Genomic DNA, 57671 nt, shown 5'->3' with positions numbered 1-57671 from the left:
CTGAAAATATAATTGAAGCTTTAGATCAACTATTGAATAATCCTGTTGAAGAAAATTAAACAAATATCAGTATTTGAACATCAACGTTTGTTGGTTGGTACAAATGGTTTTAAACAGGTGCATCTTGATGCCTTATTGAAACTTAATGAGTATCATGATGGTAAATATTTTGAGCCTATAGCTAAGGGATTAAAATTTAACCAATATGTTGGTATAATTCAAGTTGATGGTTTAGTTATTCAAATTAACCCAAAAGCAGATAAAGCAGATCAAGATAGTAGATGGAGTGGAGTATTACTTAATATGTTAAAGGCTTGCGGTAAATTGAAAGCTAATTCTACTGGTGCAGCAAACGTAAATAGAAAACACTTAAACCTGTTAGAAGTTTATTTTGAATTGTATTTACAAGAATTAGATAGTTTACTTAGAAAAGGACTAGTGAAAAAATACCGAAAACAAACCAAGAATGTATCTAGTTTGAAGGGTAAATTAGAATTTGCAGGTCATCTTCAAAAAAATATAATTCATAAAGAACGATTTTATACCACGCATCAAGTATATGATGAGAATCACTTATTACACCATGTGCTATTTAAAGCGTTATCAATAGTAAGTCATTTTACAAAAGGAACTAGATTGTACGATCATGTAAAAAGGGTTCAATTAAATTTTCCTAGTAACTTAAGTTTAAACATTACAAAAAGTCAATTAGAAAATTTAAAACTAAATAGAAAAACAAAAGACTATACTTATGCAGTTGAGTTAGCTAGATTAATCATTCTTAATTTTTCACCAGATATTTCAAGTGGTAAAGAAAAAATGTTGTCTTTACTTTTTGATATGAATGATTTATGGGAAACATATATATTGAGACAGCTTAAAAAAATAAGCACTCAGCATGATTTTGAGGTTACAGGGCAAGAGTCTAAACCTTTTTGGGGTAATAACTACTTAAGACCAGATATAGTCCTAAGAAAAAATGGTAAAGTTTATATCATTGATACAAAATGGAAACTACCAAAAAGTAATTCTGCTTCTGTAGGAGATTTAAGACAGATGTACACTTATTGTCGTTTTTGGGATGCAGAAAAAGCTGTATTATTGTATCCTGGATCCAAATCGCATAACTATCAAAGTTATATTACAGATGATTACTCAAAAGTAAGTGATAACACAATAAGTATTAATCATCAATGTAAAAAAGGAATGGTTAATGTTTTTAGTGACAACGAAACAAAATTAAACGATAATTTAGGTCTTGATATTCTAAAAATATTAGAAGTCTATTAAGTGTAATAGCTAAGTAAATCAATAATTTAAAACATAATAATTTCAAAAAAACCAATAATTTAAAAATGAAACAATTACTAATTAACCTACAAATTAAGAATATAATTCTATGTTTATTTCTTGCGCTTTTAGTATCGTGTAATAGCTCAACAAATAGCTTAACATTAATACCAGAAGATACTAACGTAATAACAGTTGTTGATGTATATTCTCTATATAAAAAAGGAAATCTTAAGGATATTGAAGAATTAGAGTTTTTTAAAGTGTTTCAAAGAGAAGTTAGAAACGAAGATAAAAAAGTAGCTCGATTTATTGAAGATATTAAAGAAGATCCAGCGTTATCAGGCTTAGATTTAGCAAAAGATATGTTTATGTTTTATATAGATGATGCTTCAGATGAAAAATACTTTTGTTTAGCTTTAGATGTTAAAGATGAAGAAAAATTTACCGAGTTTATAGAAGATATACTAGATAAAGGTGGTGTTAGTTTTGATTTAGAAAAAGAAAAACTATACAAATATATAATAGTAAAAGGCGAAGTAGTATTTGCATGGGATGATAAAAAAATGATTATGTTAGGTGCTCAAAATAGATCAAGTAGAGAAAACTTAGATATTGCAATAGAGTCTTTATTTGAAATAAAAGAAAATAGACAAATTACTTCAAACAAAGAGTTTATGTCCTTTTATAATGATAAAAAAGATGTAAACTTTTGGATGTCAACTAATGTGTTTAAATCACAATATGAGTTTAAAAAAATTGAAAGAGAGCTTGGTTTCGATATAGAAGACAACATCATTACAGCTCAAGTAGATTTTCAGGATGATAAGATTAATTTGTTAACTAAAGTTTTACCTAATGATGATTTAAAAAAGTATGTAGAAAAAGACGATATGTTTTCTAATAGTTTTAATAAAACAATTATAAACTACTTACCAGAGAAAAGTTATGCAAACGCAAGTTTAGCTATAAATCCTGAAGCATATTACAATATGATCAGTGAAGAGATGGATACCGATAAAATGGAAAGAGAATTTGAGAAAAAAATGGGATTTGAGCTAAAAGAGCTTTTTTCAAGTTTAAAAGGATCTATGGTTGTTGACCTTTCTGGTTTTGAAGAATATGAGTATGAAGACTTTTATTACGGTAAAAAAACAAAAACAGTACCAGTAATGTCTTTAGTTTTTGATCTCAACTCAGATAAGTATTTGAAAAAAATTATTGACGAAATTCCTGAACGTAAAATAGAAGCAAGAAACGACTATTATGAAATAGAAATTGATGGCGATTCATCATTATTTATAGCTTTTAATGATGAGGTTTGCTTACTTACTAATGATAAAAAAAGTATAAAAGCATTTAAAGATGGAGGTGTATCTTCTAAAGTTGTAAATAATTCAGACAAAAGAGCTAACTTATCAGATGGAGGTTATTATGCGTATTTTAATATGAATTATGATGATTACCCAAAAGAAGTAAAGAAGATGTTTAAGGATATGCAAAACGATCAAGAAGAAAAGGTTTTTGATATTTGGACAAAGTTTGCAAAAGGTATGGAAGTAAAAATGATTGACAGATATACTTTAGAGTTTAATTTAGAAACTCAAAATAAACAAAAAAATAGTCTTCAAGTACTTTTAGAATCTATTGATGAAAGCTTTGAGCAATATTCATCATATTAAAAATGGCGCAAATAAAATTAAATAATATAAAACCAAAATACATGTCAGAAGTAGAAATTTCTACTTCTGACATTTATTTAAAAGAAAATATTGTTTTTGAACAAGGTAAAAACTATCTAATTAAGGCTAACTCAGGTCATGGTAAATCTTCTGTGTTAAACTTTATTTATAAAAGCAATATTAATTATACAGGAGAAATTACTTATCCTTTTAGTGATAATTCAATTACTAACATTAGACAGAACAAAATTAGTTATGTGTTTCAGGACCTAAAACTGTTTCCAAGCCTGACTGTTTTAGAAAATATTCAGTTAAAAAACATAATAACAAACTATAAAACAGAAGAGCAAATATTAGGGTTAATTCAAAAACTACAATTATCTCATAAAACACATAGTTTAGTTGAAACTCTATCTCTTGGTCAGCAGCAACGTGTAGCAATTATAAGAGCGTTATGCCAACCGTTTGAATATATGTTATTAGATGAACCTTTTAGTCATTTAGATAACACAAATATTAAAATAATCACTGAATTATTATTAGACGAGTTACACCAAAGAAAAGCAGGAATGATTATAACTGCTTTAGAAGATCTTACCATGGTTAAATTTGATAAAATAATACATTTATAATATGCTTGTTAAACTTCAAAAGAAAACCATAGTAAAAACTCAGTTACTGGGTTATATAATTACACTTAGCGTTGGAGTTTTTATAGTATTAACATCAATACAACTGTATTTTGATTTAAAACCTTTGATGGCTAATCAAACAGATGTTTTTAATGATAAAACCGCAGTTATTAGCAAAGAGGTTTCTTTGTTTAAAAGTGTTGATAAAGAAAGATTATATTTTTCCGATGAAGAAATTAGCGAATTGCAAGCCCAACCGTTTGTAAAAGACATATCAACATTTAATAATGCAGATTTTAAGATAAAAGCGTTCTCAAATCAATCAGAAAATGTCCCATTATTTCAAACCGATTTATTTTTTGAGAGTATTCCAGATAATTATATTGATGTAAAGTCAGAAGATTGGGTATGGAACGAAAGTGATGAAGTAGTTCCAATAATAATACCTGAAGATTATTTAAAGCTTTATAATTTTGGTTTTGCAGAAAGTCAAGGTTTACCTGTTTTATCAAAAAATACAATATCTCAAATCACCTTTAATTTAGAAGTTTCTGGAGCATTTCAAAGAGAAGTTTTTAAAAGTAGAATCGTTGGGTTTTCTAATAAAATAAATTCAATTTTAGTTCCAGATAGTTTTTTAAAATACGCAAATTTAAAATTTGGAAGATCAAACGTTTCAAGAATAAGTAGATTACTAGTGACTTTTGTAAATCCAACAGATCAAAGGATTTTAGAGTATTTTAATCAAAATAATTACTCAATAAATAAAGACAAATTAGAGTTTAGTAAACTTTCATTTTTCTTTAATTCAGCACTTTTCTTCGTTATAGTTGTAGCTATAATTATTGTGTTACTTTCAATTGGATTTATAATCCTTAGCTTTAATTTAATAATTCAAAAAAATAAGGCAATGATTTTAAATTTGGGCGCAATAGGATATACTTATAAGTCTGTTTCAAAGTTTTACCAACTGATTATTACTATTTCAACATTGATCTCAATAGTGTTAGCTGTTTTTTTTAGTTTACGTTGTAGAGTATTTTATTCCGAAAAATTAGATACCTTATTTGATTTACCTAAGCTACCGAGTTACATAGTATTATTAGGTTTCGTTTTTTTAATAGTATTATCTATACTATATAATATAGTTGTAAGAAATAAGATAAGACGAATTTTATTGCCAAAAGATAATTTTAAGTAGACTTAAATTGATAAATAAAGCCGGTTTATTAGTATTGAATAAATCGGCTTTATTATAATGCTTTTTTAGTCTTGTAATTTAAATTTACCAGGCGCAAAACCAAACGTTTTCATAAGTCTTGTCCAAGTATTTATTTGAGATATTGCTAATGTAAGTTGAGCAATTTCAGCTTTAGTAAAATGCTTTAATAAAGGGTTAAAAACACTATCAGATATAGGTTGTCTTTCTAATCTGGTGAGTACATCAGTAAACTTTAAAACAGCACATTCTTTTTCACTAAAGTAATTGGTTTCTTCCCATACGCAAAGTGACGAAAGTCTTAAATCGGTTTCATTATGTTTTTTTAGAATTTTGTGATGCATGTCTACACAATATGCACAACCATTTTTTTGAGCGACTCTCAATCTCAATAGTTCTAATAAATGTAAATCTAATTTTGAATTATCTAAATAATTTTCAATTGCCATCAGATTTTTGAAAATCTCTTGAGGTACATCTGTATAACTTATTCGTTCCATAAATATTTAAATTTTTTATTATGGTGTAAAGTTATTTTGAAGCTACATCAAACTACTTAAGGTATCTTAAGAAATAAATTTATGTTTTTCTAAGTTCGCTAAGATATTCAGGTGTTATTTCTAGATAAGATGCAATCATGTATTGTGGAACACGTTGTGAAAACTCTGGTAGGTTATTAATAAAGTTGAGGTAACGGTCTTTACTTTTTAGCTGTAGAAAGACTTCGTATCTACGTTGTATAGCAACTAGCATATTTTCTGTGATAATCCTAAAATAACGCTCTAGCTTTGGATGTTTAATGTATAGATCTTCCAAAGTGTTTTTATTAATTTTAAGAGCTTTAGTTGGTTCGATAGTTTCTATAGAAGTTAAAGATGGCGTTTCATTTACAAAACTTTCAACATTAGTAATCCACCAGTTTTCAATAGCAAATTGATTAATTTTTTCATTGCCTTTATGATCTAAGTGATAAGAACGAACTAAGCCTTCAACTATAAAAAACTTGTGATTACAAACATTACCTTCTTTTAATAAAATCTCTTTCTTATCGAATTCTGCTAAAGTAAAATGTGATAAAATATCATCAATTTCTATTTCGGTAAAATCAATGTATTTATTAAAATGATTTTTTATGGAATAAATTTTTTTCAATCTGATTTTTTAAAATTGCAAATAAACAATTATACCTTTTATTAGATCATAATGAGGTAGAGCGCCTTGCGCATTAGGTTGTAAGTTTTTTACTAGATGATAACGACCTCCTAATTTTTGTACAAGTAAATCTATGTCACCTTTAGTTGCTGGTTTGTTTTTTTCGTTAGTAAATAGTTTTACAAGTCCTCCTGCAACCATTGATCCAACAGCAGCATTACCAACACCAGCTAATGTCATTTTATCATTTTGTTCTGTAACAGGTTTTGTATTATTTGTTGCAGGTAAATTATTTTTATTACCTTTTCTTAATTGATATGCAGAAGACCTGCAAGAGTTACTACAGTATTTTTGTACACGACGTCGTTTAGGTACAAAGTCTTGTTTACAATAGTTACATGTATAGTATTTTGGTTCTAGCATAGGCATTTAGCGTAAATTAAACGTTGGATTTACGCTAAAATAAACGATTTTTAATTTTGTTATTGTTTAAACTTAAGATTTTTTAATAATACTTTTTCAAAATTTTCATCATTGTTAGTAGATTTTTTTGTTGATCATATAAAAATGATTTATCCATTTGGGGATGACTTATAATAGTTTCTCCAATTCTTACACCTTTAAAAATTATAGAATCTTTCTCAATGGTAAGTGGGATACTTCACAATGCATAATCGTATTCTGCTACTGGAAAAGGAGATTTATTTGATGAATAACTATTAAAAATTTCAGAGTATTTGTTATAACCTTCAACATCTTGTTTCAACAGCTTTTTATCCCATTTACTCAAGTAAAGGTGTTGAATATCTTTAGTCTTTAATGTTTTTATGTTCCATTTATTCTCATTTGTGATTGAAACATTAGATTTTGTGTTTTTATGTCCTTACATGAATTAAATAGAAATCCCGAAATGAAAATTACAACTAATTTTTTTGTGATATTAAATTACGTTTTAGACAATTAGTAGACAAGTGTTTTAACGGTTGATTTAGTTAGTATATTCAAATTAAAATCTGTGAGGATTTTCAGAAGTAAGAGAGAATCTGTAATTACTTATAGTCATCGTTACAAGTAGTGTCTATTATACGTTATACAATTCATCTTTTTCAGAGTCATAAACTGATATAATCCCTGTGATGTATAAGAACTTAAAAAATATCTCATGACTTTTCGCTGCTTTGATAATTGATTTTTGAAACACTTTTCGTGCTTTTATTGCCGAATATTTCAGTATTAGCAATGGAACAAGCATAATTAAAAGGTCGTAATTCTTCATGGTTATTCCGTAAATACCAATTCCAATTATTATTAGCCAAAATAAAGGTTTAATAGGTGTTTTAATTGGGCCGCTTGCTAATGCAGATAGAGGAAGTAATAAAAGAAAAAAATACAACCAATAATTAGATAAAATTAAAGGGATTACAAGCATAACGATTAGACATGATAATAAAATCCAACTGCTTAAAAGTCTGAATAAATTTCTTTTTTTATTATCGACTAAAGATAATATATCTACATCATAATCTTTTTGTTCATACAATCTATGCCAAATCTCTTTTGATTTTATTATTTCTTGATAACTATTAAAGTCATTTAAATTATTTAGCTCACTTACTTTTGTGTCAGAAAGAGTTTTTAATTCTTCGTTGCTATGATTTTGTAAAAAAGTATTTAAGATAAATAATTGAGTAAAATCTTTTTCAAATTTATTTTTCATTCAGTTATGTATTATTTATTGTAACGTTAAGTGTATGGTGTAGTAAGGGATTGCGGGCTTCAAACCTATCAAGTTACCACCTGAAATTAATGCGGGTGATACCGCTCGAAAACCTCCGAAACCCTTATGCACTATACACATTGTAGTGCTTTTGTGCTTTATTTTTCTTCGTCTGTGCGTTGGAGTGAAAGCTCTTTGAAACCGCAGGAACGATGATTGTAACTTGCTAGAACTGAGCATTGGATTATACATATGGGTTTTTTAGTCGTTTCAACTCGTTCTGATATTCCTTTTTGAAATGTTCTATTTGTCTAGGCATTGAGCCCTTAGAAAAGTTCTCTCTATGTTTTGCGTCAACGTTTGAATGGCACACAATGCAGTAGCATTTTAAATTAGCTAGACTATTATTAGTCTTGTCTCCATCTACATGGTGTGTATGCCACCAACGTTTATGAAGATTACTTTTTGGTCTTACGGAACATTTTTCACAAGTATAATTCTGTCTGGTTCGAAAGTCTTTGCTAATTTTTTCTTTGCCACGGACATAGCCAAAAATATCTACTTCAATTTTGTCTGCTTCTATTTCAGTTTTATCAAGAGAGTCGAAAAAGTCCTGAGTATCTTCGATATCATCAAAGTAGTCCGATTGGCAATAAGAGCATACGTCAAGTTTGGTATCATTATATTTTGTCCTTGTTTGTTTGTCAACCAAGTTGTTTACATCTGAATTTGACCATTCGTATCGTTGTTTGAATCGACCACTACTAATGAACTCTTGAATAGTTCTGCACTTTCGTAAATGAAATTTCGGGAATTTTACGGGGCCGCCATTGTATGTTATATAGGCTTCTTGAATAAACATGTAGCCACGATATTTTTTTCCTTCATACTCTAGATAAATTCCATCATCTTCGAATGATATTGAACCTGATTTATAGGCTTCTTCAAAATCAATACCTTTGATAATCTGAAACCCACTGCCACCTTGAATTTGCGGGAAGCCAAGTTGGTCAAGCTTTTTATCAAGTTTTTCAAATGAGTATAGCATCACTTTCCAATTTCTTTAAGTACTCGTTCAACAAGATTCTCACTAGTAGTAATGATTCTAAATTCTACTCTCCTAGAAAACTCATTGTCAATAGGTTTTCCACTTATAGCTGTCAATTCTTTACTTGAATCAAGAGTTTTTCCATATGATAGGCCGTTCGCAGTTAACCAAAACTGTAATTGTTGTTCTGTAGAATCTGAAAGCTGCTCATAATAGGGCATTCTCCTGAAATACTTTAGAACTTCCGCGGAACGTAATTGAGACAGCTTAACATTTCCAATGTATGGGTCGGAATCATATTGAGGAGCAGGAACAGCATCGGTGTGACCTTCAATTCTTATTTCTGCAATTTTATCGGTGTACTTATTCTGTAAAAGGATTTCAAAATATCGAGGAAGAAATTTGTTTAAGATACTCGCAAAGTTTGGTCTTATTTCAGATTTGCCTGATTGAAAAAGTACGTCTGGATTTGTAAATTTTATTGAAAGGTCTTTATCAAGTTCAACTTCCCAATCCTTGAAGTCGTCTTTAAATTCCTTTTCAAGCTCGGCATACAATTGTTCTTTTGTTGCTTTAAATTCTTCAAATATGATATCTCGTTCTTGTTGCTTTTTTTGAACTTCGACTATGTAAGAAATGGCAATGAACATGAATATGACCATAAGACCTGTCATGATATCACTAAAGGATATCCAATTGCTTTCATTGCTATTTGATTTTCCTAATGCCATAATTAGTTGTATTTATCAATGATTCTCTGAATTAAAGTATCTAAGTTTTGAAAAGTGTCATTTAGTCTTTCATAAAACTCTTCATTGATATTTTCTACATCACTTGATAAACGCTTACTTGCTTTTTCAATAACTGATACTCCTTCATTGAGTTGTTTCTTGGTATTTTCCCAAAACACTTCATTAATATCTTTGATTCTATCAATTTCTTCAAGCCTAGTAAGAAGTTTAGCTACGCTATCTGTGAAATTCATTTGATTACGAACCCAATCATTCAGTTTGTTTGTTGTCTCATCGAAAGCATCTGTATTTTCTTTGAGTGTGTTAATTGCAGAAGTTAGTTGACTAACGATTTCTTGATACTTAGTATCGTCAATCATAACCTTTTGAAGTTCTTCAATCAATTTGGTCAAATGGCTATTATCATTGGTGAGCTTGCTTGTATTTTCGGTTATTTCCTTAATTGACACTGAGGCAATCTGGAAGTCTTCTGAAACCTTTGTAAATTGATTGGTCAATTGAGTTATCATTTCTTTATTTTCCTGTTGCCAATCGTTCATGCGTTGAACGCTATTGTTGAGTTCTTGGAAGTTTTCTTGAACAAGCTTTTCAATAAGAGCAGACATTTGGGCATTAAATTCTTCTGTCGCTCTTTTCATTACTTCAACTAAAGTTTCTGTGTTGTTTTTAGCCAATAATTCAGAGAACTCATCAAATTTCTTGGAAATGAGTTCATTGTTTTTGTTCATGGATTCTACAATCCAATCAACATTCTTTTTGGTGTCTTTGGCGATTTCAGTTTGCTCCGCTCGAAGTTTTTGAATTTGAGTGAGTAAACTAGTCTCTTCGTCACCGCCTAAAGCTTGTTGAACCTTATTTAAGGCTTCATTCTGTTTCTCATTCGTACTCTGTAAATCTGAAAACTGATTTCTCAATTTCACTAGTTGAGTTGAGACACTGTCATCAGTTTCTCCATTCAGTGATTTATTGAGAGTTTGAAGGTTAGTATTAGTCTCTTTTCTTAATTCTGAAAGAGTCTCGTTTATTTCTTGTAATGCTGCTAATTCATCGGTTGGTTTAGGTGGAAGTTTCTGTTCTACTGACCTTAATACTATTTGTGTGATTTTACCAAAAACTAATGAAAGCGAGATTCCCCAAATTGAAGTTGTAAAGGCAGTTTTTAGTCCTTCAAGAAGAGTTGGAATACTTTCAGTTATGTTCTCTACATCAAAGTGTCTAAGACCGAAGTAGATCCCGACAAATGTTCCTAGAACGCCAATTGTGGTGAAGACATTTGGTATTGTGTCATAGACGTATGGAATAATTCTATTGACTCCTTTAGTCCAAACTCTAATAGTGTAATAAATCGAGAATAGTGTCCAACTCGCCAAGAGTCCGTATATGACCATTGTGTATGTTTCCATATGTCCTTTTTAGTCTTTTATTTTTTTGTCGATCGTTGAAAAAAGCAATGTGTGCGTAGCACTCTTTGCTTGTGCGTTCGGCTTTTTTCGCATGAAGCACAACAAGTATTATCAATCGTATAATTTCTAATATCTAATAATTAAAATTAGATATCATTTAATTTCAAAAATAATAGAAGTAATAGTTTTTATTTTACGGTAATCCGTAATTGGGTTATTGTTAATAGCTGAGGTAAATATATAAAAAACAACTTTTAATTATAAGATAAAAGCTACAAAATAAACCAAGTAATCAATATAACTAGGTACAATATGAATTTTAACTCCTAGAAAAACCAAAACAAAAAAAGCGGATCATCGATCCGCTTTTTAAAAAATTTAGAATTAAAATATTACTCTTTAATAAGTTTTAAAGTTTTGCTTTTTCCTTTAGATTCTATTTGAATTAAATAAATACCAGCTGGTTGATTTAATTCAAACTTAAAAGTAGAGTTGTTAATATTATCTTTTTTATAAACAACTTGACCTAAAGTATTGATGACTTTAATTTTTGTGTCTTTAGCGTTACCTAATTTTAAATTTACTGTTCCTTTGGTTGGGTTTGGATATAAAGAAAAATTAGCTTGAATACTGTTTTTTTCTATACTCAAAGCATCTGGCATAGAAAAATCTAACTCGTCCACCATTAAAAGAGAAATCGAGCTAGAGTTACCACCAGTAAATCTAATTTCATCAATTGTTCCCCAATCACTATTAAAAGTTAATACGCCACCATTAGCAGCTGGGTTTGCATCTTTTGTATAGCTAACAGAACCATTTGTGTCACTTACAGTAAAATCTATATTATCTGTAGCAACAACAGCTCCATCTCTATATCCTGTAATAGTTGCAGTAAAGGCGTAACCATTTGCAGGGTTTTTAGCAGACATGTCTGCTTCCATAGATTCTATTTTAAATTCAGATCCATCTGCACTTCCTATTCTATAATCAAAAGCACCAATGTTTGGGCCATTAACAGTGCCAGAATTATCGATGTTAAATAACATTCCTAGATCTGAAGGTATTGGAGTAATTATAAAATCAGATGGTTCAGATAAAGACGCCATTTGACTTATTGAAGTTGGAGAAATTTGCTGAAATCTAATTCCGTTGGTAGTGTAATCAAGTCCTCTTAAAGAAGGTGCTAATCCGTCAAAATTTTCATCATTTACTTGTGCTAAAAGTGATGTAGAAGAAATTAGCGCTAAAGCTAAAAGTTTAGCAATTTTGTTTGGGTAGTTTTTTTTCATAAGTAGTTTTTAAGTAGGTTAATAGTGATGTTTAAAACTGGGGTAAATATAGATAAATTAAAGCTGTAGTTTTTAATATTTCGATGTATGGTAAAAAAGAAAAATAAAAATCCAGATTTTTTTGTTTCAAAAACATTTCAAATCATAACAAAAAAAGACATTAAAAATATTTTTTGTGGTTAACTAAACGTAACCAAGGTTAACCAAAACTTAACCAAAAACTCAATTTTGGTTAAATTTATAAATAGCTGATATTTAGTTGTTTGTGTTTTCATGCAGTTCTCTAAAATTTTAACCAAACCTAACCAAGGTTAACCAAAAAAAGTGTAGATTTGTGTATAAATTTATTGTATAACAGAGGTGCCAAACCGGCAACAAAAAGTGCATACGTTTTTGCATACGGTTTTTTATACGGTACGCTGGGAAGCCTTGTAAATAGGGGTGTTAGAGATTTTTTGTTTAAACTCATAACCTGAGGTTTTTTAATGATAATTACTTTCAATTTTATTTGCAATATTTAGTTCTAAATTATTAGCTTTCTTTATAAAAAAATCGAATACTTTAAAGTCAAATTTACCTTATAGATAGCTTTTTTAATGTTGCTAATAAAAAAGTTACTTTTGCAGTATGATTGATAATTTTGAAAACGAATTTTTTGGTATTGGTATCCTTAACGGAAAAACACCAGAAAACCTTGGTGTATTATGGCGATCTGCCCAAAATTTAGGAGCAAGTTTTATTTTTACAATAGGTAATCGTTACGCCAAACAAGCTTGCGATACGCATAATGCTGTAAAATCTATGCCTTATTTTCATTATGAAAATTTTGAAGAGTTTTATAAAAACTTACCTAAAGGGGCAAGATTAGTTGGTGTAGAATTAACTGAAGAAGCAGAATCTTTAGAGACCTTCCATCACCCAAGACGCTGTGTTTATTTGTTAGGAGCAGAAGATCACGGATTATCAAACGCAGCAATAGAAAAAAGCCATTTTTTAGTTAAATTTAAGTCGCAATTAAGCTTAAATGTATCGGTTGCAGGAAGTATTGTGATGTATGATAGAGGAATAAACAAACCAAGGTCGTAACTTTGCACTTTAAAACAATAATTACACATGAGTCATAAAGCAGGTTTTGTAAATATAATTGGTAATCCTAATGTAGGTAAATCTACATTAATGAATGCTTTTGTAGGAGAAAAACTATCCATTATCACCTCTAAAGCACAAACAACAAGACACCGTATTTTAGGAATTGTAAATGGTGAAAATTTTCAAGTAGTATTAAGTGATACACCAGGAATTATAAAACCAGCTTACGAGCTGCAATCTTCTATGATGGATTTTGTGAAATCTGCTTTTGAAGATGCAGACGTTTTAGTGTACATGGTAGAAATAGGCGAGAAGGAATTAAAAGATGAAGCCTTTTTTAAAAAAATAACCAATTCTAAAATTCCTGTGCTATTATTAATAAATAAAATTGATACATCAAATCAAGACCAGTTAGAAGCACAAGTTAAGCTTTGGTCAGAAAAAGTACCAAATGCTTTAATTTATCCAATTTCTGCATTAGAAGGTTTTAACGTAAAAGAAGTTTTTGAGAAAATTATCGAGTTGCTTCCAGAAAGTCCAGCATTTTATCCAAAAGATCAATTAACCGATAAGCCAGAACGTTTTTTTGTAAATGAAAACATTCGTGAAAAAATTCTTCTAAACTATAAAAAAGAAATTCCTTACGCAGTAGAAGTTGATACAGAAGAGTTTTTTGAAGAAGAAAACATAATCCGTATGCGATCTGTAATTATGGTAGAGCGCGAAACTCAAAAAGGAATTATTATTGGTCATAAAGGTAGCGCCTTAAAAAAAGTAGGTGTAGAAGCAAGAAAAGACTTAGAGAAATTTTTTGGCAAGCAAGTACATTTAGAACTTTATGTAAAAGTGAACAAAAATTGGAGAAGTGATCAAAGACAACTTAAACGTTTTGGGTATAATCAAAAGTAGATTATTCATCTAAAACATCACTCATAAATGTGTAAAGTTGTGTCATTTCATCTTGATTAGCGTTTTTACTAAAACTACCAGCAAAGTACAGTACAAACCACAAAATAATCATTAAAAGCATACCCCAAATTTGTAGGTAGTAATCGGTTTTTAAAGCATAATTAGAATATGCCCATATGGCAAATGCAATAAAAAAACCAGCAACTGCAAAATGAAAAAACATAAACATAGTCCAAACCGTTGGATTGGGTCCAAAAAGACCATAAAGCAAGCTTTTATGTTCATTAGTTTCGTTAATCTCTAAATGTAATTGTGGCGTCCAAAACCGTTGTTTAGCTTTTGGAAATTTTATAAAAACATGATCATCAACTCTAGAGACTACAAACTCTTTTTGAGATGTTTTTTTAGCTTCAAAAGCATTTAAAACAGAAATATTGTCTTTATTTAATTCAATTTTAAATCGTGGTCTTAAAATGACTTCGTTTAAATTTTCGTTCATAATTAATTCATAATAAACTAAAATACTGTTTTTTATTGAATAGTAAATAGTTTAAACACTACCTTTGCACTCGCTTGCAGGATATGTAATGCAGATTAAAACATAAAGATATGAGTAATATTGTTGCTATAGTAGGAAGACCAAACGTAGGAAAATCCACTTTTTTTAATAGATTAATTCAACGTCGCGAAGCGATTGTAGACGCAGTAAGTGGTGTAACTAGAGATAGACACTACGGTAAAACAGACTGGAATGGTCGTGAGTTTTCATTAATCGATACAGGCGGATATGTAGTTGGTAGCGATGATATTTTTGAAGCTGAAATCGATAAGCAGGTAGAACTGGCTATTGATGAAGCAGATGCTATTATTTTTATGGTAGATGTAGAATCTGGTGTAACAGGAATGGATGAAGATGTTGCACAATTACTTCGTAAGGTTAAAAAACCAGTGTTTTTAGTTGTTAATAAAGTTGATAACGGAAAACGTGCCGAAGATGCTGTAGAGTTTTATAGCTTAGGACTTGGCGATTATTATACAATTGCCAGTATAAATGGTAGTGGTACAGGTGATTTATTAGATGCTTTAGTCGAAGCGTTACCAGAACCTAAAGAAGACGAAAGAGAAGAAATCTTACCAAGATTTGCAGTTGTTGGTCGTCCAAACGCAGGTAAATCTTCTTTTATAAATGCTTTAATCGGTGAAGATAGATATATCGTTACCAATATTGCAGGAACAACTAGAGATGCAATTGATACAAAATATAATCGTTTTGGTTTCGAATTTAACCTAGTTGATACTGCAGGAATACGTAAAAAATCTAAAGTAAAAGAAGATTTAGAATTTTACTCTGTAATGCGAAGTGTAAGAGCTATAGAACATTCAGACGTGTGTTTATTAGTGGTAGATGCAAATAGAGGATTTGACGGACAAGTTCAAAATATTTTTTGGTTAGCAGAGCGAAATAGAAAAGGAATTGTAATCCTTGTCAATAAATGGGATTTAGTAGAAAAAGACCATAAGTCAACCGTTCAATTTGAAAAATATATAAAAGAACAAATTGCACCTTTTACAGACGTACCAATTGTATTTATTTCTGCATTAACGAAGCAACGTATATATAAAGCTATAGAAACTGCTGTAGAAGTCTATAATAACCGTGCAAAACGTATAAAAACTAGCGAGCTTAACGAAACGTTACTTCCAATTATAGAAAGTTATCCGCCACCAGCTTACAAAGGTAAATTTGTAAAGATTAAATACATTATGCAATTGCCAACGCCACAGCCACAATTTGCATTTTTCTGTAATTTACCACAATATGTACGTGATCCTTACAAAAGATACTTAGAAAATAAACTAAGAGAAATTTACGATTTTAAAGGTGTACCAGTAAGTGTATACATGCGAAAAAAATAATTTATTTAAATTTTAAGTTTATTTTAAGAGCTTAAATACTACAACAAGTATATTTTCGTTTTTTTAGAGTTAGCATTCCTAACAAGACATGCTATTATCAATCAAAAACAACCAAATGCGTAAATTACTTTTTGCAGTAACTATTTTATGTAGTTTACTTTCGTTTAGTCAATCTAAAGACTTTAAAATTTCAGGAAAAATTGTAGCCGAAGAAGATAATACACCTTTAGAAGCAGCAACTGTTTATTTAGAAAGAGAAAAAGACAGTAGTCTTGTTTCCTATACTATTTCAGATAAAGAAGGAAGTTTTCAATTAGAAGATAAAACATCAGATCAAAATTTAAACCTTCTAGTTTCTTATGTTGGTTATCAATCTTACAAACAAAAGGTAGCTATAAACAAAAATAATATAGAGTTAGGTGAAATTAAACTAAAAGTTAGCAGTAACGCATTAGAAGAAGTTTTAATTAAAACATCAGCTCCAGTAACCATTAAAAAAGATACTTTAGAGTTTAATGTAAAGTCTTTTAAAACCAAAAAAGACGCAACAGTAGAAGATTTACTAAAACAATTACCAGGTGTAGAAGTAGATGAAGAAGGAAAAATTACCGTAAACGGAAAAGAAGTAAACCAAATACTAGTAAACGGTAAGCCGTTTTTTGGTAATGACCCGTCAATTACAACAAAAAACTTAACTAAAGAAATTATTGAAAAAATTCAAGTTGTAGATACAAAAACTAAAAGTGAAGCTTTTACAGGAGAAGAAGGTGATGCCGAAAATAAAACCATAAATCTGACTATAAAAGAAGAAAACAATAAAGGTGTCTTTGGTCGTGTTGCAGCAGGAGCAGGAACAGATAAACGCTACGAATTTGCAGGTATGTTTAATCATTTTAATAACGACCAAAGGTTTAGTGCGTTAGTAGGTGGTAACAACATTAACTCTCCAGGATTTAGTTTTGGAGAAATAGAAAAAATGTTTGGAAGTGGCGGTAGTACATCATGGAACAGTAATGGCTCTTTTAGTATTAACGGAAGACAATTTGGAGGCGGACAAGGTATTACGACCTCAAAATTAGCAGGAGCAAATTTTGCAGATAATTATGGCAAAGCATTAGAAGCATCTGCAGATTATTTTTACTCAGGAAGCAGCTCAGAAAATGAATCTAACTCTCAAAGAGAAACTATTCTGTCAGACTCTAGGTTTTTTACAAACTCTAGATCAAGATCTGTAAGCGAATCTAATTCGCATACCGCAAATGCAGATTTTGAAATTGAAATAGACACTACGTTTATGATTAACGTTAGACCTCGTTTTTCTTTCACCAAAACTAACACAGATTACGTAAGTAACGACGAAACTTTAGACGAAGACCAAGTACTGACAAACCAATCATCATTAAACTCCTTTGTAGAAAATCAAGCAAATAATTTTACAAACGAAATTAGTGCAACCAAAAAGTTTGGAAACAAAGGTGCGTTTTTAAGATTAAATTTAGATAATAGTATAAACAATAACGAAAGTGATGACTACATAAACTCAGTTGCTGAAGTTTTTGGAACAAACCCAGAAACTATTGTTAGGGATCAATTTACAGATGGCGATAATAATAGTACAAATTTAAGAGCAGACTTAGAGTATAGATTACCAATAAAAGCAAAAGAAATCTTTGTGAAGTTTGGTTATCAATATCAAAATAATAAAGATGAAAATAAGCAGAGTACATTCGATTTTAATAACGCTACAAATGCTTATGATGATTTTAATCTAGCATTAAGTACAGACTTTGAGTATACAGATACAAGAAACTCACCAGGTATAGAGTTAAGTATTAGAAAAGAAAAATGGTTTGCAAGATTTGGTGCAGATTATGTAGCAAGAACCTTAAAAAATAACGATGGTTTAAGACCGCAGTTTAATGTAGAAAGAGACTTTAAAGCTGTAGAGCTTAACTCTAGCTTTAGATATAGCTTTAGTAAAAACTCTACAGTATATGTTAGTTATAACTTAAGTAATAGACCGCCAGCACTAAGACAACTTCAAGCTTTTGAAGATGTTTCTAATCCTTTAAACACAGTAATAGGTAACCCAAACTTAAGTCCTACAAACTCTCATAGTGTTTACGCTAACTTTAACTCGTTTAATTGGCAAGAAAAAACAGGTTTCTTTTTCTATTCTAATTTTACAATAACTAATGATGCTGTAGTATCAAGAACAACCATTGATCCAGAAACTTTAACAAGAATAACAACTTACGATAATGTAAATGGTAACAAAAACGGATATTTTGGTGGTAGTTTCAGAAAGAAATTCAAAATAGATTCTTTAAGAAGTTTTAGAGCTAGAGTAGGTATGTGGGGAAATTTTTCTGAAAACATAAACTATAATAACGATGTACAATATTCTAGTAAAAGATTGGGCTTTAATCCAAACTTAGGGTTTGATTACATCCATAATAATGTGTTTGAATTTAGACCACGTTACCGTATATCGTTAACAAATAATAAATACGATATTGATGCATTTGAAGACAGAAATTTTACATCTCATAATTTAGATTTAAATACTGCATTTTTCTTGCCTAAAGGTTTTGAATGGCGAAACGATATAGCATATAATTACAATCCAAATGTTGCCGAAGGATTTCAAAAAGATGCTTGGTTCTGGAATGCAAGTGTGTCTTATTCAGTGCTAAAAGACAAAGGATTGCTAACCTTAAAAGTTTACGATTTATTAAACCAAAACACCAACGCAAGACGTACTGCAACTTTAGATTATATAGAAGACACGCAAAGTACCGTTTTAAGGCAATATTTTATGCTTAACTTTAGTTGGAAGTTTAACAGCATAGGTCCAAAAGGAGAAAGTGGAGATAGCAGTATGTATTTTATAGATTAATGTCATTTATTTAGCGTTAATAAATGTCATTTCGACAGAGCGAAGAATGAGCGACGAGAAATCTCTTTAAGAGAAGATTCATCTTCATTCTTTGTTATTTTAATTAAAAATGAAAGTCAAGAAATATGATTTTTAAATAAACTATTTAGTTTATCTAATTAATACCATTTAGTCTTAATCGAATCTAAAACCTGCCTCACACCATTATAATACAGCTTATTTTTAAAATTCGGTATTAGTGTAGATTCAATTAAATGATAACAAACACTATCGGTTAAAACCAATTCTGTACCATAACCCGTAGCAAAAGCAACTTGTTTATCACTTTTAGCAATTAAAAGTAATAGACCATTGTTTTTATCTGCTTTTCCTATACCTAAGTTTTGAGCAATATTTGTCGCATGTCTAAGTGCTTTTGTGTTTGCAGGTAAAGAATCTATGGTCATTACACAAATTTCATTAGTAGTTAATTTTTCATAATTTAAAATGAAATTAGTAAGCGAATCCTCTTCTACTGTAGAAAATACATTAGCATAATCTTGAACAACTGCTTGATTATGTTTTAAGGTTTGCTTAGGTTTTGTTTTACAAGAAATACAAAAAACGAAGGCTAATACAAAAGTGAAATATTTCATCTAAAGAATTTATATTGAAATTTAGAACTAGTTGAAATTGAATTTGTTGTCTGCTAATGAAACTAAAAATACGATCGCGACTGTAAACCGTACTACCAACCACCAGAAGCGCCACCGCCGCCAAAACCGCCGCCACCAAAACCGCCGCCAAAGCCACCAGAACCAAATCCGCCACCAGAAGATCCTCCAAATCCACCAGAGCTACGTCTGTAGCCACCACGACCAGAATTGCTTAAAATAATGGCTTCTAAGATGTCGCGTGTGCTATTTCCGCCACCACCAAAATGATCGCCATTACCACCATTGCGTTTGTGTTTTGATATAGAAATAAGAATAATTATAAAGATGATAATCAAAAAGAAAATGACACCAACAGGAAAACCACCACCAGAACTTTTTCTTGTACCTTGATATTCGCCTTTTAAGACTTCAAAAATAGCATCTGCACCTCGATTTAAACCGCCATAATAATCATTACGTTTAAAGTAAGGGATTATGTCTCGCTCAATAATTCTGCGTGACATTGCATCGGTTAATAAATGCTCTACGCCGTAACCCGTTGCAATCATTATTTTGCGGTCATCTCTGGCTAATAAAATAAATATACCATTATCTTCTTTAGCTTGACCAATTCCCCATTTATGCGCCCATTCTGTTGCTAAATAATTAATATACTCGCCTTTTGTAGATGCAATTACAGCAACAACAATTTGTGTAGAAGTACTATCAGAGTATTTAACTAGTTTGTTTTCTAGTGTGTTTTTTTCTGATGCAGATAATAAGTTTACGTAATCATAAACACTAGTTTGAAAGTCTGGTTTTTCAGGAATTTCAAACTGAGCAAATCCAAAACTAAACGATAATAGTGCTAAAATAAATACACTGTTTTTTATAAACTGTTTACTTATTTTCATCCTTTAGAAATCGTATTGGTTAACTCATTTGTGTCGTCATCTTCAATAGGAAAATGCGCTTTTAATTGCTCTCCAGCGTGTATAATGCCATCAACAAGACCTTGTTTAAAGTTACTGTTTCTAAAATGATTTTGAATAATATCTTTTGTCTCGTCCCAAAAGTTATTAGGTACTACTTTGTTAATACCTTGATCACCGTAAATGCTAAATTTATGATCGTCTACAGCAACATAAATTAAGACACCATTTCGGTTTTTGGTGTTGTGCATTTTTAAAACAGAAAACACTTCTAAAGCACGTTCTTCAAGATGTGCATTACAAGTGTTTTCTATATGAACTCGTATTTCTCCAGACGTGTTTTTTTCTGCTAACTTAATAGCATCAACAATGTCTTGTTCTTCGTTGGCTGTTAAAAAAGATTCTACGTCTAGAGGTATCATGTTTTATTTAAAATCAAATTCTACATCAGGAGCTTTTTCACTTCCTTCTTCTGCTTCAAAATAAGCTTTCTTCTCAAAACCAAACAAACCAGCAAGTAGATTGTTAGGGAAAGTTCTTATATGTTTATTATAAGGTTTTACCGTTTCATTAAATCTATCTCTTGCTACATTAATTCTATTTTCGGTACCTTCTAATTGACTTTGTAGTTCTAAAAAATTTTGATTAGCCTTTAAGTCTGGATAACGTTCTACAGTTACTAATAATCTAGATAAAGCACTGCTTAAACCGCTTTGTGCTTGATTGAATTGTTGTAACTGTTCTGGAGTAATATTTGTTGGGTCTATATTTATAGATGTTGCTTTTGCTCTGGCATTAATTACAGACTCTAATGTACTTTTTTCAAAATCTGCTGCGCCTTGCACTGTTTTTACAAGGTTGCCAATTAGGTCGCTACGTCTTTGGTAAGAGCTTTCTACCTTAGCCCATGCTTCTTCTACATTTTCTTCTAATCCTATTGTCGAGTTGTATACTCTTACTCCAAAAATAACTGCTAGTGCAATTAAGATAATTGGTACAAGCCATTTTTTCATGATATGTTGGTTTTAAAGTTGTTCTTTTAGTTTTATAAGTTGGTTTTTTACACTTTCTAATTTAGCGATTATTTCAAAATTATCTAGTGTTTTTTTCTTTTCTTCTTTTAAATGGATTTTTGCTCCTTCCAAAGTAAACCCGCGTTCTTTTACCAAATGATAAATAAGCTGTAAATTTTTAACGTCTTCTGGTGTGAATTTTCGATTGCCTTTAGCGTTTTTTTTGGGTTTTAAAACTTCAAATTCTTTTTCCCAAAAGCGTATTAAAGACGTGTTTACATCAAATGCTTTGGCGACTTCACCAATAGAATAATATCTTTTTTCAGGTAAATCAACTATCATTAGTCTAAAGATTGGTTTTCTAAAGATGCACGTTCTAATAATTTGCTAAACTCTTCAGGAGTTAAACTACCGTAGTAGAAGTTTATTGGGTTAATACGTTGGTCATCTTTAAAGATTTCGTAATGTAAATGAGGTGCTTCACTACGACCAGTACTACCTACAAAACCAATTAAATCTCCGCGTTTTACTTTTTGGTTTTTTTGTACATTATACTTGTAAAGATGTGCGTATAAGCTAACATAACCATAACCATGGTCTATTCTAATATGTTTTCCGTAACCAGAACTATTGCTGTCTGCTCTTACCACAACACCATCTCCAGAAGCATAAACAGGTGTGCCTCTTGGTGCAGTAAAATCCATTCCCCAATGCATTTTACGTTGTTTAGTAAATGGGTCAGAACGCATACCGTAACCAGAAGCCATTCTGGTTAAATCTTTATTGTTAACTGGTTGTATTGCCGGTATAGATGTTAATAGTTTTTCTTTTTCTTCAGCTAAAACAGCAATTTCATCTAAAGATTTAGATTGCACTACAATACGTTTTAAAAGTTTATCAATACGTTTGTTGCTATTTATAATTAATTCAGAATTATCAAAACCTTCAAGTTTTTTGTAACGGTTTACACCACCAAAACCAGCTTTGCGTTGTTCTTCTGGTATTGGATTGGCCTCAAAATATAATCTGTAAATGGTATTGTCTCGCTCTTCGATGTTGGCTAAAACAGTTTCGGCTTGACTCATTTTTTTATTCAACAATTCGTATTGAAATTCTAAGTTTGCCAACTCGCGTTTTAAAGCCTTTTCTTTAGGCGATTCTATGTAATGACCGGCTATAAAAACAAGTAAAAAGCTAAATAAAACACTAGCTAAAAGAAACAATAAGATGAACTTAAATGTACGTCTTTTTTTACGCTCTATTTTTTTATATGAAAGCGTTTCAGAATCATAATAATATTTTACCTTACTCATTCCTTAATTTATACTATTTTTGCTGTTAAAAATATGATTTAAGTTGGGCTTTAATCAAAACAGTAACGAGCAAACTTACAAAAATATTTCAGTTTAAATTTAAGTAAATAAAACTAAAGTCTTTTATTTTAGTGTAAAACGCTTTAAAAAAGGCAAGTATTAAAATATAAATATGAATTCTCAAGACATTCGTTCTACTTTTTTAGATTTTTTTAAAAACAAAAAGCATAGCATTGTGCCTTCTGCACCAATGGTTTTAAAAGATGATCCAACCTTAATGTTTGTTAACTCGGGTATGGCACCTTTTAAAGAATATTTTTTAGGTAATGCACAGCCAAAAAATAATCGTATTTCAGATTCTCAAAAATGTTTAAGAGTATCTGGTAAACATAATGATTTAGAAGAGGTTGGTTACGATACCTATCATCATACTTTGTTTGAAATGTTAGGTAACTGGTCGTTTGGCGATTACTTTAAAAAAGAAGCAATTGCTTGGGCTTGGGAATTATTAACCGAAGTTTATAAAATAGATAAAGACATACTTTACGTTACTGTTTTTGAAGGTAGCGATGATGCAGATAACTTAGGTATGGATACCGAAGCTTATGATATTTGGAAAGAATATATAAGCGAAGACCGAATTTTAAAAGGAAATAAAAATGATAACTTTTGGGAAATGGGCGATCAAGGACCTTGCGGACCTTGTAGCGAAATTCATGTAGATATTCGTTCTGCTGAAGAAAAAGCAAAAGTAGACGGTAAGTCTTTAGTTAACGAAGATCATCCGCAAGTGGTAGAAATCTGGAATCTTGTCTTTATGCAATACAATCGTAAAGCAGATGGAAGCCTAGAAGAATTACCAAACAAACATATCGATACAGGTATGGGATTTGAGCGTTTATGTATGGTATTACAAAACAAAACCTCAAATTACGATACAGATGTATTTACACCGTTAATTAGAGAAATTGAAACCATAACGCATAAAGATTATGGTAAAGAAGATAAGGTAGATGTTGCCATTCGTGTTATTTCTGATCACGTTCGTGCTGTAGCATTTTCTATTGCAGATGGGCAATTACCAAGTAATAATGGTGCAGGTTATGTTATTAGACGCATTTTACGTCGTGCAGTACGTTATGGCTTTACTTTTTTAGATAAAAACGAACCTTTTATTTACCGATTAGTTAATGTTTTAGTTGAAAAAATGGGACAAGCATTCCCGGAACTAAAAGCTCAAAAACAATTAATAGAAAACGTAATTAAAGAAGAAGAAACTTCGTTTTTACGTACGTTAGAGCAAGGTTTAACAATTCTAGATCGTATTGTTGAAACTGCTAAAGGAAAAGAAATTTCAGGTTCTAAAGTATTTGAGCTTAAAGATACTTATGGTTTTCCTGAAGATTTAACCGATTTAATTTTACGTGAAAAGGGATTCACTTACAATAAAGAAGACTATAAAAAACGTCTTGAAGAACAACAATCTAGAGGAAGAAAAGCATCAGAATTAAAATCTGACGATTGGACCATTTTAATTGAAGACGAAGAACAAGAATTTGTTGGTTATGATACTTTAGAAACTAACGTAAAAATCACTAAATATCGTAAAGTCACCTCTAAAAAAGATGGAGAGATGTACCAATTGGTATTTAACTTAACGCCATTTTATGCAGAAGGTGGAGGACAAGTTGGTGATAAAGGGTATTTAGAAGATCAGCATGGCGATGTGGTTTACATTTTAGACACAAAAAAGGAGAATAATGTAGCGATACATTTAACTAAAAATTTACCCGCTAATATTACAGAGAAGTTTAAGGCAACTGTAGACGCTAAACAACGTTACAGAACCGAGTGTAATCATACAGCAACACACTTATTACATCAAGCACTACGCGAAATTTTAGGTGATCATGTAGAGCAAAAAGGAAGTGCAGTGCATAGTAAATACTTACGTTTTGACTTTTCTCATTTTTCTAAAATGACTGTGGAAGAATTACGTGACGTAGAAAACTTTGTAAACGCAAGAATAGAAAGTAAATTACCGTTGCAAGAACAACGTAATGTACCAATGGAAAAAGCGTTAGAAGAAGGCGCTATGGCATTATTTGGTGAAAAATATGGAGATGCAGTGCGTACTATAAGATTTGGACAGTCTATAGAATTATGTGGTGGAACACACGTAAATAATACAGCAGATATTTGGCATTTTAAAATCGTATCAGAAAGTGCTGTTGCAGCAGGAATAAGACGTATAGAAGCTATAACAAACGATGCTGTAAAAAGCTATTTTCATGATAATAATCGTGCGTTTTTTGAAATGAAAGATTTGCTTAATAATGCTAAAGAACCAGTTAAAGCACTTCAAAATTTACAAGAAGAAAATACAGCCTTAAAAAAACAAATAGAGCAGCTGTTAAAAGATAAAGCTCAAAATATAAAAGGACAGTTAAAATCTGAAATTAAAGAAATTAATGGCGTTAATTTCTTGGCTAAAAAATTAGATTTAGATGCATCCGGAATTAAAGATTTATGTTTTGAATTAGGTAGCCAATTTGATAACCTGTTTTTATTATTTGGAGCAGAAAATAACGGTAAAGCAATCTTATCTTGTTATATCTCTAAAAACCTAGTAGAAAGTAAAGGTTTAAACGCTGGAACCATTGTTAGAGAGTTAGGTAAGCACATCCAAGGTGGCGGTGGCGGACAACCATTTTTTGCTACTGCAGGTGGTAAAAACCCTGATGGTATTAATGCTGCTTTATCTGCTGTAGAAGCTTATTTGGCATAATCTGCTTTTATAGATATATGAACTTACAAACCAACATACCACTTCAGGTTATACCTAATAACCAAATAGATTATAACTCTAAAGTGGTATTGTTAGGGTCTTGTTTTGCAGAAAACATTGCCGAAAAATTTAACTATTATAAGTTTCAGTATACTGTTAATCCTTTAGGTATTTTGTTTCATCCTTTAGCGATTGAAACTTTAATAAAAAAAGCATTAACCGATCAGATATTTACTGATAAAGATGTAGTATTTAATAACGAACAGTTTCATTGTTTAAATGCACATTCAATTTTTAGTAATCATTCTAAAGAAGAACTTCTTTCTACATTAAATGATACGATAGTTGATGCTAAACTTAAACTTAAATCAGCTTCACACATAATTATTACATTAGGAACTGCTTGGGTATATCGTTTTCTAGAAACTCAACAAGTTGTGGCAAATTGTCATAAAATCCCGCAGAAAAACTTCAAAAAAGAATTACTATCACCTGTTCAAATAGAAAAAAGCCTACAAAGCTTAGTCTCATTAATTAGTCTAGTTAATCCTAAAACTCAATTTATTTTTACAGTATCTCCTGTTAGGCATATTAAAGATGGTTTTATAGAAAATACAAGAAGTAAATCGCACTTAATTACTGCTATTCATGAGTTTTTAAGTAAAAATCATCAGTCCCAAAAACATAACTTAAACTATTTTCCTTCTTACGAGATTATGATGGACGAGTTAAGAGATTATAGGTTTTATAATCAAGATATGTTACATCCAAGTCCATTAGCAGTAGATTATATTTGGGATAAGTTTTTAAATACTTGGGTTTCTTCTAGTGCAAAATCAACTATGGAAGACGTCGAAGCTATCCAAAAAGGGTTGTCTCACAAACCTTTTAACGCCTCTTCAGAAGCGCATCAGCAGTTTTTACTTCAGTTAAAAAAACGTAAAGAAACACTTAAAAAATCTTTCCCTTTTATTGATTTTTAGTAAAATACGCCAAATGACGTATTTACATTTTTGTTGTTTTATTTCAATTTTGAATCATAATTTAAAATCGAAACAAAATGAAAACTTTAAAACAACTAATGTTGCTTTTTTTAATGTGTATAGCAACGCAATCCTTTGCTCAAGGACAATTATCATCTCCAGATAATGTAACACCTAAATACTTAGAAACTATTTTTGAGAATGCCTACATGGATGTGTTGGACGTTAAAGACACGTTTATAAAAATAAAAGATAGCCAAACAATGTACTTAGATATCGATCCTAAACAAAGATATATAAGTATTAATAGTGTTTATACTGTAAAAAAAGGCGCTAAAAAAGACGAAATTTTAGAGGTGTTTAATACCGTAAACAAAGAAGTGATAATGATTAAATGTTATTATAACGAGTCTGCTCATACGGTATCATTCTACTATTACTTTTGGATAGATAATGGGTTTTCTGACAAAACCTTTGTAAGTGCTGTAAAGTTATTTCAAAGCGGAGTAACGTTGGCTTTACAAAAAGATGTAAATAAGACTGTGTTTTAATTAAAGAAGTTATGAAAGCTATTAATCTACTTTTAATTATTTTTTGTGTTCAATTATCATTGGCACAAAAAGCAGAGCAACCTAACAATTCTTACGATTTAGGCGCAACAATTAACGAAATGACATTAACTGTTGGTGGCATTTTAGTAGTCGCTACAAATGATGGTTTAGTAGGAATAAACCCAGAAACTAGCACACCTACATTTACATTTAATAATTTTGGTAAGTTAACTCCAGAAGAAACTATTTTTGTAGAAGATTCACCATATATCATAGTATCACAAGGTGCAGGCTCTAAATTAGCAGGTATTACAAAAACTAAAAGAGCAGTTATTAATTACATAACAGGAAAAGTGATTTTTAACTCAGATAATGATAATTGGAATCAAGTTTACACATGTAATATCTTTTTACCAGACAATAAATTAGTAGTTAGTGGTATCCAAAAAACAGGCACAAAAGCTGAAAAAATGACACCTAAAGTTGCAGTTTACGATTTAAGCACACAACAATTAGATTACAGTTTCTTTTTAGATAAACCAGGTAGAGTAGGCGTAGCTAAAGATTTTAGTGTAACAGGATTACCATTATTATTAAAAGATTTTTTAATCATTCCAACAGCTCAAGGTTTAATTGCTAAATCTCATACAGGTGAAGATTTATGGACAAACAAGATTAAAAGAGTAGCTTGGATGGTGTCTGATAAATCTGAAAAAGAAATTTATGGTTTTGAAACCACAACAAACGGAAAAAACACAAGAATACATAAAATTGGAGCAGATGGAAAAGAGCTATGGCAAGACGATAGAAAAGTAAAAGGAATCGTATCTAATTTTGAAATATTACCACAAGGTATAGCTGTTGTTAGTAACAAAAGCGATGGCGGAGATAAAAGTGTATTCTCTCAAAAAAACGAATCTGAAATCGCTTTTTTAAGCGCTAGTACAGGAGAAGATCTTTGGGAAAAAGCACCAAAAACTAAAGGTTATGTGCAGCACTTTTATGTTCAGGATGATGGGATTTTATTCGGAATCCAGCAAGGAGGAATAAATAAGATTTCTTTTGAAGGAGAAACGTTATTTAAAAAACCATTAAAAACAGGAGAAAATATAATGGTTATGGCAAATTCACCTCAAGGATTAATTTATATAACTAGCGAAGATGCAAATATTGTTAACCTAAAATCAGGTGAGCAAGTTTGGGATAAGCCATTAAAATATAAAAATTCAGCTTCTGTAGCGTCAACTTTTGATGCCGATAATAATAGATATTTAATTGCAGCAGATGGTACTATTTTTAGTATTGATGCAAATTCTGGAGATACACAAAATTTTGCAAAAGTAAAGTTTGACGAAAAAGAAAACGCTAACCAAATGGAAATGAGAAACGGAAACATTTACCTAGCCTCATCTCAAAATATGATGGTTTTAGATAAAGATGGTAACGAAGTGTATCATAAATACTATAAATCACCATCAAAAAGCGGTTTTATGAAAGCCTTATCTGGCGTAGTAGCTGTAGCATCTACAGCACTAACTATGGCGCATTCTTATCAAGCAGGTTTAAATAAAACACGTTACGGTAGTGCTAATAATCTAGATAACTACAATGATTATGGAAAAGAAAACAAAAGAGCTGCAGATATGTTTGCCTCTATAGCAGACGAGTCTTTTAAAATCATGTCAAAACGTTTTAAAGCAACTGCAGCTACAGAAAATTCTCAATTCATTTTAACTAAATTAGATGATGGCGTTGGTTTAGTTAAAGTAAATAAAGATAATGGTAATGTAGATAAAGAAATTATTCTTAAAGACAAAAAACCAGAATATCAAGTAGACGAAGTAGCAGGTGTGCTATTTTATAAAGCCAATAAAAGCACCATCTATGCATATAAATTATAGTATGTAAATACTAAAAACGCGCTATTAATCAATCTGTAAACACCAACATTTAAAATAAGTTTTACTTATAAGTTGGTGTTTATTTTTTTAGCTTTTTTTGAAATCTAATATTTATCACTTTACTTTATAAGACTAAAACCAACATAAATGAATCGCTATTATTTCATTTTCTTTTTTATAGGATTTAATCTCTTCGCTCAAGATCAAAACACATATCTAGATAGTATAAGCAACCAAATTAAAACCCAAAAGCCAAAACAAGCTTTAAATACTATTATTGAAATTCCCTACGGAAGTTTTGTCGCAGAGTTAGAAAAGTCAGAACAATTATTTAATAAAGGGATAGAACTTTCTAAAACCATAAACGATAGTATTGCTTTAGGCGAAATTATGTTTAAATACGGTCAACTTAAATCGTATCAAAATAAATTTGATCAAGGGTTAGAGTACACTTTGCAAGCAATAAGAATTTTTGAACATCAAAAAAATAATACAAAAGCAGGTATAGCTTACGGTGGTTTAGGCTACAACTTAAAAACTAGAGACTTAGATAAAGGGTTGTATTACATGCAAAAAGGAATAAAACTACTAGAAATTGAAAATGATTTAGAAGGTTTAAATCCAGTATATGACAATTATGGCGTATTGCTAAGTATGGACAAAAAACTTGACAGCGCTTTATACTATCAATATAAATCTTTAGCTATAAAGAAGCAGTTAAAAGATAGTATAGGGCTTGGTTATAGCTATGCAAATATAGCTAATACGTTTGCCGAAAAACAAAACTATGACTTAGCAAAAACTTATGTAGATAGCTCTTCGGTTATACGAAATAAAATTGCAGATAATTATGGAATAACTGTAAACTACGTGCATATAGCAGAAATTTTTCAGCAAGAAGAAAACTATGAAAAAGCAATAGAGAATTATAAAATCTGTGCAGAATTAGCTAATAAATACAAGTACAAACATTTAGAAAAATACTGTTATCAAAATATTGCTACATGCTATAAAAAACTAAACAAATACAAAGATGCTTTAGACTTTAATGAAAGATTTCAAGCTTTAAAGGATAGTACAGACAATGTAGCAACGCAGAATAAGATAGAAGAACTCCAAATACAATTTGAAACCGAAAAAAAAGAAAAACAACTAGCAGAAGCAAAATCTGATATATTAATTAAAGAAGCAAAAATAAAGAGAAAAACCACCTTAACTTATTACGCATTTGGTTTAGCTTTCTTTTTAGGATTAATAGGTTATTTAGTTTATAAACAACAACGCTTAAAAAACAAGCAAATAATTAAAGAAAACGAACTAAAAGAGGCTTTAATAAAAATTGAAAATCAAAATAATTTACAAGAACAACGATTAGCTATTTCTAAAGATTTACACGATAATATCGGTTCTCAGTTAACCTTTATAATTTCGTCTTTAGACAATTTGAAATATTTTGATTTCACCAAAGAAAAACTTTACAATAAGTTTGATTCTATAGGCAACTTTACCCGAAGTACAATTACCGATTTACGCGATACGATTTGGGCAATGAATAAAGAAGAAATTACTTTTGAAGACCTTAAAACAAGAACCACCAATTTTATAGAAGCAGCAAAAACCTCTTTATTAGGTATTGATTTTGAGTTTAATTATCCTAAGGATACAGATAATGTTAAGCTTAATTCACTTCAAGGAATAGACGTATATCGCATCATTCAAGAAGCAATAAATAATGCGGTAAAACACGCAAAAGCAACTAAAATTGTAGTTAATTTTGAGATAGTAAATAACGATTTGAAAATTTCGATTATAGACAATGGTATTGGGTTTGATCAATCAACTATAGAGGCTGGTAATGGTCTGTCATCTATGAAGAAAAGAGCAAATGAAATTGATGCAGATTTTGAAATGAAATCTTCCAGTCAAGGAACACAAATAACCTTTAAATTTAAAATGTAATTTTTATTAAATAGGGCAATTGCCTTATTTTAAAATCACCACTGTAATAGTAGCTTTGATATTATAGAAATTAATAAACTTTATAAATGAAAAAGCCTGCTACTCTGTTTTTGCTTTTAATAATTTTGATGTGTTTTTCATGTTCAAAATCTTATGATGATGAAGTAGAGAATAATAACTCGTCTGTAAATTCTAATGCTAACCAGTTGCTATTTGATGGTCAAGCCTATATTAATAGATTAGACGGTTTTAAAGCTAAAAATGAAAACGGAATTTTCATTGCTAAGCAAAACTTAGGAGAAAATTTTGTAACAGTTTCATTTTTAAATTTTCAAACTAATCAACTAAATACAATTCAAATTAATGGAGATATAGATGTTCATCATTATTATTTAGATCAGTCAGGAGATTTATTAATTAGCGGTACTGTTTTTAGTAGCTCTAATGTTAATTCTGGTCGTGTTTTTGCAATTAGGTTAAACGATAGTTTAAATGTTGTTTGGCAAAAAAAGTACGATTTTTACTCTTTGCCATATTACGATTCGTACTATTACAACTCAATAAGTAATATAAAAAATAATAAGCTAGTTGTGTGTAACATGCAATGGATGTTTATTATTGATGCCACAACAGGACTATTAATTAAGGCAATAGAAAATAATACAACTTATCATTGGTTAAGAAATGTAGCTGTTGCAGATGGATTTTATGCATTTGGAAGATTAGGTAGTGATGCTGTTATAGCAAAATTTGATTGGCAAGGAAATAATATTTTCATGAAAAAAGCATCAGATACTAGACCAGATGCTTTATTAACTTCTTCTGTGCCAATTATTACAAGTACAGATAAAATAATTTGGCCTTATAATACTTTTCAATATAACGCGACTGGACTTGGAGGTTATATGGTTTTTGATTTAAACGGAAATTTGATTGACCATTGGAATCATCAATTTTCAATAGATAATACTCAAGGTGGTACAAATTTTAGTCCTGGTGGTATTTCAATAGAAGAGTTTGGTCTTAATAAATACTATTTAAGAGGATTAATAACTTATTCTATTAATGAAGAAGGTCAATTGCTTTCAAATAAATATCATCAAGGTAGTGTGTTTAGTCAAAGCACAGGTGATTTTTTACAATTTCAGTCACAAGGTAGTCTAATAACACAATCAGAATATATTGGTGTTTTTAATTATAATCAAAACCAAATTTGCACTAAAATTTCAATAGCAGACTTAAATTTTTTTAATTATAACATAGATTTAATTCCCTATAATTTTACAGATGTATCAGGTTTTTCTATTTCAGATTTTATGGTTGATGTTACAGATTTAAATATATCAATAGTAACACAACAACTTGTAAATGTAACATATCAGGATAAAGACTATTGTAATGTTGATTTAATTGAATAATTAAACAGATGAAAAATGAAAACACTAATAATTTTATTTACGTTAACTTTAGTATTTATTTTAATCTGGCATTTTCAATTTATAAAAAAAGAAAAACAGCGTCATAATTATATTATAAATAGTTTGAATACTAACTTAAACTTTGAAAATGAGAAAAACACTAAACTTATTTTTGATAAAGATTATAACTATAAGTTGTTAAATTTCAAACTAAATATTATTAAAGAACAGGTTGATTTACTAAAGGAAATTTCAAATTAATTAAAAAAAGTACTAATGAAAATAGCCATTATAGACGATAACAGTTTTTTAATTTCTTCTATAAAAGAGAAGCTTTCTTTTTTCGAAGAAATTCAGGTAAAATATACAGCCAATAATGGTGCAGATTTATTAGAAAAACTTGATAAAGATCATAATTTAGATGCGCTTTTAATGGATATAGAAATGCCTGTCTTAAACGGTATCGAAACAACATTAGCAGTAAAACAAAAGTATCCTCAAATTAAAATTATAATGCTAACAGTTTTTGATAATGACGAGAATATTTTTAACGCCATAAAAGCAGGAGCAGATGGGTATTTATTAAAAGATGTTAATCCACACGAGTTATTTAATGGTATAGTAGATACCTTAAATGGTGGCGCAGCAATGAATCCTTCTATAGCGTTAAAAACATTAAAATTACTCCGTAATCCAGTAGATTTTAAAGATGTATCAAAAGAAGATATTAATTTAACCAACAGAGAAGTTGAGGTTTTAGAGCAATTGTCAAAAGGATTAAGCTATAAAGTTATAGCAGATAATTTATTTTTATCACCTTCTACAGTAAGAAAACATATAGAAAATATTTACTCAAAGCTACAAGTGCACTCAAAACTAGAAGCCGTACAAAAAGCAAGGCGTAACAATTTGATTTAGAAGTTTTTTTAGTTTGTTTTGTAAGATAAAATCTACAAATAGTATCTTAAACTAAGATATGTTCTTTTGGTCGAAAAAAAAGATACAAACTCAAAGATAGTTCTAATTTTATAAAGCTATTAATCATATTTCACTATAAGCACCAGATTAATAAATTTATTATAAGTTTATTAAATCTGGTGTTTTTTTATTATCAATTTAGTAACATTTAAATCATTTAGCCTCAACAATATAAATTTATTTTTGCAAGGCTATTAATCTATATATAAAAAAAGCATCATTTGTTTATAGTAAACATTGGTGCTTTTTTATTTACCTTTAAATTATGAGAAAAATAGTAGTAGGAATATGCATAACTTTAATGGTTATATTTATCATAAATAAATGTTCTAATAAAGAAGAAATTCTTATTCAAGAACATTCTGCATTAATAGAAAAGCAAATAAAAAACGTTAGTAAGCTAGTTGTTACCGAAGGTAACTTTAGCGAAGTTTTTAGCTATAAAAATAGCAAAGCAGTATTTGGAGATTTAATAGAGGTTGAAAAAAAAGCACTAGTTGTTGTTAATGCAGAAGTGACGGTTGCTTACGATTTAAGTGAAATTGAATTTAATTTAGACGAAGAAAATAAAACACTAACCATTACAAAAATACCAGAACAAGAAATAAAAATTTTCCCTGAGTTAGAATATTATGATGTACAAGCAGACTTTTTAAATCCTTTTAAAGCCGAAGACTATAATGCTATCAACAAAAAAGTAAAACAGCAAATAACTAAAAAGATAAATGCATCTAATTTAAAATCAAATGCAGAGAATAGATTAGTTAGTGAGCTATCTAAATTCTATATTTTAACCAATAGTTTAGGTTGGACATTGCAATACAACCAAAAAGTAATAGATAAAGTAGAAGATTTAAAATTATAAGTCTAACTTTTTAGCAAGGTTAAGCCAACCGCCACCATTTATAGTCTCAACACCATTTTGTCGTAAAATAGCAGCAGCACTACCAGATCGCATACCACTAGCACAACATGTAATTACAGGTTTGTTCCATTTTTTAATATCGGCAACTTTACTTTGTATGCTTGGTAATGGTATATGTTTAGAGCCAGGTATAGCTCCAGAATCATATTCGGCTTTAGACCTAACATCTAAAATTATTGCACCTCTATTTTGAAAGTCTTTAATTTTTTCATTTTTATTACCAAAAAGAAAGCTTAAAATTCCCATAATCTAATTGCTGTTTTAATTGATGTAAAAATACAAAACATAGCATAGTTCTTAGTAACAATTGTTACTTCTGCTTAAAGATATAATTTAAACTCTTAAATTTGTAACTACACAAATTAAAAAATCATTTATGGCTCAGTCTTACGTTAAGCAAACTACCAAAAATAATATAGCATTTATCGAGTTTTTTACTCCAGAACATAATGCAATGCCAAGTCCTATTTTAAAAGAATTAGCGCAAGTAATCTCCAATGCAGGTAACGATGATGAAGTAAAAGTAATTGTTTTAAAAAGTGGTGGCGACCGTACATTTTGTGCAGGAGCAAGCTTTAAAGAGTTAATTGCGATAGATAATTTAGAAGCAGGAGATTTATTTTTCTCTGGTTTTGCTAATGTTATCAATGCCATGCGTACTTGTGGTAAAATTATTATTGGTCGTGTACAAGGTAAAGCTGTTGGTGGCGGTGTTGGTTTGGCTAGTGCAACAGATTATTGTTTAGCAACCAAATATGCAGCTATTAAATTAAGCGAAATAAGTATTGGTATTGGACCATTTGTAATCGAGCCAGCAGTGTCTAAGAAAATAGGAGCAACCGCATTTTCGCAAATGACTATTGATGCCGAAAATTTTTACTCGGCAGAATACGCAAAAGACAAAGGACTTTATGCAAATGTTTTTGAAACCATTGAAGAATTAGACCAAGCAGTAAACGAACTCGCAAATAAATTAGCTAGTTATAATCCAGAAGCATTATCAGAACTTAAAAACGTACTTTGGCAAAACACCGAAAATTGGGACACGTTACTAAAAGAACGCGCCAAAATTAGCGGTAAATTAGTGCTAAGTAGTTTTACAAAAGAAAAGCTAGCTAGTTATAAATAGTTTAACTTAAAACAGCTTCTTCATTTACAATTTTAATGCCGTCATCTATTAAATGACCAATTTTAGGTCGGTTTTGTTTAATAGTTTCTAGATGGTTTAAAATAGAAGTACATAACTCTTTTTCATTGCCTTTAAAAGCTAATTCGTACAACTCGACAGATAAAAGCCAATCGTTAGGGAATTTATCCTGTAACTGTTCTAAAACTTTAGTTCTAGAAATGGTTTTATTAGTACCTTCTCTGTAATCTCTTACTTGTTGGTAAAGTGAAATAAGTTCAAGCTTCTCTGGTGATTTCTCCTCATGAATGGTATTGCTACTAATTTTATGAGAAATCAGATCAAAACTATGTAAATCTGCAGGTCCAGAATATCCAGATATAACCTCTTTTCCTACAGCCATATCATACTGTCCCCATTCTGGTTTAAATAAAACTGTATCGTTATGTTTTACGGTACAGTTTTTAAAGCTTATTAATATAATTTTTCCTTGAAGGTTTCTTGTTCCGGTAATAATTTCGCCAGTTACGGTAATATTACCTTCAAATTCAAGTGTTACAGTTTCACCTTCATAAATATCATATGCACGCAAATCTCTCGGTGACATATCTTCAATAGCAAGATTAATACCTTTTAATTTTCCTATTGGAGACCCAAAACCTTCTGGATGTTCTAAAGTACTATGACCTACTAATTCTTTATCACGGTTTGCTAATGCAGTTTTACCAGTGGTTTGGATGTAATGTACTTTTCCGTTAGTTTCTATAACATTAGTAAATACTCCCGAAATTTGTAAACCTGTACTTAATTCTATTGTACCTAGCGCGTTACTTTCTATTAATTTATTTACTGCGCTTGCGCCGCCAGTACGTAATGCCATAGTGTTTGCAAACTCTTCTAAAACTAAACTTAAGTGTGCAAAGTCTGGTGTGACAAATAGTTGTGGTTGTGGTTTTGTAATATCAAAATCCTGAAAAGTAGCTTCTATAGAGTACGGTAGTTTTTTTACTTTATCGGTCATGCACCAAGCACTTTCCCCGATAGAAGATAATAATCCAGCTCCGTAAATTTTAGGCTGTTCAAGTGTGCCAATTAAACCGTATTCTACAGTCCACCAATGTAAATTTCTTATTAAAGCCATTTCGCTTGGTTTACCCATATTTTGTTGTAAATCTTCAACTTTTTTTTCGGCTTTATCAATCTCGTCTTGTGGCGTATTTGGCGCTTCTTTTATTATAGAAAGATGTCTTACAGCATCATATAACTCGTAATCTTTTGCGCTACTAATTGCTTTGCAACCAATTTCACCAAAACGTCTTAAATATTCTGCATATTCTGGATTTGCAATAATTGGAGCATGTCCTGCGCCTTCATGAATAATATCTGGAGCAGGCGTATATTCAATATGTTCTAATTGTCTAATATCACTAGCAATAACTAAAACATTATAAGCTTGAAATTCCATAAACGCATTAGGAGGAATAAATCCATCTACTGCAACTGCAGCCCAACCAATTTCTTTTAAAATACGATTCATACCGTACATGTTTGGAATAGCATCAATACTAATTCCTGTTTGTTTTAAACCGTCTAAATAAGAATGATGAGCAACTTGGCTTAAGTAATCTACATTTTTTCGCATAGCATAGCGCCAAACGGCTTGATCAATAGCACTGTAATCCTCATAGTTTTGAGGTTTTATAAATTGCGTTAAGTGCTTAGGTAAGCGCTCTAAGATAGGATTAGTTTCGATATTTTTTAAGCTCATTGTAATAGGGTTTGCTATTATGTAAAAATACTAAAATTTACACTAAAAATAGAATGCTGTAAAACAGTATATTAGTCAATAAAAATTTTTAATTTTGTCTTAAAATATTAGACAAATGCTAACTCCTTTAAAATTTCAACCTCTATTTAAGTATAGAATTTGGGGCGGAAACAAATTAAAAACCGTTCTTAATAAAGATTACGATTCAGAATCAATTGGTGAGTCTTGGGAAATCTCTGATGTACCTAATGATGAAACAGTAGTTGCAGATGGATCATTAAAAGGTTACACTTTAAAACAACTAATAAAAGAGTTTAAAGGCGAATTTTTAGGAGAAAGCGTGTATAAACAGTTTGGTGAAGCTTTTCCGTTGCTAATTAAATTTATAGATGCAAAAACACCGTTATCTATTCAAGTTCATCCAAATAACGAGTATGCAAAAACACACCATAATTCTTTTGGGAAAAACGAAATGTGGTACATCATGCAAGCAGATCAAGACGCTAATATTATTGTAGGTTTTGAAAAAGAAATTGATAAAAAACAATTTAAACAGCATTTAGAAGATAAATCTGTTTTAGATGTAATGCATCATGAAAATGTAAAAAAAGGAGATGCATTTTATATTCCAACGGGACGCATACATGCTATTGGAGCAGGTGTAATGCTTGCAGAAATCCAGCAAACATCAGATGTAACTTATCGTGTTTATGATTATGATCGTGTAGACAAAACAACAGGTAAAACAAGAGAGTTACATACAGAGCAAGCTACAGAAGTGCTTGATTTTAATGTAGAAAGTAGCTACAAGACTGATTATCAAAAAGAATTAAATACATCTAATAAATTAATTCATTCTCCATATTTTAAATCTAATTTTCTACCAATTAAAGGAGAAGTAAAAAAAGATTACAGTAATGTAGATTCTTTTGTGATTTACATGTGTGTTTCTGGTCAAGCTGTAATTCAATATCAGCAAAAAGATTATGCTATAAACACAGGAGAAACCATTCTTTTACCAGCATCTGTAAATGACGTTATGTTAAAGTCTGATGACGCTCAAATTTTGGAGGTTTATTTTTAAAGACTAAACAAACATCTTAGTATATTTGCAGCATGATATTAGCATCACAAATATTATTTATTAGTACAACCGAAGTGTTTTTCATACTCTTGGTGGTTGTTATGCTGTTCGGAGCTAAAAATATACCAGATATCGCTAAAGGGTTAGGGAAAGGTATGCGAACACTAAAAGACGCTACCAACGATATTAAACATGAGATTACAAAATCTGCAGAAAATAATGGTATAGATACAAGCATTACCAAAGAAGTAAACGAAGAGTTAAACAAAGTAAAAGACGATTTAGAGCAGTTTACAGGTTCAATAAAACGTAACAAATAAAACTTTTTAGGACATTATAATAAGTGTCGCTCCATACTTTTATATCCTTTTTATTTTAGAAGAAAGTAGAAGAGAAAGCTATGTTTAAATCTCAGCTTTTTTAGTGCAATAGTATATTATACTTCAATGGGATTAATCGCTAAAATATATATTAAACTTCACACCAAACTTCTATTTTTTTAGAGAATTCATAATTTTATAAGTTAATATTTGTTAATTATTTATATATTTAATTGATTAACCGATAAACCAACAATTATGAAAACTTTTCCCTTAAAGCTAGCAATATTTTGTTTAGCAATTGTTTTTATGCAATCTTGTCAAGAAGAAGACGTGCATGAAGATCAATCTTTTTCAGAGCAACAAGTTAAAGATCCTTTAACAGTACAAGAAATTAATAGTAAAATAACCGAAAGTTTAGAAACTACTGGTGATTTTGATTGGAGCCAAGTAGATGCACATACACTTTGGAGTGCAGTTACACACGGTAATAATATTTTAACGATAGGTTACGGTCAAGAAGAAGAATATTTTAGTGAAGTAAAATCTGAAAGACTAAAACAAAACCTAGAAAATATTCTTCAAATTGTAGAAGCTACTGAAGGATATAAACGAAGCGAAAAAACATTGGTAGAGCACGATATTATTAATGTTGTTGATGTTCAGGTTGAAAATTTTGAAACAATAAAACGCTTAAAATCAACCAATGGTGTTAGGTATTTAGAGCCTAATGGATATAACCAATATTATTCTACTAACACGAGTAGTCAAAGATCTTTGTCAGATTCTGGATGTTCTAAAAATGGAGAAACTATAAATTCTGCACATTATTCTACAGTAGCGCCAAATAATGCGCAAGTGTCTTGGCACTTCTATCAGCACAATATTCCACAAGCATGGAACTATTCAACAGGATCAGGTATTACTGTAGGATTAATAGATACAGGTGTATCTCAATCTCAAACATTATTAAATAGTTCTGGATTTAACGACGGATATTCAAACGGTCGTTTTGTTCAAAAGTACGGGACATTTATAGATTCTTCTTGGTGGTGGAGCAGCAATTATGATGGTCCACATGATAAATGTGGTCATGGTACGCAAATGGGATCAACCATTGCTGCACCGCGTAACGATAACGGAATGCCAGTTGGTGTTGCTTATAATGCAAACCTTGTGGCTTACAGAGCTACGGAAGATGTAGTTTTAAATGATTATCACGAGCGTAAAGGTGTAAGTGATGCATTAACTCAATTAGGAAACAGAAGTGATGTTAAAATAATCTCGATGTCAATAGGTTATCCGTGGTCAATTGGTAATATAAAAGATGCTGTTAAATACGCATACAGTAAAGGAAAATTAATTTTTGCTGCTGGAGGAACATCAACTAGTTTTACCAATTGGTATGGTGTTATTTTTCCAGCAACTATGAGCGAAACTGTTGCAGTAACAGGTATTACAGATGGTGCTTATTATGAAACTTGCGATGTGTGTCACGAAGGTGATAAAATAGATTTTACTATCGTAATGGAAGGTGATAATAATACTAGTAAACATCCGCCAGTTTTAGGGTTTTATAACGGACAAAGACAATATACAGGCGGATCTTCTGTAGCTACAGCAACAACTGCTGGTATTGCTGCATTAGTTTGGTCTAAATATCCAAGTTGGAGTAGAAGCCAAGTCTTAAATAAGTTAAAGCAATCTGCACATTTATATCCTAATAAACATTCTAGTTTTGGTTACGGAACAATAGATGCTTTGCAAGCTGTACAATAATTAAAATGAAATAAGTCACAAAAAAACCTCTTCAACTTGAAGAGGTTTTTTTGCTTTTAAAGAGAGTAATTACTCTTAGTTTTAATTGAATTGTTTAGGATTTCTTATATAGCAAGCAAAAATAGTTGAAATCACAATTAATGCTGCGACCTCAAAAGGTTTATCCTTATAGATATGTATAAATACTATAAGAGTCATGTAAAGAGATAGTAAAAAAGTTCCTATAAACATCGTCTTGTTATAAAAAAATAATATCACTGAAACAAGTAAGAAAATCCCAGTAGAAATCATAACACTTGAATTAGAAATCACCTTTTCGTTCTGATTTGAATCAATAATTTTATCTACAGCATTTAATATATAAAAAATAGAGATTGCTACTGTTGGTAACCATTTCAAAATTAATATTATGATATCTCTTAACTTCATAAAACCTATTTTTTTCTACTAATAGTCAGTCCATCACGTATTGGTAGCAATACAGTTTCTATGCGATGGTCGTCTTTTAAAAGTGTATTAAACTCTAAAACAGCTTTTGTAGATGTATCTTTTTCGTTTAAAGGTTCAACTACTTTACCGTGCCATAAGACGTTATCAGATAGAATAATCCCGCCAGGATTTAGCTTTTCAATAATTAAATGAAAGTAATTAACGTAATTAGGTTTATCTGCATCAATAAATACTAAATCAAATGTCATATCTAAAGCAGGAATAATATCTAAAGCACTTCCTGTATGCTGAATGATTTGATCTCCATAAGCCGATTTATCAAAATATTTACGCTGAAAATCATGCAATTCTTCATTAATATCTATAGTATGAATTTGACCATTTTTATCTAAACCTTCAGCTAAACAAAGTGTTGCATAGCCTGTAAAAGTGCCTAATTCTAAAATAGTTTTAGGACGCACTAATTTAGAAATCATGCTTAACACACGACCTTGATACGGTCCAGAAAGCATAATAGGTTGTAAAATTTTTTGGTAGGTTTCTCTGGTTAGTTGTTGTAGTAATTCAGGCTCTTCTTCAGAATGTGCAACAACATAATCGTCTAATTTTTCTGGTAAAAAGTGCATTATCCTAAAATTCGCTTATATAATTTATCCTTTTCAGCTTGATCATTTCCGCAAAGCCAACGTATTACATTGTCTTCCCAAATTGCATCACGTTCGGTTTCATTAATAATATCTCTTTCTATAGCTAGATCTAATATTTTACCCGGATAAGAACTTTGTTTTACGCTTTCCATTTCACCTAAAGGATATGGATCATCTAATCCCATTAAGACTTGTTTAGATGTTTGATTTTTGATTAATAATTGAAGTCCGCCAGTATCGTGTACCAATGTATCAAAGAAAATATTAGGATGCGCTACAGCTTTTCTTGGGTGATGTTTACCTTCAAATAAATCTGGTCTACCATCAAATCCTTGTATGCGTCGTCCTAAATTAATCTGTGCCAATTGTCCGCCATGCGCAAAACAAGTTCGCATGTTTGGATACTTATCTTGATAGCCATTTAAGGTTAAAAAGTGATACGCATCTGCGCATTGTGCTAACATCCAAATGAGATGAAATCGCCACGATGTGTTTTCTAATTTGATAAATTTTTCACCATCATAAGGATGAATTTCAACAGCTAAATTATACTTATTGGCCAATTCAAAAATAGGCTCGTTTTCCTCATCAAAAATACAACGCCAAGTCCCAATCGTATCCATGTAATGCGTTGGTAGACACAATAAACGCATACCTAATTCTTCCACACAGCGTTCAATTTCCCAACAAGCACCACGTACAAATCCTGGATGCACTACAAATCCTGTCGTAAATTTACTTGGATTTTCATGCTGAATTTTTGCGTTAAAATCATTTTGAAAACGTAAGGCTTGCTTCATTTCTTCAACACGCAAACCATTACCATATAACTGAGATAAGTTTAACACAACTGCATGGTCTATTTTGTTGCGCTCCATCCATTCTAATTTTTCATTTAAGAAAAAACTAGAATCTGTAATGGGTCTATTCCAATCTTTTTGAAGCATGTATTTACGGTCTTTATCTACCCAAAAAATACCTTTGTCTTTCATAAATTGCGGAATTTCTTCCGGATAAGGAAGTAAGTGTGAATGACCGTTAATTCTTAGTTTGCGTTTGCTCATTTGTTTAAGGGATTACCAAATTTTAAATTTTAGTAGCTGTTTTTCTGTTGGTTAGATGTAATTGGGTTTATTTTTTAAAAGCACCTTTTTTAACCATATCGTTATAACGGTCAAAAATAGCAGGCATATCAGTTTCTATATTATCAAGCATAAACTCTTCTTCATAAATCAAACTTGTATCCTCATCCGAGTACCATTGTAATTTATCCATAACACCTTCTGGTCTTGGATATTCGATCACCAAACCAACAGTGTTTGCACTACGTTGAGGTGAATGTGGTACTTTTGGCGGTAACACAAAAATTTCACCTTCTTTAATATGGATATCTTTTGGTTTACCATCTTCAATCACCTTTAAGACCATATCACCTTCAATTTGATGGAAAAATTCAGGTGTTTCATTATAGTGATAATCTTGTCTGTCGTTTGGTCCACCAACAACCATAACAATAACATCGGCATCTTTCCAAACCACTTTGTTACCAACAGGTGGTTTTAATAAATGACGATTTTCTTCAATCCATGCTTTAAAATTAATAGGCGGAAATAATTTGCTCATAATATAATATTTTGGGCGTTACCCTATCGGGTCAGGCTTTACGCTATATCTTTTTTACTTGTTTTCGATACATTTTGCTCATGCTTCGCAAAACACTCAAACTGACGTAAAAAAGGATGTCGCTTCAATCCTTAACGCAGATTCATCAATTCAATAAAATTAAGAATAATATTTTTGAAATATTAGGCTTATAAACTTTTTGTTCTACCACCATCAACCGGAAGGTTAATTCCGTTAATGTAACTCGCTTTTTCACTTGCTAAAAAGGTGATAGCAGCTGCTAATTCTTCTGGTTTTGCAAAACGTTTTGCTGGTACAGCGCTTTTCATGGCATTAGTAGATTCTTCTTCTGTTTTACCAGTTTTAGCACTTTTGTTTTTTATGATTTCGGTTAAACGTTCTGTTCCAGTTGCGCCAGGTAATACGTTGTTTACGGTGATCCCAAATTGTCCAAGCTCGTTAGCCAAGGTTTTACTCCAGTTGGCTACAGCACCACGAATGGTATTGCTAACACCAAGTCCATCTAATGGCTGTTTTACAGATGTAGAAATGACATTGATAATTCGTCCATATTCTTCATCTTTCATAAACGGAACAACAGCTTGAGCCAATACATGATTGCACTTTAAATGCTGTGTAAAAGCGCTTTCAAATTCTTCAATTTTTGCATTAAAAACTGGTCCGCCAGCTGGTCCGCCAGTATTGTTTACCAACACATGAAATCCGTGATTGTTTTTGATGTAGCTTTCAACTTTTTCTTTTAATTCCATCGGATTAGAAAAATCAGCTACGATATAATCGTGGTTTCTGTGTTTTGGTAATTCGGCTAAAACTGCCTTTAGCTTGTCTTCGTTTCTTGCTACTAGTGTGATATTTGCACCTTCTTCAGCTAAAGCTAAAGCAGTTGCTTTACCAATTCCTGCTGTGCTGCCACAAACTAGTGCGTATTTGTTGTTTAGTTTTAAGTCCATAATAACTTCCTGCGTAGGCAGGAATCTTTTTAGTTTATATTGTTAAATGAGATTCCTGCTTTCGCAGGAATGACATTAATACTTTATACATACATTCTTGGCTTCAGTAAAAAAGCGTAAAGCTTCAAATCCACCTTCGCGACCAACACCGCTTGCTTTTACTCCGCCAAAAGGTGTACGTAAATCGCGCATCATCCAAGTGTTTACCCAAACGATACCAGCTTGTAGTTGGTTACTCATTCGCATGGTGCGTTTTAGATTGTTAGTCCAAAGTGTTGCTGATAAACCGTATTTTACTTTGTTAGCCATTTCTAACACGTCGTCTTCAGTTTTAAATGGCATAATGGTGACTACTGGTCCAAAAATTTCTTCTTGATTCACTCGACAATCATCTGTTTTAACCTCAATAACCGTTGGTTGTAAATAGTAGCCGTTTTCGTAACCTTCAACCGAAACTTCGTTTCCGCCACATAAAATAGTTGCGCCTTCTTCTTTAGCAATTTCGATGTAGCTTTTCACCTTTTCAAGATGCGGTTTTGAAACTAGAGCACCAATATTAGTATCTGTTTCAGATGGATGACCAATTTTTAAGCTTTTAACTTTGTCTACAAAGTCAGTTTTAAATTTCTCATAAATTGTTTCCTCAACAAAAATTCGGCTTCCGCATAAACAAATCTGACCTTGATTAGCAAACGATGAACGTACAGTTGTGTTCAGCATATCATCATAATCGCAATCAGCAAAGATGATATTTGGGTTTTTTCCACCTAATTCTAAAGACAATTTTTTAAACATTGGTGCGGCAACTTTGGCAATATGCGCGCCAGTTGCTGTTCCTCCAGTAAAACTAATAGCTTTGATGTTTGGATGCTCTACAATAGCTTGACCTGTCGTAGTGCCTAAACCGTGAACAATATTTAAAATGCCTTTAGGTAAACCAGCTTCGTTGCAAATTTCGCCTAACAAATAAGCCGTCATTGGTGTGACTTCGCTTGGTTTGGCAACGACACAATTACCTGCAGCGATTGCTGGTGCGATTTTCCAAGTAAAGAGATATAGTGGTAAATTCCATGGACTTATGCAGCCAACAACACCAATAGGTTGGCGAAGTGTATAATTTACCGCATTTTGTCCCACACTTTCGTGACTTTCGCTTGCAAATTGAGTAATGGCATTTCCGAAAAACCTGAAATTACTAGCTGCTCTTGGTATATCTACCATTTTAGCGAGACTTACTGGTTTTCCGTTGTCCTTACTTTCGGCTTCTGCAAAACGGTCTAAATTAGCTTCTAATAATTCTGAAATCTTAATTAGAATTCTGCTACGTTCTTCTAAAGTAGTTTGGCTCCAACTAGGAAAAGCAGATTTAGCAGCTTTGTAAGCTTGCTCTACATCTTCTTTTGATGAGTTCGGAATTTGTCCATAAACTTCACCGTTTGAAGGATTGTAGTTGTCAATCCAACTGTTAGATGATGGGTTTTCAAATTGACCGTTAATGTAATTTTGTATGTTCATTATTCTGATTAGTCATTTCGAACGAATGTGAGAAATCACATGATGAGATATCTCGACTGCGTTCGACATGACAGTTTTATTGTTTTTTATACGCCATCACCTTAATCTCAACCAATAAGTCTGGATGTGGTAATTGGTGTACAGCAACAGTTGTTCTGGTTGGTCCAGTTTCTTTTTCAAAAAATTCGGCGTAGGCTTTGTTATAACCTGCAAAATCATTCATATTTACTAAAAAGGTAGTTACATCAACCACGTCTTTTAGACTGGCACCAACGGTTTGTAAATTTTTATCGATGTTTTTTAAAACTTCTCTGGTTTGAATTTCGATATCTAATTTTTTGGTGTTCATTTCGTCGATAAGTTCTACACCAGCAATTGTATTGTCTGCGCGTCTTGAACTGGTTCCTGATACGAAAATGAAATCGCCAACCACTTTTACGTGTGGATATGCGCCTCTTGGTGTTACTTTAGTTCCTTCGTTTGTGTTCATATTGGTTGTCATTCTGAACTTGATTCAGAATCTATTTTTTGATTATTTTATCTTCCTGAGACTTCTCGACTGCGCTCGAAGTGACAAAATGTTTTAGTGATGCATCGTTTTTGCAACGTTATCATCGTCTATAATATCGTTAGTTTTTTCTTGTACTTTTTGTAAAGCCTTTTCTAATTGCTCATAAGTCATATCTGCTGTTATCGATATTTCGTTATCTGCAATCATGTTTAGAATGGCTTTGTCTTGGGCACGACCTTTGGTCATAGCTTCGTGATAGCCAATGTTTTCATTGAATGTGACCATCGAATATTTTGAAAAATAGTGCTCTGGGAAATGTTTTTCTAATTGCATTTCTAGCTGGCGCTTTGTTTTGAACATTGGATTAGCAACGTGATCTCGCATTTCGTAATAGTTCTCTTCGGCTAATTCGCCAATAGCGTCTGCATCTGCTTTTCTTACCGACTGATAGGTTTTAAAAATGGTTTCCCAATCGCCTTCATGTTTATCGATAATGCTATCTAATACCGCTACATCTTCAAAAGAGGCATTCATTCCTTGTCCGTAAAACGGAACAACAGCATGCGCGGCATCACCTAAAATTAAAGTGTTGCCTTGATAATGCCAAGGTGAACATTTTATAGTCCCTAAAGCACCTGTTGGATTGTTTGCAAATTCTTCAGCAATATTTGGAATTAGCGCTAAAGCATCAGGAAATTGCGCTTGGAAAAAGGCTTTTATGTTGTCTTCTGTATCTAAATCTTTGAAATTATACTCGCCTTCTTCATGGCTTAAAAACAGAGTTACCGTAAAACTTCCGTCTAAATTAGGTAAAGCGATAAGCATATATTCGCCTCTTGGCCAAATGTGTAAATAGTCTTTACTTATTTGATGACTTCCGTCTTTGGCTGCAGGAATTTCTAATTCTTTATAACCGTGCGTTAGGAAGTTTTGAGAAAAACTAAACAAGAATTTACGCTGCAAAAAGTAGCTTTTTCTTAATTCTGAACCTGCACCATCAGTACCAAAAATAACATCTGCAGTGACGTTAAACGTTTCTTTTGTATTTCGGTTTACAAAATGAACGGTGTTTGTATCTAAATCTACGGTTTCACATTCGGTATTAAAATTAATGGTTAGATTGTCGTATTTATCGGCTTCGGTTAGTAGCATTCCGTTTAAATCGCCTCTTGAAATTGAGTTGATGTATTCGTTATCACGACCAGAATAGTTAGAAGCAAAGGTATTACCTTCGGTATCATGCATGAGTCTGCCTTTCATTGGGATACAAATCTCACGCGCTTTATCTTCAACATTAGCTAAACGTAAGGCTTTGAATCCGCGATCTGATAAGGCAAGGTTGATAGAACGACCTGCAGAAATGTCTGTTGTACGAAGATCTGGTCTACTTTCATAAACATTAACGTTGTAACCTCTTTGCGCTAAACGAAGCGCTAAAAGTGAACCGCATAAACCTGCGCCAATGATTAATATGTTTTCTTTTTGTTTCATTATGTTAGTTGTCTGGTCGAGCGCAGTCGAGACCTTTTTTGGAACCTCTCGACTGTGCTCGAGATGACTATTTAATTTAAAATTTCTTTCAACTTTTCAACCATTCTAAATACATCTTCAAAACTGTTGTAAAGTGGTACTGGTGCGCAACGGATTACATCAGGTTCGCGCCAGTCTGTAATAATATTGGCTTTGGTTAATTTGTGATGTAAACTTTTATCGGCATCTTTAACTTGAATCGATAATTGGCAACCACGTTGTTTTGGATCTGTTGGTGTGATTATTTTTATTTTATCGTTGTTTAATTCATTAATTAAAAACTCAAAATAACCTGTTAATTGTTCTGATTTTTTGCGTAAAGCTTCCATACCAACCTCATTAAACATATCTAATGACGCTTTTATGGCAGCCATAGATAAAATTGGCGGATTACTAAGTTGCCAACCTTCGGCGCCAGGTGTAACATCTAACGGTTGACGCATATTAAAACGCGTGTCTTTATTGTGACTCCACCAACCTGCAAAACGCTTTAAATCTTTATTGTGTGCGTGTTTTTCGTGAACGAAAAGTCCGCCTAAACTACCTGGTCCAGAGTTTAAATATTTGTAAGTACACCAAGCTGCAAAATCTACGCCTGAGTTATGTAATTCTGGTTGAATGTTTCCTACACCATGTGCTAAATCGATACCAACCATACAGTTTTTGGCGTGACCAAGCTCTGCGATACGCTTTATATCTAAATATTGACCTGTGTAATAATTAACGCCGCCAATTAAAAGTAAAGCGATTTCATCACCTTGTTGATCTAGGATTGTTTCTAAATCTTCAATATTTAATAATTCTTCGCCTTCTCGAGGTTTCCACTCAATTAAACCTTCATTTGCATCAAAACCATGAAAATCTAATTGTGTTTGTACTGCATATCGATCTGATGGAAATGCATCACTTTCTATAACAATTTTGTATTTGGTTTTGGTTGGTTGATAAAAACTAACCATAAGTAAGTGTAGGTTAGTGGTTAGCGTGTTCATCACTACAACTTCAATAGGCTTTGCGCCTACGATTTTTGCCATACTTTCAGTCAAGAATTCGTGATATGGCATCCATGGGTTTTTAGCTTCAAAATGACCTTCTACACCAAGGTTTGCCCAATCGTTTAATTCTTGTTGAATGTAATTTTGTGTACTTTTTGGTTGTAATCCTAGCGAGTTTCCTGTAAAGTATAACCAGTCGTTTCCTTCTTTGTCTTTTGGAATATGAAATTGATTGCGGTAATACGCTAATGTGTCGTTTTGGTCTTGTGTTTTTGCGTAATCAAGACCGGTTTTATAGTTGGTCAATTGTATATTTTTTTGCGTTGCTAACAAAAATAACATAAATTTATTAAGTACTTAAAGATTACTAGCGTTGTAATTGTTATAATTACATTAGTAGTTTAATTTTTTTGATTGATTTTTTATGAAACTAACTTTAACGTAAATGATAAGAGATTTTCTACGTAAATATCAAAGATGGTATATCTCTTATCTAGATATGCAAAATCATAAAAATGAAACAGATCGTTTATCTTATTACAGGGATAAACTTTTTATTTCAATAATAACTTTAACCGTTTTGCTAGGTTCTGTAGCTTATGTGCCAAGTATTACAGCAGCAATAGTTTTAGATAAATTGTTTATTTTATACATAGATACGTTAGCTATAATTTTATTGTTTTTTGCTTTTTTCTATAAGCCACTTCGTTTAAAACATAGAAAACAAATTTTTACTGTTAACTTTTTTGTGCTTTCACTTTGTCTGGTTTTGGATTTAGGATTAGGAGGAAATGGACCAATTTTACTTTATATGGTTAGCATACTTGTAACACTCTATAGTGGTACAAAAGCAGGTGTTTATACGGTTTTACTTACAGCATTATTTTATTTTTTAGTATTAGTTATAAAATATTTTAAAATTATTGAAATTAATTTTTATGTAGAAGGTCCGTTTGAAGGGTTAATGACTGTATTTATTAATAATATATTATTCTCTTTACTTACTGTGTTTTGTGTGGCATTTTTAATTAAACAGCTAAATAAAGCATTACTTAAAGAAGCAGAGCTTCAGGATAGATTGATAGAAGAAAATAAATTAACAATTAAAGCTAAAGAAGAAGCAGAGCAATCGGATAGGTTAAAAACAGCCTTTTTGGGTAACATGAGTCATGAAATTAATACACCTATGTACAGTGTTTTGGGTAGTGCAGCGTTATTAAAATCGAGTTTAAATATTGATGAAAAAAATAAAGAATACTTCAATATCATAGAAACTAATAGTAATAAAATACTGAAAGTATTTAATGATGTTGTAGAAGTATCCAAAATAGAGTCTGGTTTATATACTATTAATAAAGAGTCTATAAATATAGAAAGTCTTTTAGAAAACGTAAAAACAGACCTTTCCCCTTTAGCTAAAGCGCATAAAGTTAAACTAATGATTACTGTAGAAATAAAGCAAGGGTATAGGCTATTGAGTGACCAAGAAAAGCTTTATGAAGCACTTAAACACTTAGTGAAAAATGCTATTACATTTACTAAACCTTATGGAGTAGTAAATGTAATTTGTAATATTTTAAACGATAAAAAAGTAGAGTTTAAAATTCAAGATACGGGTATTGGTATAGCCGACAAAGATCTAGATAAAGTAAGATTGCCTTTTTATAAAGTAGATTTAGATAATGAGTCTGCTTTACATGGTACAGGACTTGGGTTAACCATTGCTAATGCTTATATAAATATCTTAGGAGGAAAAATAAAAATAGAAAGTGCCTTAGGACATGGTACCCAGATCTACTTTACACTAGAAGACTACAAAAAAGCGCCTTGATATAATCAAAGCGCAAATATATATAGACGCCAAATGGCGGAAAATGTAAGCTATACGTTTTAAGTTTTAAACCCACGTGAAACTTACATTATATAAGACAAAATTAAGATTAAAAAACCGAAAGGTTTATTCTGTGGTAACTTTTATATCAGTAAAGTTTAAATTCCAATTTACATCTGCTTGTTTATGCTCTAAAGCAATTTTAATACCATTAAAATCTTTGTGATTTTCAAAAGTTGTAATTAATGAAGCCTCTTTTTTATTTCCTTCTCTATAAACCCATTCGGTAATAAGGTAATTATCATTAAAATAAAAATCATAAGCGTCACCAGGTGTATATCCTCCATTATTAGGATAGGTAATAGTTATTTTATTAGTTTCTAATTTACTTATTGGTGCTTTAGCTTTTACAACTTTTGATATTGTAGCACTTTTATCCCACATTAATTGGAATGGAGTTAACAACCAGAATTTATCATTAATAAAGCCTTGATCTGCTTTTATAGATGTACTATCAATAGATTTTCGGTTGTAAGTAATTGTATCTTTAGCAGTAATTAAAGTTACATCATTACTTTTAGGTTTCCATATCCAAGAGCGTTGGTAATGAGAACTATCTCTATCTACATTAAAAGTAAATGCTATTTCTTTAATGTTTTTAAACTGCTTAAACCCATAGTTGTTGGCAATTTTATCGGCAGTAGTAATTGGTATTGATTCTTCTTTTTGGATTTGTTTAGTTTCATTTTTACAACTAAAAAGTAAAATTGAAAGTATAGAAATTGTATAAAGTAATCTCATAAGTTTTTTTGCAAAAATACGTAATAGAAATTCGGAATCAATTTTTTAGTTTAATTTTAGATGAAATTTATCATCATTAATTTACAAAAATGAAAGACCTTAACGACGCCTTTAATACAAACAAAGCCACTTGGAATGAAAAAGTAAAAGCGCACGCCAATAGTGACTTTTACAAATTAGAAGCATTTATAAATGGTGAAAACTCTCTTAATACATACGAGTTAAAAGCTATACCAGATGTAAAAGGTAAGTCGTTATTGCATTTGCAATGTCATTTTGGTCAAGACACCTTAAGTTGGAGTAAGTTAGGCGCAAAGTGCACAGGAGTAGATTTAAGTGATGAAGGTGTAAAACTTGCGCAACAATTAAACAATCAATTAAAATTAGATGCCAATTTTGTGTGTTGTAATGTTTTGGATACATCACAACATGTAAAAGAGCAGTTTGATATTGTTTTTACTAGTTATGGTGTAATAGGTTGGTTGCCAGATTTAAAACCTTGGGGAAAAATGATTGCAGAGCGTTTAAAAGAAGGAGGTACATTTTATATGGTCGAGTTTCATCCAATAGTTTGGATGTTTGATTATTTAGACGGACAACCAAAAATGAAATATGGTTACATGCAAGATGAAGCTATTTATGAAGAATACGAAGGGACTTACGCAGATACTGATTCTAAAATGATAAGTAAAGAATATGGATGGAACCATGGTTTAAGCGAAGTCATTAACGCATTAACCGAAGCTGGTCTACGTATTGATTATTTAAACGAGTATGATGAAAGTCCTTATAACGTAATTCCAAATTTAGAAAAAACTAAATCTGAAATGTACGTTACTAAAGATAAATTGTATCCTTTAATTTTTGAGATAAAGGCTAGGAAAGTTTAGTGTTTTTCCTTTAAAACTTCAGGCATTTTAGCTTGAAACTTTTTTAAACGAGGTATAGAAACGTTTTGTATATATGGGTTTTCAGGATGTAGCTTCTCATAGTTTTGGTGATAGTCTTCTGCTTTCCAAAATTTTTGGAATGGATAGACTTCTGCAGCAATTGTTGCATTTAATTGTTTAGCTAAAGCAGCTTTTTTCTCTTCTATAATTTTCTTTTGTGCATCATTATGATAAAAAATAATAGAACGGTATTGAGATCCACGATCTGGTCCTTGTCCATTAACTTGTGTTGGATTTTGCGAAGCAAAATATACATCTACTAAGGTTGAAAAACTAACAACTTTAGGGTCGTAAATTACTTCTACAGCTTCGGCATGACCTGTTAATCCAGTGTTGCTTTTCTCGTAAGTTGGGTTTTGTGTATATCCGCCAGAATAACCACTAATAGCTTCATCTACACCTTTAACACTTTCGTAAACAGCTTCTACACACCAAAAACAGCCACTAGCAAAATATGCTTTAGCTAATCCGTTTTTTAAAGGTACTTCAATAGGTTTAGCGTTTTTTACTGCTTCTTGTTTTGGATTTGTTTGAGCTTGATTATTACAGCTAAAAAGTAGCGTAAGTAATAGGATAGGTAGTAATCGTTTCATAATAAATTTCTTTTTCATCTTTAGACGTAAAAATTACTAAAGCCTTAATTTGTTTTTTATAAAATTGTCTTAAAAAAAAAAGAGCCTTCAATTTATTGAAGACTCTGATAAAATATTTGTTTTGTTATATAGCTTAAGATGATAACTTAGCAAATAACTTGTTCATTTTTTCTTGCTCTTCGTCTGCTAAAGCTGAATCTACTAAGATACGTCCACTGTGCTCGTCTGTAATAATTTTTTTACGTGATGCAATTTCCATTTGTACTTGTGGCGGAATTGTAAAGTAAGATCCTCCAGATGCACCTCTTTCAATCGGTACAACAGCTAATCCGTTTTTTACGTTTGCTCTTATTCTCTCGTAGGCTTTTACTAAACGATCTTCTATTTTATTTTTAGACTCTTCAGACTTTTCAATTAAAGCTTTTTCTTCTTTTTCAGTTTCTTTTAAAATAGCGTCTAATTCACCTTTTTTGTGTTTAAGGTGTGTTTCACGATCTTTAGTATGCTCTTTAGTTTTAGCAATTACTTCTTTCTTTTGCTCGATTTGAGCTTTAAATTCTCTAATGTGCTTTTCAGCTAATTGAATTTCTAATTCTTGATATTCAATTTCTTTACTTAAAGAGTTAAATTCTCTGTTATTTCTAACATTTTTTTGTTGTTCTGTGTACTTTTTAATTAAAGCTTTAGATTCTTCAATTAAATTTTTTCTATCAGAAATTTCAGTATCAATATTATTAAGACTTTCTTCTAATTTTTCTAGTCTTGTTTTTAATCCCGCAACTTCATCTTCTAAATCGCTAACCTCTAAAGGTAGTTCTCCACGAACGTTTCTTATCTCGTCTATTCTAGAGTCGATTAATTGTAGATCGTATAATGCTCTTAAACGTTCTTCTACTGTTGCTTCTTTCTTCTTTGCCATATTTTAAAAATACTTAACAGGATTGGTATTTGTGTTTGATAAAACGAATGCAAAATTAGGAATTTTTTTTGTAAGTATTGCTACTAAACCGTTTTTTGTGTACTGTTCGCTCTCGTAATGTCCAATATCTGCTAAAAGGATGTTGTTTTCTGCTTGGAAAAAGTCGTGATATTTAAGGTCTGCAGTGACATAAGCGTCTGCGCCTGATGCTTTTGCAGCACCAATAGCAAAGCTGCCAGAACCACCTAAAACAGCTACTTTTTTGATTGGTTTTTCTAAAAATTGAGTGTGTCTAATGTTTGAAACCTTCATTTTTTGCTTAAGATGATTTAAAAAATCAACTTCTGTCATAGCGGTTTCAAATTCAGCAATCATTCCCATTCCTATATTTTGATTTGTGTTTTCTAAAGTAGTTACCTCGTAAGCAACTTCTTCATAAGAATGTGATTTAAATAATGTTTCTAAAACTTTGTTTTCTAAGTGTTTAGGAAATGTAATGCCAATTTTTGTTTCGTTTTCGTAATGTGTTTCACCAATATTACCAATAGTAGGATTTGCGTCTTCGTTAGGATTGAATGTGCCAATACCTTCTACGTTAAAACTACAATGGTTATAATTACCGATGCTTCCTGCTCCTGCGCTAAATAGTGCATTACGAAGTTGTTCTGCTTCTGCTTTAGGAACAAATGTTGTTAGTTTTTTTATGGTTTGTTTTTGCGGAATTAAAATGCGTTGATTAACCAAGCCTAATCGGTCACAAAGCATAGCGTTTACACCTTTTTTGTAATTGTCTAAAGCGGTATGGATGGCATAAATAGCAATATCGTTTTTTATGGCTTTTAACACAGTGCGCTCTACATAATTTTTGCCTGTTAAGCTTTTTAAACCTTTAAAAATAATAGGATGAAAACTGATTATTAAGTTGCAATTTTTTGCAATAGCTTCTTCTACAACATCTTCAGTTGTGTCTAATGTGATTAAAGCCGAAGTTACTTCGGTATTTTTATTGCCAACCAAAAGACCAACATTGTCAAAATCTTCTGCATAGTGTAATGGTGCATCTTCTTCTAAAGCGTTAATAATGTCTTTTATTAGCATACTTTTTTAGGTTTAATAATTTAAAACAAATATAAAATATTTACTTTCGTTACTGTAATCTGTTTAAATAAAACAGAAATTTTATCTTAAAATGAAGTTTATAAGAATCATACTTTTTCCTTTTGTGCCAATTTATTTTTTAGTGATTTGGTTTAGAAATTTAGCTTACGATAAAGGTTGGTTTAAGTCCACGAGCTATGATTTTCCTATAATCTGTGTTGGTAATTTAAGTGCAGGAGGTACAGGAAAAACACCAATGGTTGAATACTTAATTAGGTTACTAAAAGAAGAAACAAATTTAGCTACTTTAAGTAGAGGTTACGGAAGAAAAACAAAAGGATTTTTATTAGCAGAAGATAATATTACAGCTACGGAATTAGGTGATGAGCCATTTCAATTTTATCATAAATTTAAAGATGAAATTACAGTTGCAGTTGATGAAGATAGGCAACATGGCATATCAACATTAAGAGCTTTAAAAACAAAACCAGAAGTTGTTATTTTGGATGATGCGTTTCAGCATAGAAAAGTAAAAGCAGGTTATAATGTTTTACTAACAACGTATAATAATCTTTATGTAGATGACTTTGTTTTACCAACAGGAAATCTACGCGAACCAAAAAAAGGGGCAAAAAGAGCTAATATAATTGTGGTAACTAAATGTCCTGAATTTTTGAGTCAAAATGATAAAGAAGCTATTGTTTTAAAATTGAAACCAAAGGTATATCAACATGTGTTTTTTAGTCATATTGGTTATGGTAATTCTGTTTTAAATGAAACGCAGAAGGTTAGTGTAAACAAACTTGAATCTTTTACTTTAGTAACTGGTATTGCAAATGCAAAGCCTTTAGTGAATTATCTAAAATCTCAATACTTAGATTTTAATCATATCGAGTTTAAAGATCATCATAATTTTACTGAAAACGATATTAAAAAGCTTTCAGAATTAGATAAGATTGTGACTACAGAAAAAGATTATATGCGTCTTAAAAATGAAGCTGTTTTAAAAGGTAAATTATACTTTTTACCAATTAAAACGGTTATTGATAATTCAGAACAATTTGATGCTTTAGTTAAAGCGTTTACTCTTGGCTAATTTGAGAACCATCAGACATTAAAGCATTGTAAAGTTTACGCTCAAAATCTTCTTGTTTAAAAGGTTTAGGTATGATGTCTGTAAACCCAGCTTCGTCAAATTCTTGCATTTTATCTTCAATAGTAACTGCTGTTAATGCAAAAATGGTTAATTCTCTATCAAATGCTCTAATCATTCTTGTGGCTTCAATACCGCTTATTCCAGGCATGTGTATATCCATTAAAACAACATCGTAACTGCCTGTTTTAACTTTGTCTACAGCTTCTTCACCATTATCTACAACGTCACAGTATAAATTCATTTTATTTAGAATTTTACGTGTAATCATTTGGTTAATTTTGTTGTCTTCTACAACTAAAATCTTAATGTTACTTAATTCTATTTCGTCTACATCTTTAAAGTAAGTCGTTTTTTCTATTTTAACTTCTTCGTGACTTCTTTTTAAAGGTAATTCAAAGTAAAAAGTGGTTCCTTTTCCAAGTTCGCTTTTTAAATAAATCTTTCCTTTTAAAATGTCTATTAATCCTTTTACGATAGAAAGTCCTAGACCAGTACCGCCATATTTACGGTTTATTTGAATAGAGCCTTGAGAGAAACTTTCAAATAAATTTTGTTGCTTCTCTTCACTTATACCAATACCATTATCTTCAATTTCAAATCTAACTTCAAGATTATCTCCAGATACTTTTTGCTGAATAATTCTTATCCAAATATCACCGTCTTTAGTAAATTTTATAGAGTTACCAATTAGATTAATTAAAATTTGAGATATTTTTAATTGATCGGCATTAAAGTTTTCTGGTAGATTACGGTCGTATTCAAAATGAATGTTAATATTATTATCTAACGCAGAATTGTTTAATGCAGAAATAACGTTCTCTACTTTCTTTTTTAGGTTGAAAACTTCTGGTTCTACATCTACTTTATTAGCTTCAATTTTGTTAATTTGAAGGATGTCATTAATAAAAGTTAGTAGATAATCTCCTGAAAATTTTAGAGACTTTAAATGCTGTATTTGTTCAGGCTTTGGATCTTCTTCTAATAACATATTTGTAAGTCCTGTAACGGCATACAAAGGTGTTCTTAGCTCATGCGTTACTGTAGATAAGAAGTTTGCTTTAGTTTTTGTAGCAAGCTCTGCTTTTTCCATTGCAACGGTAAGCTCTGCATTTTTCTTATGTAAAATGTTGTTAGATTTTAGTCTAATATTATTGTTTTTGTAAAGCGATAATGTTAATAAAGAAAGAATAGTAATTAAAGCAATACTTAATATGGTAGTTAATTTTTCTAACCATGAAGAGTTTGCTTCTTTTTGTAAATCTGCTTCTCTTTCTTTTTGATACTCTATTGGGTTTTCATATAAAAAATCTAGTTTTTTATCTTCTGCTAAATAAGAGCGTTTTACTTGAAGCAAAGAGTCATTTAATTTAAGGTGCTTTTTTAGTAGAGAATTAGACGTTTTATAGTCGCCAGCTGCTTCTTTAATGTCGCTTTTTATTTTATAACCAGTGCTTATAATATCTATAAACCCATTTTTTTCTGCAATTTGAAATCCTAAATCAGCTAGTTCTTCTGCCTCTTCAATGTTGTTTAAAGCAGCTTTTGTTAGTCCAGATTTTAAGTAGTTTATACTTAATAATTGATTGTGTTGATATCTTTTTGAAAGGCTA

Annotated in this window: 56 protein-coding genes (2 of these 56 cut by a window edge); 25 read left to right on the top strand and 31 right to left on the bottom strand. The window is 31.0% G+C overall.

The window, feature by feature from the left end; genetic code table 11:
- The 5 genes from ACEQT4_RS11400 to ACEQT4_RS11380 all read left to right on the top strand — a co-directional run.
- Window positions 1-59, top strand: partial view of an McrB family protein gene (locus ACEQT4_RS11400; protein WP_370227787.1) — the final stretch only. It extends 2149 nt beyond the left edge of the window; the window shows 59 of its 2208 coding nt (coding positions 2150-2208); the start codon falls outside the window, past its left edge; the stop codon is at window positions 57-59.
- On the top strand, window positions 46-1290 hold the full coding sequence (locus tag ACEQT4_RS11395) for an McrC family protein (protein ID WP_370227785.1): 1245 nt from the start codon (window positions 46-48) through the stop codon (window positions 1288-1290). The genes ACEQT4_RS11400 and ACEQT4_RS11395 overlap by 14 nt, the downstream gene beginning before the upstream one ends.
- A 65-nt stretch (window positions 1291-1355) precedes the next feature.
- Entirely contained in the window at window positions 1356-2972 is a 1617-nt protein-coding gene (locus ACEQT4_RS11390; protein WP_370227783.1) for a DUF4836 family protein, read from the top strand.
- A 2-nt stretch (window positions 2973-2974) separates the two neighbouring features.
- Entirely contained in the window at window positions 2975-3604 is a 630-nt protein-coding gene (locus tag ACEQT4_RS11385; RefSeq protein ID WP_372521219.1) for an ATP-binding cassette domain-containing protein, read from the top strand.
- A gap of 1 nt (window position 3605) precedes the next feature.
- Entirely contained in the window at window positions 3606-4805 is a 1200-nt protein-coding gene (locus tag ACEQT4_RS11380; RefSeq protein WP_370227779.1) for an ABC transporter permease, read from the top strand.
- Between the two features lie 65 nt (window positions 4806-4870).
- Here the strand turns inward: ACEQT4_RS11380 and ACEQT4_RS11375 are convergent, their stop codons facing one another.
- The 8 genes from ACEQT4_RS11375 to ACEQT4_RS11340 all read right to left on the bottom strand — a co-directional run bounded on the left by ACEQT4_RS11375 (window position 4871) and on the right by ACEQT4_RS11340 (window position 12184).
- On the bottom strand, window positions 4871-5323 hold the full coding sequence (locus ACEQT4_RS11375) for a carboxymuconolactone decarboxylase family protein (RefSeq protein ID WP_370227777.1): 453 nt from the start codon (window positions 5321-5323) through the stop codon (window positions 4871-4873).
- Window positions 5324-5402: 79 nt separating this feature from the next.
- Window positions 5403-5975, bottom strand: coding sequence for a Crp/Fnr family transcriptional regulator (locus ACEQT4_RS11370; RefSeq protein ID WP_370227775.1), 573 nt, complete (start codon window positions 5973-5975; stop codon window positions 5403-5405).
- Window positions 5976-5984: 9 nt separating this feature from the next.
- Window positions 5985-6398 (bottom strand): hypothetical protein, encoded by a 414-nt coding sequence (locus ACEQT4_RS11365; RefSeq protein ID WP_372521218.1) that lies wholly within the window; start codon window positions 6396-6398, stop codon window positions 5985-5987.
- A gap of 658 nt (window positions 6399-7056) precedes the next feature.
- The gene (locus ACEQT4_RS11360; RefSeq protein WP_370227771.1) at window positions 7057-7692 is read right to left on the bottom strand and encodes a hypothetical protein; all 636 of its coding nucleotides are present in this window, start codon (window positions 7690-7692) and stop codon (window positions 7057-7059) included.
- A gap of 244 nt (window positions 7693-7936) precedes the next feature.
- Window positions 7937-8740, bottom strand: coding sequence for a hypothetical protein (locus ACEQT4_RS11355; RefSeq protein ID WP_370227769.1), 804 nt, complete (start codon window positions 8738-8740; stop codon window positions 7937-7939).
- Entirely contained in the window at window positions 8740-9471 is a 732-nt protein-coding gene (locus ACEQT4_RS11350) for a flagellar motor protein MotB (RefSeq protein WP_370227767.1), read from the bottom strand. The genes ACEQT4_RS11355 and ACEQT4_RS11350 overlap by 1 nt, the downstream gene beginning before the upstream one ends.
- A 2-nt stretch (window positions 9472-9473) precedes the next feature.
- Window positions 9474-10895 (bottom strand): hypothetical protein, encoded by a 1422-nt coding sequence (locus ACEQT4_RS11345; protein WP_370227765.1) that lies wholly within the window; start codon window positions 10893-10895, stop codon window positions 9474-9476.
- A 392-nt stretch (window positions 10896-11287) separates the two neighbouring features.
- Entirely contained in the window at window positions 11288-12184 is an 897-nt protein-coding gene (locus ACEQT4_RS11340; RefSeq protein ID WP_370227763.1) for a T9SS type A sorting domain-containing protein, read from the bottom strand.
- A gap of 627 nt (window positions 12185-12811) precedes the next feature.
- On the opposite strand from ACEQT4_RS11340, the gene ACEQT4_RS11335 reads away from it, so the two are divergent.
- Together ACEQT4_RS11335 and era are read left to right on the top strand one after the other, a co-directional pair.
- Window positions 12812-13270, top strand: a complete 459-nt coding sequence (locus ACEQT4_RS11335; protein ID WP_027880304.1) for an RNA methyltransferase — start codon at window positions 12812-12814, stop codon at window positions 13268-13270.
- 27 nt (window positions 13271-13297) lie between these two features.
- Entirely contained in the window at window positions 13298-14182 is an 885-nt protein-coding gene (gene era, locus ACEQT4_RS11330) for a GTPase Era (protein ID WP_106676615.1), read from the top strand.
- A 1-nt stretch (window position 14183) separates the two neighbouring features.
- Here the strand turns inward: era and ACEQT4_RS11325 are convergent, their stop codons facing one another.
- Window positions 14184-14681 carry a GTP-binding protein gene (locus ACEQT4_RS11325; RefSeq protein WP_370227760.1) on the bottom strand — a complete coding sequence of 166 codons (498 nt, stop codon included), beginning with the start codon at window positions 14679-14681 and terminating at the stop codon, window positions 14184-14186.
- Window positions 14682-14791: 110 nt separating this feature from the next.
- On the opposite strand from ACEQT4_RS11325, the gene der reads away from it, so the two are divergent.
- Both der and ACEQT4_RS11315 read left to right on the top strand, forming a co-directional pair.
- The gene (gene der / locus ACEQT4_RS11320; RefSeq protein WP_027880301.1) at window positions 14792-16099 is read left to right on the top strand and encodes a ribosome biogenesis GTPase Der; all 1308 of its coding nucleotides are present in this window, start codon (window positions 14792-14794) and stop codon (window positions 16097-16099) included.
- 115 nt (window positions 16100-16214) lie between these two features.
- The gene (locus ACEQT4_RS11315; protein WP_370227758.1) at window positions 16215-18998 is read left to right on the top strand and encodes an outer membrane beta-barrel protein; all 2784 of its coding nucleotides are present in this window, start codon (window positions 16215-16217) and stop codon (window positions 18996-18998) included.
- Window positions 18999-19156: 158 nt separating this feature from the next.
- On the opposite strand, the gene ACEQT4_RS11310 is transcribed toward ACEQT4_RS11315, so the two are convergent.
- The 6 genes from ACEQT4_RS11310 to ACEQT4_RS11285 form a co-directional block, all read right to left on the bottom strand.
- Window positions 19157-19633 (bottom strand): YgcG family protein, encoded by a 477-nt coding sequence (locus ACEQT4_RS11310; RefSeq protein ID WP_370227756.1) that lies wholly within the window; start codon window positions 19631-19633, stop codon window positions 19157-19159.
- Window positions 19634-19725: 92 nt separating this feature from the next.
- Complete coding sequence (locus tag ACEQT4_RS11305) at window positions 19726-20547, bottom strand: YgcG family protein (protein ID WP_370227754.1); 822 nt, start codon at window positions 20545-20547, stop codon at window positions 19726-19728.
- A complete protein-coding gene (locus ACEQT4_RS11300; RefSeq protein ID WP_370227752.1) occupies window positions 20544-20987 on the bottom strand; it encodes a TPM domain-containing protein in 444 nt (147 codons plus the stop codon). The genes ACEQT4_RS11305 and ACEQT4_RS11300 overlap by 4 nt, the downstream gene beginning before the upstream one ends.
- Before the next feature lie 3 nt (window positions 20988-20990).
- Window positions 20991-21578 (bottom strand): LemA family protein, encoded by a 588-nt coding sequence (locus tag ACEQT4_RS11295; RefSeq protein ID WP_106676626.1) that lies wholly within the window; start codon window positions 21576-21578, stop codon window positions 20991-20993.
- A 12-nt stretch (window positions 21579-21590) separates the two neighbouring features.
- The gene (locus ACEQT4_RS11290) at window positions 21591-21920 is read right to left on the bottom strand and encodes a MerR family transcriptional regulator (RefSeq protein ID WP_370227750.1); all 330 of its coding nucleotides are present in this window, start codon (window positions 21918-21920) and stop codon (window positions 21591-21593) included.
- Window positions 21920-22891, bottom strand: a complete 972-nt coding sequence (locus ACEQT4_RS11285; protein WP_027880294.1) for a M23 family metallopeptidase — start codon at window positions 22889-22891, stop codon at window positions 21920-21922. The genes ACEQT4_RS11290 and ACEQT4_RS11285 overlap by 1 nt, the downstream gene beginning before the upstream one ends.
- A 172-nt stretch (window positions 22892-23063) precedes the next feature.
- Here ACEQT4_RS11285 and alaS point away from each other — a divergent pair, with 172 nt between their 5' ends.
- The 9 genes from alaS to ACEQT4_RS11240 all read left to right on the top strand — a co-directional run bounded on the left by alaS (window position 23064) and on the right by ACEQT4_RS11240 (window position 34334).
- Window positions 23064-25679, top strand: a complete 2616-nt coding sequence (alaS, locus tag ACEQT4_RS11280; protein ID WP_370227748.1) for an alanine--tRNA ligase — start codon at window positions 23064-23066, stop codon at window positions 25677-25679.
- 17 nt (window positions 25680-25696) lie between these two features.
- On the top strand, window positions 25697-26662 hold the full coding sequence (locus ACEQT4_RS11275; RefSeq protein WP_370227746.1) for a GSCFA domain-containing protein: 966 nt from the start codon (window positions 25697-25699) through the stop codon (window positions 26660-26662).
- Window positions 26663-26739: 77 nt separating this feature from the next.
- A complete protein-coding gene (locus tag ACEQT4_RS11270; RefSeq protein ID WP_223076122.1) occupies window positions 26740-27213 on the top strand; it encodes a YbjN domain-containing protein in 474 nt (157 codons plus the stop codon).
- 11 nt (window positions 27214-27224) lie between these two features.
- A complete protein-coding gene (locus tag ACEQT4_RS11265) occupies window positions 27225-29114 on the top strand; it encodes a PQQ-binding-like beta-propeller repeat protein (protein ID WP_370227744.1) in 1890 nt (629 codons plus the stop codon).
- Between the two features lie 147 nt (window positions 29115-29261).
- A complete protein-coding gene (locus ACEQT4_RS11260) occupies window positions 29262-31073 on the top strand; it encodes a sensor histidine kinase (protein WP_370227742.1) in 1812 nt (603 codons plus the stop codon).
- Between the two features lie 86 nt (window positions 31074-31159).
- A complete protein-coding gene (locus tag ACEQT4_RS11255; RefSeq protein ID WP_370227740.1) occupies window positions 31160-32491 on the top strand; it encodes a hypothetical protein in 1332 nt (443 codons plus the stop codon).
- Between the two features lie 15 nt (window positions 32492-32506).
- On the top strand, window positions 32507-32752 hold the full coding sequence (locus ACEQT4_RS11250; protein WP_027880288.1) for a hypothetical protein: 246 nt from the start codon (window positions 32507-32509) through the stop codon (window positions 32750-32752).
- A gap of 15 nt (window positions 32753-32767) precedes the next feature.
- Window positions 32768-33409 carry a response regulator gene (locus ACEQT4_RS11245; RefSeq protein WP_370227738.1) on the top strand — a complete coding sequence of 214 codons (642 nt, stop codon included), beginning with the start codon at window positions 32768-32770 and terminating at the stop codon, window positions 33407-33409.
- Between the two features lie 325 nt (window positions 33410-33734).
- Window positions 33735-34334: a DUF4230 domain-containing protein gene (locus tag ACEQT4_RS11240; protein ID WP_370227736.1), complete on the top strand. Its 600-nt coding sequence runs from the start codon at window positions 33735-33737 to the stop codon at window positions 34332-34334.
- On the opposite strand, the gene ACEQT4_RS11235 is transcribed toward ACEQT4_RS11240, so the two are convergent.
- Window positions 34329-34640 carry a rhodanese-like domain-containing protein gene (locus ACEQT4_RS11235; protein ID WP_304143837.1) on the bottom strand — a complete coding sequence of 104 codons (312 nt, stop codon included), beginning with the start codon at window positions 34638-34640 and terminating at the stop codon, window positions 34329-34331. The two genes, ACEQT4_RS11240 and ACEQT4_RS11235, sit on opposite strands and share 6 nt — an antisense overlap.
- Before the next feature lie 130 nt (window positions 34641-34770).
- On the opposite strand from ACEQT4_RS11235, the gene ACEQT4_RS11230 reads away from it, so the two are divergent.
- Complete coding sequence (locus tag ACEQT4_RS11230; RefSeq protein ID WP_304143834.1) at window positions 34771-35523, top strand: enoyl-CoA hydratase/isomerase family protein; 753 nt, start codon at window positions 34771-34773, stop codon at window positions 35521-35523.
- A gap of 1 nt (window position 35524) precedes the next feature.
- On the opposite strand, the gene ACEQT4_RS11225 is transcribed toward ACEQT4_RS11230, so the two are convergent.
- Window positions 35525-37288: an aromatic amino acid hydroxylase gene (locus ACEQT4_RS11225; protein WP_370227733.1), complete on the bottom strand. Its 1764-nt coding sequence runs from the start codon at window positions 37286-37288 to the stop codon at window positions 35525-35527.
- A gap of 115 nt (window positions 37289-37403) precedes the next feature.
- Between ACEQT4_RS11225 and ACEQT4_RS11220 the strand changes: the two genes are divergently transcribed.
- The 3 genes from ACEQT4_RS11220 (at window position 37404) to ACEQT4_RS11210 (ending at window position 40471) form a co-directional block, all read left to right on the top strand.
- Entirely contained in the window at window positions 37404-38372 is a 969-nt protein-coding gene (locus ACEQT4_RS11220; protein ID WP_370227731.1) for a type I phosphomannose isomerase catalytic subunit, read from the top strand.
- Window positions 38373-38404: 32 nt separating this feature from the next.
- Window positions 38405-38692 carry a twin-arginine translocase TatA/TatE family subunit gene (locus ACEQT4_RS11215; RefSeq protein WP_036227460.1) on the top strand — a complete coding sequence of 96 codons (288 nt, stop codon included), beginning with the start codon at window positions 38405-38407 and terminating at the stop codon, window positions 38690-38692.
- Window positions 38693-38950: 258 nt separating this feature from the next.
- Window positions 38951-40471, top strand: a complete 1521-nt coding sequence (locus ACEQT4_RS11210; protein WP_370227729.1) for a S8 family serine peptidase — start codon at window positions 38951-38953, stop codon at window positions 40469-40471.
- Window positions 40472-40552: 81 nt separating this feature from the next.
- Here ACEQT4_RS11210 and ACEQT4_RS11205 read toward each other — a convergent pair whose 3' ends face one another.
- The 9 genes from ACEQT4_RS11205 to kynU form a co-directional block, all read right to left on the bottom strand.
- Entirely contained in the window at window positions 40553-40900 is a 348-nt protein-coding gene (locus ACEQT4_RS11205) for a hypothetical protein (protein ID WP_027880279.1), read from the bottom strand.
- 5 nt (window positions 40901-40905) lie between these two features.
- The gene (locus ACEQT4_RS11200; protein WP_370227727.1) at window positions 40906-41547 is read right to left on the bottom strand and encodes an O-methyltransferase; all 642 of its coding nucleotides are present in this window, start codon (window positions 41545-41547) and stop codon (window positions 40906-40908) included.
- Window positions 41547-42632, bottom strand: coding sequence for an amidohydrolase family protein (locus ACEQT4_RS11195; RefSeq protein ID WP_027880277.1), 1086 nt, complete (start codon window positions 42630-42632; stop codon window positions 41547-41549). Before ACEQT4_RS11195 ends, ACEQT4_RS11200 begins: the two co-directional genes overlap by 1 nt.
- A 67-nt stretch (window positions 42633-42699) precedes the next feature.
- Window positions 42700-43191, bottom strand: coding sequence for a 3-hydroxyanthranilate 3,4-dioxygenase (locus ACEQT4_RS11190; protein ID WP_106676654.1), 492 nt, complete (start codon window positions 43189-43191; stop codon window positions 42700-42702).
- Between the two features lie 188 nt (window positions 43192-43379).
- Window positions 43380-44162: an SDR family oxidoreductase gene (locus ACEQT4_RS11185; RefSeq protein ID WP_370227725.1), complete on the bottom strand. Its 783-nt coding sequence runs from the start codon at window positions 44160-44162 to the stop codon at window positions 43380-43382.
- Between the two features lie 75 nt (window positions 44163-44237).
- Complete coding sequence (locus ACEQT4_RS11180; RefSeq protein WP_370227723.1) at window positions 44238-45677, bottom strand: aldehyde dehydrogenase; 1440 nt, start codon at window positions 45675-45677, stop codon at window positions 44238-44240.
- A gap of 76 nt (window positions 45678-45753) precedes the next feature.
- On the bottom strand, window positions 45754-46167 hold the full coding sequence (locus tag ACEQT4_RS11175; protein WP_370227721.1) for a RidA family protein: 414 nt from the start codon (window positions 46165-46167) through the stop codon (window positions 45754-45756).
- Window positions 46168-46260: 93 nt separating this feature from the next.
- Window positions 46261-47679: an FAD-dependent oxidoreductase gene (locus ACEQT4_RS11170; protein WP_370227718.1), complete on the bottom strand. Its 1419-nt coding sequence runs from the start codon at window positions 47677-47679 to the stop codon at window positions 46261-46263.
- 71 nt (window positions 47680-47750) lie between these two features.
- The gene (gene kynU, locus ACEQT4_RS11165; RefSeq protein ID WP_027880272.1) at window positions 47751-49019 is read right to left on the bottom strand and encodes a kynureninase; all 1269 of its coding nucleotides are present in this window, start codon (window positions 49017-49019) and stop codon (window positions 47751-47753) included.
- Between the two features lie 139 nt (window positions 49020-49158).
- On the opposite strand from kynU, the gene ACEQT4_RS11160 reads away from it, so the two are divergent.
- Window positions 49159-50544, top strand: a complete 1386-nt coding sequence (locus ACEQT4_RS11160; protein WP_370227716.1) for a sensor histidine kinase — start codon at window positions 49159-49161, stop codon at window positions 50542-50544.
- A 126-nt stretch (window positions 50545-50670) separates the two neighbouring features.
- Here ACEQT4_RS11160 and ACEQT4_RS11155 read toward each other — a convergent pair whose 3' ends face one another.
- Window positions 50671-51345 (bottom strand): hypothetical protein, encoded by a 675-nt coding sequence (locus ACEQT4_RS11155; RefSeq protein ID WP_370227714.1) that lies wholly within the window; start codon window positions 51343-51345, stop codon window positions 50671-50673.
- 89 nt (window positions 51346-51434) lie between these two features.
- Here ACEQT4_RS11155 and ACEQT4_RS11150 point away from each other — a divergent pair, with 89 nt between their 5' ends.
- Complete coding sequence (locus tag ACEQT4_RS11150) at window positions 51435-52235, top strand: class I SAM-dependent methyltransferase (RefSeq protein WP_370227712.1); 801 nt, start codon at window positions 51435-51437, stop codon at window positions 52233-52235.
- Here ACEQT4_RS11150 and msrA read toward each other — a convergent pair.
- The 3 genes from msrA to ACEQT4_RS11135 form a co-directional block, all read right to left on the bottom strand.
- A complete protein-coding gene (msrA, locus tag ACEQT4_RS11145; protein WP_370227710.1) occupies window positions 52232-52888 on the bottom strand; it encodes a peptide-methionine (S)-S-oxide reductase MsrA in 657 nt (218 codons plus the stop codon). The genes ACEQT4_RS11150 and msrA overlap by 4 nt on opposite strands.
- A 133-nt stretch (window positions 52889-53021) precedes the next feature.
- The gene (locus tag ACEQT4_RS11140) at window positions 53022-53807 is read right to left on the bottom strand and encodes a zinc ribbon domain-containing protein (RefSeq protein ID WP_027880267.1); all 786 of its coding nucleotides are present in this window, start codon (window positions 53805-53807) and stop codon (window positions 53022-53024) included.
- A gap of 3 nt (window positions 53808-53810) precedes the next feature.
- Window positions 53811-54905 (bottom strand): Nif3-like dinuclear metal center hexameric protein, encoded by a 1095-nt coding sequence (locus ACEQT4_RS11135; protein ID WP_370227707.1) that lies wholly within the window; start codon window positions 54903-54905, stop codon window positions 53811-53813.
- A 91-nt stretch (window positions 54906-54996) separates the two neighbouring features.
- Here ACEQT4_RS11135 and lpxK point away from each other — a divergent pair, with 91 nt between their 5' ends.
- Window positions 54997-56001 (top strand): tetraacyldisaccharide 4'-kinase, encoded by a 1005-nt coding sequence (gene lpxK / locus ACEQT4_RS11130; protein ID WP_370227705.1) that lies wholly within the window; start codon window positions 54997-54999, stop codon window positions 55999-56001.
- On the opposite strand, the gene ACEQT4_RS11125 is transcribed toward lpxK, so the two are convergent.
- On the bottom strand, window positions 55988-57671 hold the 3' portion of the coding sequence (locus ACEQT4_RS11125) for an ATP-binding protein (RefSeq protein WP_370227703.1). 560 nt of this gene lie beyond the right edge of the window; 1684 of the gene's 2244 nt are visible here — the last part of the coding sequence; the start codon falls outside the window, past its right edge — the gene reads right to left on this strand; it ends in the stop codon at window positions 55988-55990. The genes lpxK and ACEQT4_RS11125 overlap by 14 nt on opposite strands.

It is taken from the genome of Mesoflavibacter sp., from assembly GCF_964226795.1.
In the GTDB taxonomy this organism is placed as follows: Bacteria; Bacteroidota; Bacteroidia; order Flavobacteriales; family Flavobacteriaceae; genus Mesoflavibacter; species Mesoflavibacter zeaxanthinifaciens.
The sequence above is the reverse complement of the archived record's forward strand: the minus strand, read 5'-3'. Positions and strand labels throughout refer to the sequence as shown.

Bases quoted from the DNA above. Each gene is read 5' to 3' on its own strand.
- ACEQT4_RS11390 (WP_370227783.1), top strand. From the start codon at position 1,356: ATGAAACAATTACTAATTAACCTACAAATTAAGAATATAATTCTATGT.
- ACEQT4_RS11385 (WP_372521219.1), top strand. From the start codon at position 2,975: ATGGCGCAAATAAAATTAAATAATATAAAACCAAAATACATGTCAGAA.
- ACEQT4_RS11380 (WP_370227779.1), top strand. From the start codon at position 3,606: ATGCTTGTTAAACTTCAAAAGAAAACCATAGTAAAAACTCAGTTACTG.
- ACEQT4_RS11375 (WP_370227777.1), bottom strand. From the start codon at position 5,323: ATGGAACGAATAAGTTATACAGATGTACCTCAAGAGATTTTCAAAAAT.
- ACEQT4_RS11365 (WP_372521218.1), bottom strand. From the start codon at position 6,398: ATGCTAGAACCAAAATACTATACATGTAACTATTGTAAACAAGACTTT.
- ACEQT4_RS11360 (WP_370227771.1), bottom strand. From the start codon at position 7,692: ATGAAAAATAAATTTGAAAAAGATTTTACTCAATTATTTATCTTAAAT.
- ACEQT4_RS11355 (WP_370227769.1), bottom strand. From the start codon at position 8,740: ATGCTATACTCATTTGAAAAACTTGATAAAAAGCTTGACCAACTTGGC.
- ACEQT4_RS11350 (WP_370227767.1), bottom strand. From the start codon at position 9,471: ATGGCATTAGGAAAATCAAATAGCAATGAAAGCAATTGGATATCCTTT.
- ACEQT4_RS11345 (WP_370227765.1), bottom strand. From the start codon at position 10,895: ATGGAAACATACACAATGGTCATATACGGACTCTTGGCGAGTTGGACA.
- ACEQT4_RS11340 (WP_370227763.1), bottom strand. From the start codon at position 12,184: ATGAAAAAAAACTACCCAAACAAAATTGCTAAACTTTTAGCTTTAGCG.
- ACEQT4_RS11335 (WP_027880304.1), top strand. From the start codon at position 12,812: ATGATTGATAATTTTGAAAACGAATTTTTTGGTATTGGTATCCTTAAC.
- era (WP_106676615.1), top strand. From the start codon at position 13,298: ATGAGTCATAAAGCAGGTTTTGTAAATATAATTGGTAATCCTAATGTA.
- ACEQT4_RS11325 (WP_370227760.1), bottom strand. From the start codon at position 14,681: ATGAACGAAAATTTAAACGAAGTCATTTTAAGACCACGATTTAAAATT.
- der (WP_027880301.1), top strand. From the start codon at position 14,792: ATGAGTAATATTGTTGCTATAGTAGGAAGACCAAACGTAGGAAAATCC.
- ACEQT4_RS11315 (WP_370227758.1), top strand. From the start codon at position 16,215: ATGCGTAAATTACTTTTTGCAGTAACTATTTTATGTAGTTTACTTTCG.
- ACEQT4_RS11310 (WP_370227756.1), bottom strand. From the start codon at position 19,633: ATGAAATATTTCACTTTTGTATTAGCCTTCGTTTTTTGTATTTCTTGT.
- ACEQT4_RS11305 (WP_370227754.1), bottom strand. From the start codon at position 20,547: ATGAAAATAAGTAAACAGTTTATAAAAAACAGTGTATTTATTTTAGCA.
- ACEQT4_RS11300 (WP_370227752.1), bottom strand. From the start codon at position 20,987: ATGATACCTCTAGACGTAGAATCTTTTTTAACAGCCAACGAAGAACAA.
- ACEQT4_RS11295 (WP_106676626.1), bottom strand. From the start codon at position 21,578: ATGAAAAAATGGCTTGTACCAATTATCTTAATTGCACTAGCAGTTATT.
- ACEQT4_RS11290 (WP_370227750.1), bottom strand. From the start codon at position 21,920: ATGATAGTTGATTTACCTGAAAAAAGATATTATTCTATTGGTGAAGTC.
- ACEQT4_RS11285 (WP_027880294.1), bottom strand. From the start codon at position 22,891: ATGAGTAAGGTAAAATATTATTATGATTCTGAAACGCTTTCATATAAA.
- alaS (WP_370227748.1), top strand. From the start codon at position 23,064: ATGAATTCTCAAGACATTCGTTCTACTTTTTTAGATTTTTTTAAAAAC.
- ACEQT4_RS11275 (WP_370227746.1), top strand. From the start codon at position 25,697: ATGAACTTACAAACCAACATACCACTTCAGGTTATACCTAATAACCAA.
- ACEQT4_RS11270 (WP_223076122.1), top strand. From the start codon at position 26,740: ATGAAAACTTTAAAACAACTAATGTTGCTTTTTTTAATGTGTATAGCA.
- ACEQT4_RS11265 (WP_370227744.1), top strand. From the start codon at position 27,225: ATGAAAGCTATTAATCTACTTTTAATTATTTTTTGTGTTCAATTATCA.
- ACEQT4_RS11260 (WP_370227742.1), top strand. From the start codon at position 29,262: ATGAATCGCTATTATTTCATTTTCTTTTTTATAGGATTTAATCTCTTC.
- ACEQT4_RS11255 (WP_370227740.1), top strand. From the start codon at position 31,160: ATGAAAAAGCCTGCTACTCTGTTTTTGCTTTTAATAATTTTGATGTGT.
- ACEQT4_RS11250 (WP_027880288.1), top strand. From the start codon at position 32,507: ATGAAAACACTAATAATTTTATTTACGTTAACTTTAGTATTTATTTTA.
- ACEQT4_RS11245 (WP_370227738.1), top strand. From the start codon at position 32,768: ATGAAAATAGCCATTATAGACGATAACAGTTTTTTAATTTCTTCTATA.
- ACEQT4_RS11240 (WP_370227736.1), top strand. From the start codon at position 33,735: ATGAGAAAAATAGTAGTAGGAATATGCATAACTTTAATGGTTATATTT.
- ACEQT4_RS11235 (WP_304143837.1), bottom strand. From the start codon at position 34,640: ATGGGAATTTTAAGCTTTCTTTTTGGTAATAAAAATGAAAAAATTAAA.
- ACEQT4_RS11230 (WP_304143834.1), top strand. From the start codon at position 34,771: ATGGCTCAGTCTTACGTTAAGCAAACTACCAAAAATAATATAGCATTT.
- ACEQT4_RS11225 (WP_370227733.1), bottom strand. From the start codon at position 37,288: ATGAGCTTAAAAAATATCGAAACTAATCCTATCTTAGAGCGCTTACCT.
- ACEQT4_RS11220 (WP_370227731.1), top strand. From the start codon at position 37,404: ATGCTAACTCCTTTAAAATTTCAACCTCTATTTAAGTATAGAATTTGG.
- ACEQT4_RS11215 (WP_036227460.1), top strand. From the start codon at position 38,405: ATGATATTAGCATCACAAATATTATTTATTAGTACAACCGAAGTGTTT.
- ACEQT4_RS11210 (WP_370227729.1), top strand. From the start codon at position 38,951: ATGAAAACTTTTCCCTTAAAGCTAGCAATATTTTGTTTAGCAATTGTT.
- ACEQT4_RS11205 (WP_027880279.1), bottom strand. From the start codon at position 40,900: ATGAAGTTAAGAGATATCATAATATTAATTTTGAAATGGTTACCAACA.
- ACEQT4_RS11200 (WP_370227727.1), bottom strand. From the start codon at position 41,547: ATGCACTTTTTACCAGAAAAATTAGACGATTATGTTGTTGCACATTCT.
- ACEQT4_RS11195 (WP_027880277.1), bottom strand. From the start codon at position 42,632: ATGAGCAAACGCAAACTAAGAATTAACGGTCATTCACACTTACTTCCT.
- ACEQT4_RS11190 (WP_106676654.1), bottom strand. From the start codon at position 43,191: ATGAGCAAATTATTTCCGCCTATTAATTTTAAAGCATGGATTGAAGAA.
- ACEQT4_RS11185 (WP_370227725.1), bottom strand. From the start codon at position 44,162: ATGGACTTAAAACTAAACAACAAATACGCACTAGTTTGTGGCAGCACA.
- ACEQT4_RS11180 (WP_370227723.1), bottom strand. From the start codon at position 45,677: ATGAACATACAAAATTACATTAACGGTCAATTTGAAAACCCATCATCT.
- ACEQT4_RS11175 (WP_370227721.1), bottom strand. From the start codon at position 46,167: ATGAACACAAACGAAGGAACTAAAGTAACACCAAGAGGCGCATATCCA.
- ACEQT4_RS11170 (WP_370227718.1), bottom strand. From the start codon at position 47,679: ATGAAACAAAAAGAAAACATATTAATCATTGGCGCAGGTTTATGCGGT.
- ACEQT4_RS11160 (WP_370227716.1), top strand. From the start codon at position 49,159: ATGATAAGAGATTTTCTACGTAAATATCAAAGATGGTATATCTCTTAT.
- ACEQT4_RS11155 (WP_370227714.1), bottom strand. From the start codon at position 51,345: ATGAGATTACTTTATACAATTTCTATACTTTCAATTTTACTTTTTAGT.
- ACEQT4_RS11150 (WP_370227712.1), top strand. From the start codon at position 51,435: ATGAAAGACCTTAACGACGCCTTTAATACAAACAAAGCCACTTGGAAT.
- msrA (WP_370227710.1), bottom strand. From the start codon at position 52,888: ATGAAACGATTACTACCTATCCTATTACTTACGCTACTTTTTAGCTGT.
- ACEQT4_RS11140 (WP_027880267.1), bottom strand. From the start codon at position 53,807: ATGGCAAAGAAGAAAGAAGCAACAGTAGAAGAACGTTTAAGAGCATTA.
- ACEQT4_RS11135 (WP_370227707.1), bottom strand. From the start codon at position 54,905: ATGCTAATAAAAGACATTATTAACGCTTTAGAAGAAGATGCACCATTA.
- lpxK (WP_370227705.1), top strand. From the start codon at position 54,997: ATGAAGTTTATAAGAATCATACTTTTTCCTTTTGTGCCAATTTATTTT.